The sequence below is a fragment of the Acidovorax sp. Root70 genome, from assembly GCF_001428225.1.
GTDB lineage: Bacteria > Pseudomonadota > Gammaproteobacteria > Burkholderiales > Burkholderiaceae_C > Acidovorax.
Genome location: NZ_LMHQ01000010.1, coordinates 1 through 56,577, shown reverse-complemented (window position 1 = coordinate 56,577; position 56,577 = coordinate 1). Strand labels below are relative to the sequence as shown.

Sequence of the window (56,577 nt, the reverse complement as noted above, 5' to 3'; positions counted from 1 at the left end):
GCCCTAGCCCGCTTGGCACCCGGCGTGGAAAAGCTGGTGTTCATGACGGGCGGCGCGTTCAGCATTGCAGGCTGCGACTGTTTTGTGACCCGCAGCGGCTACACCGGCGAAGACGGCTTTGAAATCTCCGTGCCCGCCGCGCAAGCCGACGTCCTGGCCCGCGCACTGCTGGCCCAGCCTGAAGTCAAGCCCATCGGCCTGGGTGCCCGCAACTCGCTGCGCCTCGAAGCAGGCCTGTGTCTCTACGGCAACGACATCGACACCACCACCACGCCCCCCGAAGCCGCGCTGAACTGGGCTATCCAGAAAGTGCGCCGCACCGGTGGCTCGCGTGCAGGCGGCTTCCCCGGTGCCAACAAGGTGCTCGCACAGATCGACAACCCTTCCAGCCTGCCGCGCAAGCGCGTGGGCCTGGTCGCGCTGGAACGTGTGCCGGTGCGCGAGCACACCGAACTGCAGAGCACGGACGGCCAAAAGATCGGCGAAGTCACCAGTGGCCTGCTGGGCCCCACGGTGAACGAACCCGTGGCCATGGGCTACGTCACGCCCGCCTTTGCAGCCATCGGCACCCGTATCAACGCCATCGTGCGCGGCAAGGTGGTGCCCATGGAAGTGCGCGCCATGCCCTTTGTGCCCGCCAATTACTACCGCGGCTGATTTCATCAGCGAAGCGCAGAAGCTGCGCCCGCTTACATTGCAGATTCCTTTACTTTTTTCCTTTGCTTGAGGAGCTTCCCATGACGATCAAATTCTCCAAAGACCACGAGTGGATCAACGCCGCTGATGCCAACGCCTCGGTGGTGGGCATCACCGTGCACGCGCAGGACGCACTGGGCGATGTGGTGTTTGTGGACCTGCCCGAAGTGGGCAAGAGCTTTGCCCAGGGCGAAGTGGCTGGCGTGGTCGAGTCCGTGAAGGCCGCCGCCGATGTGTACATGCCCGTCTCTGGCGAAGTGGTCGAAGTGAATGAAGCCCTGCGTGCCGACCCGTCGCTGGCCAACAGCGACCCACTGGGCGCTGGCTGGTTCTTCAAGGTCAAGCTGGTCGACGCGAGCCAGCTCGACGCCCTGCTGGACGAAGCCACGTACACCGAGTTCGCCAAGAACGCCTGATCCTTGCCAAATCCCAGGGCATGGCGCCGGGCCATGCCCGGCCCGCCGCCCTGCCGCGTGCGCGCTCCTTCCCAGGCACCGCCCCCAACCCGCTGCGACCTACGAGACTGCCCCATGCTGATGCAATCCGCCACCCCCCTTGGCGCGCTTGAAAACGCCACAGAATTCCTGCCCCGCCACATCGGCATCGACGCGGCCGACGAAGCGCACATGCTGTCGGTGATCGGCGAAGCCTCGCGCCGTGCGCTCATCGAATCCATCGTGCCGCGCTCCATCGCGCGCAGCCGGGGCATGGACCTGCCAGCGCCGCTCACCGAAGCGGCAGCACTGGCAGAACTCAAGGCCATCGCGGGCAAGAACCAGCTGCTCAAGAGCTTCATCGGCCAGGGCTACTACGGCACGCACACGCCCGGCGTCATTCTGCGCAACATCCTGGAGAACCCCGCCTGGTACACCGCCTACACGCCCTACCAGGCTGAGATTTCGCAAGGCCGCATGGAGGCCTTGGTCAACTTCCAGACCATGGTGTGCGACCTGACAGGTATGCCGATTGCCAACGCGTCCATGCTGGACGAAGCCACCGCCGCCGCCGAGGCCATGACACTGGCCAAGCGCTCGGTCAAGAGCAAGAGCAACGTGTTTGTGGTGGCGGGTGATGCCCACCCACAGACCATTGAAGTGATCCAGACTCGCGCCAAGCCCCTGGGCCTGGAAGTGCGCCTGGCCAATTCGGCCGAAGAATGGAACACCCTGCTGGACGGCGACTACTTTGCCGTGCTGGCCCAGTACCCTGCCACCAGCGGCCGCATTGACGACCTGCGCGCCGACGTGGAAAAGGCCCATGCCAAGCAAGCCGCCTTCATCGTGGCCGCCGACCTGCTGGCGCTCACCCTCATCACGCCGCCCGGCGAACAAGGTGCCGACATCGTGGTGGGCACCACCCAGCGCTTTGGCATGCCCATGGGCGCCGGTGGCCCCCACGCTGCCTACATGGCCTGCCGCGATGAATTCAAGCGCTCCATGCCCGGCCGCCTAGTGGGCGTGAGCGTGGACGTGCATGGCAAGCCCGCCTACCGCCTGGCACTGCAAACGCGCGAACAGCACATCCGCCGCGAAAAGGCCACCTCCAACATCTGCACGGCCCAGGTATTGCCTGCCGTGATCGCCAGCATGTACGCCGTGTACCACGGCCCCGAAGGCCTCAAGCGCATTGCACAGCGCGTGGCGGCCTACACCGCCATCCTGGCCCAGGGCCTGAAGCAGCTGGGTGCCCCGGTGCGCGAACAGGCGACCTTCGACACGCTCAGCCTGCACGCCGGCGCCGCTACCAAATCCATAGCTACTCGCGCAGTACAGATGGGCGCCAACCTGCGAATTTACTTTGAAGAGTACCTGTGCATCTCGCTGGACGAGACCACCACACGCGCCGACATCGAGCTGCTGTGGAAGATCTTGGCCAAGGACGGCCAGGCGCTCCCCACCTTCGACGCGTTTGAAAAGGGCGTGGAGCCGCTGATCCCCACCGAACTGCGCCGCGCGAGCAGCTACCTGACACACCCGGTGTTCAACACCCACCACAGCGAGACGGGCATGCTGCGCTACATCCGCCAGCTGTCCGACAAGGACCTGGCGCTGGACCGCAGCATGATCCCGCTGGGCTCGTGCACCATGAAGCTCAATGCCACCAGCGAGATGATCCCGATCACCTGGCCCGAGTTTGCCAACGTGCACCCGTTCGCCCCCGCTGACCAGCTGGTGGGCTACAAGGAGCTGGATGAACAGCTGCGCGCCTGGCTGTGCCAAGCCACGGGCTACGCGGGCATCAGCCTGCAGCCCAACGCGGGCTCGCAGGGCGAATACGCTGGCCTGCTGGCCATCAAGGGCTACCACGAGTCGCGTGGCGAAGGCCACCGCAACATCTGCCTGATCCCCAGCAGCGCGCACGGCACCAACCCCGCCAGCGCCCAGATGGTGGGCATGCAGGTGGTGGTGACGGCCTGCGATGCCAATGGCAACGTGGACCTGGTGGACCTGAAGGCCAAGTGCGAACAACACAGCGCCAACCTGGCCGCCGTGATGATCACCTATCCCAGCACGCACGGCGTGTTCGAGACCAGCGTGAAAGAGCTGTGCGCCCTGGTGCACAGCCACGGCGGCCGCGTGTACGTGGACGGCGCCAACATGAACGCCCTGGTGGGCGTGGCGGCCCCCGGTGAGTTCGGCGGCGACGTGAGCCACCTGAACTTGCACAAGACCTTCTGCATCCCCCACGGCGGTGGCGGCCCCGGCGTCGGCCCCGTCTGCGTGGTGCAAGACCTGGTGCCCTTCCTGCCAGGCCATGCCACAGCGGGCGTGGCAGGCGGCGTGGGTGCCGTCAGCGCTGCCCCGCTGGGCAACGCTGCCGTGCTGCCCATCAGCTGGATGTACATCCGCATGATGGGCGCCGAAGGCCTGCAAGCCGCCACTGAGACCGCCATCCTGAGCGCCAACTACATCAGCGCACGCCTCAAGGACCACTACCCCACGCTTTACGCGAGCGAGAACGGCCATGTGGCGCACGAGTGCATCCTGGACCTGCGCAGCCTGAAGGACACCAGCGGCGTGATGGCCGAGGACGTGGCCAAGCGCCTCATTGACTACGGCTTCCACGCGCCCACGCTGAGCTTCCCGGTGCCGAACACACTGATGGTGGAGCCCACCGAGAGCGAAACGCTGTTCGAAATTGACCGCTTCATCGACGCGATGATCGCCATCCGCGAGGAAATCCGCCAGATCGAAGCAGGCAAGCTGCCGCAGGACAACAACCCGCTCAAGAACGCGCCGCACACGGCGGAGAGCCTGTTGAGCGGTGAATGGAATCGCCCCTACAACCGCGAAGCGGCCGCCTACCCCGTGGCCGCACTGCGCAGCAACAAATACTGGTCGCCCGTGGGCCGCGTGGACAACGTGTGGGGCGACCGCAACCTGAGCTGCAGCTGCATCCCGGTGAGCGACTACGCCTGACCCTGCCATAGCGACCCCGGTGGCCCACATGCCGCCGTGGCTCTTGACCTCCCAAGCCCTGGCGTTCGCGTGCCCAGGGCTTTTTTCGTGGTGCCGCTCCCACAGGCCGCCGCACGAACGCGCATAAGATCGCGGGCTGCGTTGTGATTCACTCTTTCAGGAGCCCCCTTTGCGAAACCTCTTGTGCCTCTTGCTCGCCACCGTTGTGATGGCCCCCGCCGCCATGGCCCAGACCTCCAAGCCCGTCACCACGGCCAGTGGCCTGGTCTATGAATCGCTCAAAGACGGCACAGGCGAATCGCCCAAGGCCACCGACACGGTCAAGGTGCACTACAAGGGCACGTTCCTCGACGGCAAAGAGTTCGACAGCTCCTACAAGCGGGGCGAGCCCACCTCGTTCCCGCTCAACCGCGTGATCCCCTGCTGGACCGAAGGCGTGCAGCGTATGAAGCCGGGCGGCAAGGCCAAGCTGACCTGCCCACCCGCCATCGCCTATGGCGCAGCCGGTGCGGGTGGCGTGATTCCCCCCAACGCCACGCTGAATTTCGAGATCGAGCTGATCTCCGTCGGCCGCTGATCCATGCTGCTGAAGGTCGGTGACCTCGCGCGGCGCACCGGCCTCACGGTGCGCACGCTGCACCACTATGACGAGGTCGGGCTGCTCAAGCCCTCGGGCCGGTCGGACGCGGGGTACCGCCTGTACAGCCAGGCCGACGTGCAGCGACTGCATGGCATACAGACCATGCGCCAGATGGGCCTGGCGCTCAGCGATATTGCCGAGTTGCTGGCAGGCGAAGGGGTGGCGCCCCAGCGCATCATTGGCCAGCAGATCCGCGCGTTGGACCAACAGATCACCCAAGCTACAGAGCTGCGCGGGCGCCTGACCATGCTGCGCGACGGCCTCATGGCGGGTGCCGAGCCCGACATGGGCAACTGGCTCGAAGCGCTGGCGCTGATGACTACCTATGGCAAATACTTCAGCACCACCGAACTCAAGCAGATCTTCACCAACTGGAGCCTGATCGAGGCCGACTGGCTCGTTGTCAAAGACCTGGTGCGCAGCGCCATGGACCGCCAGCTGCCACCCGATGCACCCGAGGTGCAGGCATTGGCCTACCGCTGGATGGCACTGATGCTGCACTGGATGGGGGGCGATCTGGACCTGCTGGACCGCTGGGGCCATATGTTTCGCACCGAGCCCAGCGCCCAGGGGCGCAACCACGCGCCGCCCGGCGACATGATCGAATACGTTGAAACGGCCATCAAGCTGCGCCTGGCGCTGCTGGAGAAGTACCTGACCCGCGACGACCTGCGCATGCTGGGCCATGTGCCTCACACCGCGTGGGCGGCACTGGAACGCGACGTACAGCAATTGCTGGACCGCCAAGTACCCTGGGACCATGCAGATGCAGCGGGTGCAGCCGTGCGCTGGAACACGCTGCTCGACCAGCTGACCCACAGCGATGCGCCATTGCGCCAGAAGCTGCTCACGGCGTCGGCCAACGAGCCACTGTTGCAGGCGGGATCGCCGTTGAGCGCCCCCGTGCGCGCCTATCTGCAGGCGGCGCTGGCACATGCGATGCCAGCACCTGCCGTGACTGCTGCGGTCCCTGCGCGCCGCTGAGGCGATCACACCATCTCCCAAAAAAACACTGAAAAGTGCTTGACCCTCACGCAACGTGAGGCCCCACAGTCGATCCTCATGAACGGATCGACACCCTCCTCCAGCCCCTCAGCCCCCACCCGGCGGCTGCACGCGCTGGACAACTTGCGCGCCACCATGATGTGGCTGGGTATCGTGCTGCATGTCTCGGTCATCTACATGAGCCGGCCTTCGCCCCTGCCCTGGCACGACGACCAGTCCAGCCCTCTGGCAGACCTGCTGGTGGCGGTGATCCATGCCTTTCGCATGCCCTTGTTTTTCATCCTCGCCGGGTTCTTCGTGGCAGCGTTGGTCCAACGGCACGGCCTGGCTGGCATGGTGCGCAACCGGCTGCGCCGCCTGGGCCTGCCCTTTGCGCTGTTCTGGCCGCCGCTGTTCGTGATTTGTGCGCTGTTCGGGATGATGTTCCTGCACCGCATGGCCTTTGGCACCTGGGGCGTAGACCGTAGCCTGCTGCCCCGAGGCCCGAACGTCCCCCAAGGCCCGGCCACCATGCACCTGTGGTTTTTGTGGATGCTGTTGTGGCTGACGCTGCTGACGCCCCTGGCATGGACAGTGGTGCGAGCTTTGCCACACAAGATGCAGCAGGCCCTGCAACGCAGCGCCCTCTGGCTGGGCGGCACTCCAATCGGTCTGCTGGCGCTCACGCTGCCGCTGGCCTGGATTGGCGCGGGCTACGACCACGGCATAGTCACGCCCAGCGGGTCCTTTCTGCCGCCGCTGGCGGAATGGATCCACAACGGGCTGTTCTACGGCTTTGGCCTGTGCCTGTATGTGCACCGCAAAGTGCTGATGGCGCGTTACGAACGGCACTGGCCTGCGCTGGCTGGCCTGGGGCTGGTGGGGTTTCTGCTCACCGCGCTGCTGTCAGAAGTGCTGGCCCAGCCCGAGGCATCGGCCTTTGCACTGGTAATGGTTACCGGGGCGTTCACCGACCTGCTGGCCGCGCCGGTATCCGCCATGCGCCACCTGCAGTTCTGGATGGCGCTGGCCTACAACAGCGCGTCGTGGCTGTGGAGCTTTGCGCTGATCGGGCTGTTTCTGCGCCATGTCGGCCAGCCCCGCGCCTGGCTGGCCTATCTGGCCGACAGTTCGTACTGGGTGTACCTGGTGCACCTGCCACTCACCATCGGCCTGGGTGCGCTGCTGTACGGCCTGCCCGTTCCGGCCCTGGCCAAGATGCTGATCAACGTGCTGGCCACCACGGCCCTGTGCCTGGCCAGCTACCACCTGTTTGTGCGTTTTACCGCTGTGGGCCGCTTGCTCACGGGGCGCACGCACACCCGTCATTCTTTGGGAGACCTCGCTCATGCGACCTGATACCTCAACCCGTCCGGCCTCCTCACCCGGCGCAGGCCCTGCAACCCCACCCGCAGACCCGCGCGCCGCGCTGCTGAAGGACCGCAACTTCCGCTGGATGACTGGCGGCTCGGCCCTGTCCATGCTGGGCGACCAGTTCACGCTGATCGCGCTGCCCTGGCTGGTGCTGCAGATGACGGGCGACACGCTGGTGCTGGGCACCGTACTCGCTCTCATCAGCGTACCGCGTGCGCTGTTCATCCTGATCGGCGGCGCGCTGGTGGACCGCCATTCGCCCAAGCAGGTGCTGATGATCACCAAATACGTCAACCTGGTGCTGCTGGCCGCGCTGGCGGGGCTGGTGTTTGCGGGCACTCTGTCGCTGTGGATGGTGTACGCGCTGTCGCTGGGCATCGGGCTGGCCACGGCCTTCAGCATTCCGGCCGGTACGGCCATGATGCCGTCGGTGGTGGCGCGCCCCCAGCTGCAGGCCGCCAACGGCATCAGCCTGGGCCTGCGGCAGCTGACGATGTTCCTGGGGCCCTTGCTCGCGGGGCTGCTGATTGCACTGTTTGGCGCGGGGGATGCAACCGGGGCGGCTACCGGTACTTCGACACATGCCAACGCCACCGGCATCGGCATGGCCTTTGCGCTGGATGCGCTGAGCTTTGCCGTGTCGGCCTGGACGCTGTCCAAGGTGCAGCCCCATGCAGGCCTTGCGGGCGCTTCAGCCCCCACGGCCGCGCCACAGGCAGTGCTCGCCTCGGTGGCGCAGGGCCTGGGTCACTTCTGGCGCGACAGTGAGCTGCGCACCTGCTTTTTGTACTGGAGCGCCATTGCCCTGTTCATCATGGGCCCCATCCACATCGCCATTCCGGTGCTGGCCAGCAGCAGCCCGCAGCTGGGTGCCGCAGCCTTCGGCATCATCGTGGGCGCCCATGGTGCGGGCACGCTGCTGGGCATGTTGGTGTCGGGCATGGTGCCCCGGTTGCGGTTTGGCAGCCTGGGCATGACCATCCTGGCGTTCGACGCCATCATTGGCGCGCTGTTCATGCCGCTGGGCCTGGTCACCGCTGTGTGGCAGGGCGCGGTGCTGATGCTGGTCATCGGTCTGCTCGGCGGATTCATGCAGGTGAGCGTGTTCACCTGGATCCAGCACCGGGTCCCGCCCGCCCTGCTGGGCCGCGCGATGAGCCTGTTCATGTTCATCTTCATGGGACTGGCACCCATCTCGGCCGCCGTCACCGGCTGGGTGATGAAGAGCATCACGCTCACCCAGCTGTTTGCGGCCAGCGGCGGAACGCTGGTGGTGCTGGCCGCACTGGCCTTTGTGCTCACACCCATGCGCCGCGTGACGGATGCAGCGCCCGCCACACGATAAGGCTCCCCACGCAAAAATGGCTGGACCACTGGTCCAGCCATTTTTATGACAGAGGACGAGTGCCTCAGACTTCGGTCACAAACTGCTCGCGGGGGCGGCGCACCTTTTTCAGGTTCACCAGCCAATCGCCTTCGTCGGCGCGGTAGCCCAGCGGCAAGATGGCGACGCTGCGCAGACCGCGCGCCCGCAGGCCCAGGATTTCATCGAGCGCGTTGGGGTCAAAGCCTTCCATAGGCGTCGAGTCCACTTCTTCGAACGCCGCAGCGATCAGGGCAGCGCTCATGCCAATGTAGGCCTGGCGGGCGGCATGCTGGAAGTTCACTTCGGCGTCGCGCTGGGGGTAGCTGCTGAGCAGCATCTGGCGGTAGTTTTCCCAACCTTCGTTCTTGAAGCCACGCTGGTCGTTGGTCATGTCGAACATCATGTTGATGCGGTCGGCCGTGTAGTTGTCCCAAGCCGCAAACACCAGCAGGTGCGAGCCGTCGGTGATCTGGGCCTGGTTCCAGGCGATGGGCTGGATCTTGGCGCGCACGGCAGGGTCGGTCACCACAATGATCTCGAACGGCTGCAGGCCGCTGGACGTGGGCGCCAGGCGGGCGGCTTCAAGAATGCGCTCCACCTTGTCCTGTGGAACCACCTTGGCGGGGTTCATCTTCTTGGCGGCGTAGCGCCATTGCAGTTTGTTCAGCAGGGGTTGGGCGGCGGATGTGTCGATGGTCATGGCAAGGTCTCTGAAAAAAGAAATTGATCGATGGATGCGTTGATGGTGGAACTGTAGGCACCCCACATCGGTTCGGTAAGCCCTGCCAAAGAAAAGGATTGTTCGCGATTGATCAACAATCGCCCCGGCGGCACGCTGCAGCGAGGCGTTTTGGCACAGGTGCTGCTGCACAGGCGCAGAGCACGTGGGCGTACACTCGTGGCCCGTGAATGCCCGGGTCAACTCCCGGCTGACCGCGCCCCTTCATGAGTGAACCCGACCTGTCTTTTCTGGACCCTGCAGGCCGCCAAGGCGCAGCCGCAGCGCCCACGCCACGCCCACCCGCCCCCCATCCCCGCGCCCCCGGCGCATCGGCAGAGGGCCTGGTGGCCGAGTTGCGTGCCTACCAGGCCGAGCTGGAAAGCCAGAACAAGGTGCTGCGCTACAGCCAGGCCGTGGCCGAGAGCGCCTACGAGCGCTTCGAAACCCTGTTTGCCAGCGTGCCGCTGGCCCTCATGGTGGTGGACGACCACGACATGGTGGTGCAGGCCAACTCCATGGCGCACCGCTCGTTCCAGCCCACGGAGCGCGACCGGCCACTGACCGCGCTGATGCCTTTTGTGTGCCCGCAAGACGCTGCCCGCGTGCGCGAGGCCTTTGCCCATGCGCAGGACCTGGGGCACAGCGAGGTCAAGGAGGTGGTGTTCACCATCAGCGAGGCCACGCGCATCACCGGCGACCTGCATATTGCCCACATCGATGCACCGCAAACCAGCGGCCCGCCGCTGTCGCAGTTTTTGTGCGCCGTGATCGACCAGGGCCCGCTGCTGGCCGAGCGCCAGGCGCTGCAGCACAGCGCCGAGACCCTGCAGCAACGCAACGAGCAGATCCGCGCCAGCGAAAAGCGGCTGGAGGCCGTGATCAACTCCGCGCTGGACGCCATCATCTGCGTGGACCAGCACCAGCGCATCACCGTGTTCAACCCGACCGCCGCCGCGCTGTTCCAGTGCAGCGCCAGCGATGCGCTGGGCAGCACGCTCGACCGCTTTCTGCCCGATGCCGCCCAAGCCCTGGCGTTTGCCCAGCTCACCACGCAGGCCCTGCTGGGCGAGATGACGGCCCTGACCGCCAGCGGCAAGGAGCTGGCCGTGGAGGTGAGCGTGTCGTTCGAACGCCATGCCGACGGGGAAACCACCACCGTGTTTGCCCGCGACCTCACCGGCCGCAAGAAGGCCGAGGCGCACCGCAACGAGCTGGAAGCCCAGCTGCGCGAGTCGCACAAGATGCAGGCCGTGGGCACCATGGCCGGGGGCATTGCGCACGACTTCAACAACATCCTGGGTGCCATCCTGGGCAATGTGGAGCTGGCCAAGGCCGACTGCGCCGCAGGCTCGCCCGTGCTGGAGAGCCTGCTGGAGATCGACAAGGCCGGCCGCCGCGCGCGCGACCTGGTGCGCCAGATCCTCACCTTCAGCCGCAACGAACCTCCGCAGCGTTCGGCCGTGTCGCTGGCCGAGGTGGTGCACGACACCGAGCGCCTGCTGCGCGTGACCCTGCCCCCCGCCATCGAACTGCACATGCAACTGCAAGCGGGCCTGCCGCCTGTGCTGGCCGATGCCACGCAAGTCGAGCAGGCCCTGCTCAACCTTTGCACCAACGCCGTCCATGCCATTGGTACCGAGCGCGGCAGCATCCATGTGGAAGCGGCCACGGTGCAGCCCGACCAGCGCCTGACCGAGCGCCTGGGCCTGGCGCCCATCGACTATGTGGCCCTGACGGTGCGCGACACCGGCCCCGGCATGGACGCCGCCACGCTGGAGCGCATCTTTGAGCCTTTCTTCACCACCAAGCCCGTGGGCCAGGGCACCGGCCTGGGCCTGGCGGTGGTGCACGGCGTGATGCGTACACACGAAGGCGGGGTGGACGTGCAAAGCGCGCCCGGCCAAGGTAGCCGGTTCACACTGTACTTTCCGGTAGCGACTGGCGCGACGGCCAGCACCCCAACCAGCGCGGCGGCCGATGGGCCCACCGACCCGGCGCCGCAGGCATTCCCCTCAGCTACAGAGGTCACAGCGTCTGCGCCAGTCCCCGCAGCACCGCCCAGCCCCACACCGTCCAAGAAACACCATGTGATGTACGTGGACGACGACCAGGCCCTGGTCTTTTTGGTGCAGCGCCTGCTGCGCCGCCGGGGCTATGAGGTCAGCGGCTATACGGACCCGCACGAGGCCACGGCGGCGCTGCGGACCGCCCCACAAGCCTATGACCTGCTGGTCACCGACTACAACATGCCCGGCTTCTGCGGTGTGGACCTGGTGCGCGAGGCCCGCCTCATCCGCCCCGATCTGCCCGTGGCCCTGGCCTCGGGCTACGTCACGGCCGAGATCGAGCAGGCTGCGCTAGCCGAAGGCGCCCAGGCCCTGATCCACAAACCCAACGATGTGGAAGAACTCTGCGCCACCGTGCAGCGGCTGATCGTGGGCCATGACCCTGCCTGAGCCCGTGGCAGATGGCGTAGAGGCGCTGTACGAAGACGATGACCTGCTGGTGCTGTGCAAGCCATCAGGCCTGCTGTGTGTGCCCGGCCGGGGCCCCGACAAGCAAGACTGCCTGAGCGCCCGCGCACAGCAGCGCTGGCCCGGTGCGCTCGTCGTGCACCGGCTGGACCAGGCCACCTCGGGCCTCGTGCTCATGGCGCGCCACATCGACGCGCAGCGCCGCCTGGGCCACGCGTTTGCCGAGCGCCTGGTGCACAAGCGCTACCAAGCGGTGGTGCAAGGGCTGCTGGGCACCGTGGGTGGCGACTGGAGCGAAATCGACCTGCCCATTGCCGTCGACTGGGAGCGGCGCCCGCTGCGCGTCATCGACCACGCTGTGGGCAAACCCAGCCTGACCCGCTGGCGCGCGCTGGCGCACGACGCGACGGCACAGACCACCCGCGTTGAGCTGGAGCCCCTCACCGGCCGCACCCACCAGTTGCGCGTGCACCTGGCCGCCATCGGCCACGCCATCCTGGGCGACGCGCTGTATGCCGATGCCGCCACGCAGGCACAGGCGCCGCGCCTGCTGCTACACGCCAGCCACCTGGCCTTTGCGCACCCCGGCACGGGCGAGCAGATCGCGCTGGAGTGGGCGGCCGATTTCTAGCGAAATTGCGCGATAGCGCTAGTGGAACATGCGCCAATCGCTATTTATTCGATAGCAAATGATGTTTGACGGTCAGCGCCCGCCCGGCGGCGCGGCACGCGACATGGCCCACTGCACGGCCAGGATGCTTGCCAGCACCACCAGCATGCCCACCAGCGACACCCCCGTCATGGCCTGCCCCAGCAGCGCCCAGCCCAGCAGCACCGCCGTGACGGGGCTCAGCAGCCCCAGCGACGACACCGCCACCGACGGCAGGCGCGCAATGCCACGGAACCACAGCGCATAGGCCACCAGCGCGCCCGCCAGGCTGAGGTACAGATAACCCGCAATGTGGGTGGCAGTGAGTGCAGGCAAAGGCGGGTCCACCGCCCACGCCACCGGCGCCAGCATGAGGCCGCCCGCCAGCAACTGCCAGCCGGTAAACGCCAGCACCGGCAAGTCAGACCGCCAGCGCCGCGACCAGAACGTGCCCGCCGCCATGCACAACGTGCCCACCAGCGCGGCAGCCACGCCCACCATGTCCCAGCGCGCACCGGGCGACAACAGCAGCGCCGCCATGCCCAGCACACCGAAAGCCCCCGCAGCCAGCGCCAATGCGGGCGGGCGCCGGTGGTCCAGCGCCCAGGTCAGGCCCATCACCACCAGCGGCCCCACAGCGCCCACCACCGCAGCCACGCCACCGGGCAACCGGTAGGCCGCCACAAACAGCAGCGCCTGGAACACGCCAATGTTCAGCGCCGCCAGCACCAACAGGCGCCGCCACCCCACCCAGTCGCCCCAGGCCGGCCAGCGGCGGCACCACAGCACCAGCAGCAAACCTGCGGGCAAGGTACGCAGCAGCGCGGCGGTAAAGGGCCGGTCAGGCGGCAGCAGCTCGGTGGTGACGATGTAGGTCGAGCCCCAAATGACGGGCCCGAGCGCCGTGGTAAGCGCATCAAGCCAGACCGAAGAGCTTGCTGTGGATCGTGCAGAGGTCATTTATTTATCTTCAATTCAAGACAAAAACTCTACCATACAATCTCGAACTCAAGACAATTCAGCCACCACAAGCCCATGGCCACCCCACGCGAACCCGACGCCGTCGATGCCATCCTGGCCCAGTGGAAGCGCGAGCGCCCCGACCTGGACGCCAGCCCCATGGGCCCCATCGGGCGCATCAAGCGCTGCGCCGTGCTGCTGGAGCGGCGGCTGGATGAAACCTTTGCCGACTTCGGCCTGAGCCGCTGGGAGTTCGACATGCTGGCCACGCTGCGCCGCAGTGGCGCGCCCTACTGCCTGGCACCGACCACGCTGTTCTCCACGCTCATGGTCACCTCCGGCACCATGACGCACCGCATGGCCAAGCTCGAAGCCCAGGGCTGGATCGAGCGCCTGCCCAACCCGGCCGACGCCCGCAGCTCGCTGGTGCAGCTCACGCCCCAGGGGCTGGAGCTGATCGACCGCGCCGTGGAGGCCCACGTGGCCAACGAACACCGCATCCTTTCGGCCCTCAAGGCGCCCGACCTGGCGGCGCTGGACGCACGCTTGACATTGCTGCTGGCCGCACTGGAGTCACGCAGAGGCCAGTGAAGTCAACCGGCCCTGTGTACTGCGCAGTAACATGGCGGGATGCCTCAAAACCACCTCTACATCCTCACCGGCGCATCGCGCGGCATGGGCCTGGCCATGGCCCAGCAGCTTTTGCGCAGCGGCAACACCCTGATCTGCATTGCCCGCAGTGCCAACGACGACCTGGCCGCCGAGGCCCGGGCCGCGGGCGTCACCATCGAACAGTGGCAGCAAGACCTGTCGCAGGGCGAGCAGGCGGCCCACAAGCTGCAAGCCTGGCTGCAGGCCCAGGGCCCGCAGGCGTTTGCCAGCGCCACCCTCATCAACAACGCGGGCATGATCCCGCGCATCGCTCCGCTGTCAGCCAGCGACGTGGACGACCTGGCCACCGCCCTGCGCGTCGGGCTGGAGGCGCCCATGCAGCTCACCGCCGCCTTCCTGGGCGCGACGGACACCTGGACGGTGCCGCGCAAGGTGCTCAACATCTCGTCGGGCCTGGGCCGCCGGGCCATGGCCTCGCAGGCCGCCTACTGCGCCGCCAAGGCGGGCATGGACCATTTCACGCGCTGCGTGGCGCTGGACGAGGCCCTCAAGCCCCATGGGGCCAAGGTATGCTCGCTGGCTCCCGGTGTGATCGACACCGACATGCAGGTCCAGCTGCGCGGCGCCGACCCGGCCGCCTTCCCGGACCGCCAGAATTTCGCCAACCTCAAGACGGGTGGCCAGCTCACATCGCCTGCCGACGCCGCCACCCGCGTGCTCGCCTGGCTGGAGCGCGCAGACTTCGGCACCAACCCGGTGGCCGATGTGCGCGAGGCGTGAGCACGATTACTCCCATTTTGATAGCTGCAACCGCATGATTCACCAGCGCTTGCAGCCATTTGACCTGAATTTCTCTGAAAGGACCTCCCCATGACCCGTGAAGTCGTCGTCGTCAGCGCAGTGCGCACCGCCATTGGCACCTTTGGCGGCAGCCTCAAGGACGTGCCCCCTACCGAACTGGGTGCACTCGTCGTGCGCGAATCGCTCGCCCGCGCCAACGTGGAAGGCAAGGACGTGGGCCACGTGGTGTTCGGCCATGTGGTCAACACCGAGCCCAAGGACATGTACCTCTCGCGCGTGGCGGCCATCAACGGCGGTTGCGCCGAGGGCACGCCTGCGTTCAACGTCAACCGCCTGTGCGGCTCGGGCCTGCAGGCCATCGTCAGCGCCAGCCAATCCATCCTGCTGGGCGACACCGATGTGGCCATTGGCGCCGGTGCCGAAAACATGAGCCGCGTGCCCTTTGCCAGCCTGAACATGCGCTGGGGCGCCCGCATGGGCGACACCAAGATGGTGGACATGATGATCGGCGCGCTGCACGACCCCTTCCACAACATCCACATGGGTGTGACGGCCGAGAACATCGCCGCCAAGTGGGGCATCAGCCGCGAAGACCAGGACAAGCTGGCGGTCGAAAGCCACAACCGTGCCGAGCGCGCCACGCAAAACGGCGTGTTCAAGGACCAGATCGTCCCCGTCACCCTGAAGAGCAAGAAGGGCGACGTGCAGTACGCCACCGATGAGCATTTCCGCCCCGGCGCCACGATGGACGACTTGGCCAAGCTCAAGCCCGTGTTCATCAAAGAAAACGGCACGGTGACGGCTGGCAACGCCTCCGGCATCAACGACGCCGCCGCCGCCGTAGTGCTGATGGAAGCCGGTGCCGCCAAGGCACGCGGCGCCAAGCCCCTGGCCCGCCTGGTGGCCTACGCCCACGCGGGCGTGGACCCCAAATACATGGGCATTGGCCCCGTGCCCGCCACGCAGCTGGCGCTGAAGAAGGCGGGCCTCACCGTCAACGACCTGGATGTGATCGAAGCCAATGAAGCCTTTGCCGCCCAGGCCTGCGCCGTGACCAAGGACCTGGGCCTGGACCCCGCCAAGGTCAACCCCAACGGCTCGGGCATCTCGCTGGGCCACCCCATCGGCGCCACCGGTGCGCTCATCACCGTCAAGGCCATCCACGAGCTGCAACGCATCCAAGGCCGCTACGCGCTAGTGACCATGTGCATTGGCGGCGGCCAGGGCATTGCGGCGATTTTCGAACGCTTCTGACCTGCACGCGGGTGCGCACACTGCCATCGCCACCGGCGATGCTGCCACCCGCTATTGGCAATGCGAGCGCCACGGTCGATCAGCGATCATTGGCGCCCGCTGCCCCAGATCAGCCGGGCCCACCGCAGCTGCACTCCAGCAGCTCAAAGGCCGCCCGCACACCACTGAACCGACGGAGACACCCCTCACCATGATGCGCACCCTGCTTTCCTTCACCGCCCTCGCCTTCGCCCTGGGCGCCACGGCCCACGCCCAGGCGCCTGCGCCCGCAGCAGCCTACCCGGCCAAGCCCATCCGCCTGATCGTGCCCTTCCCGCCCGGCGGCGGCACCGACATCCTGTCGCGCCTGGTGGCCACCAAGCTCACGGAGAGCGCCAAGTGGACCGTGGTGGCCGACAACCGCGCCGGCGCTGGCGGCACCATCGGCATTGGCGAGGCCGTCAAGGCGGCGCCCACGGGCTATGACCTGGTCATGGGCCAGAAGGACAACCTGGTGATCGGCCCCTGGCTGTACAAGAACCTGACCTGGGACCCCACCAAGGACCTGACCGCCGTGGCCCATGTGGCCTACACGCCCGTGGTCATTGCGACCAGTGCCAACTCCAAGTTCAAGACGCTGGCCGACGTGGTGGCTGCCGCCAAGGCTGCGCCCGGCACCATCACCTACGGGTCGCCCGGCAACGGCACCTCCATTCACCTGGCGGGCGACCTGTTCGAGAAGGCTGCGGGCATCAAGCTCAGCCACATCCCGTACAAGGGCTCCAACCCCGCGCTGATGGATGCGCTGTCGGGCAACGTGGATTTGCTCATGTCCTCGGTGCCGTCGGCCATGGCCCAGATCAAGTCGGGCAAGCTGCGCCCGCTGGCCGTGACCTCGGCCAAGCGCAGTTCGTCCATGCCCGAGGTGCCCACCGTGTCCGAGTCGGGCTTCAAGGACTTTGATGTGAGCACCTGGTACGGCGTGTTTGCACCCGCCGGCACGCCGGCCACCGTGGTGAACGTCGTCAACGCAGAAATCAACAAACTGCTGGCAACCCCTGAAATGAAGGCCGCCATCCACGCCCAGGGCGCCGAGCCCGAGGCCATGTCGGCCGCTCAGTTCAACACCCTGCTCAAGGCCGACTACGCCAAGTGGAAGGGCATTGTGGAAGCCTCTGGCGCAAAGATCGAGTGACCGCCTGAAGGGCTCTCTGCAATAAAAAACGGCTCCGAAAGGAGCCGTTTTGCATGGGGCAAAAACAATCAGTCCCGCACGACCAGCACAGGGATGTGCACCACACCCAGCACACGCTGCGTGACGCTGCCCAGCACCAGCTTTTCGAGGCCACGACGGCCATGCGAGCCCATCACGATGAGGTCGGCGCCCGTGCTCTCCAGCGCACGCAAAATGCCATCGTGCACCGCGTGGCCCTCACCCACCACGGTGGTGACCTGCACGCCCGCATCGGCCATGGCTTTCTTGGTGGCTTCCAACGCTGCGTTGGCCTCAGCCGTGGCTGCACTGATGTACTGCGCCTGGCCGTAGGCAAAGTCCGCACCCACGCCAGTGAAGGGATAGGGATCGATCACGTACACCGCGGTGACGGTGCTGCCAAAGGTCTTGGCCAGGCCGGCGGCCTTGGACACGGCCAGCATCGAGGTCTTGGAACCATCGACAGGAACCAGAATGTGCTTGAACATGGTGCATCTCCTTGGGTTGAATGGTGTGGCGGGCTTGTGGCCCCACAACGTGCAGTGTGAACGCCCACCTTACCGCGCATCTTGATTCGCATCAAATCGGATGCACTCCCACAGGTTCGTTCACGCCACGGGCGGCACCTGCCCCACCACGTCCGCCCCCTGGAAGTTGCCTCGGCGGCAGGTCACCACCAAGGTGTCGCGGTAACCAGCGTCGCCCAGTGGCTGGATGGGGGTGGACTCGTGGATCATGCGTGCGTCGTCCAGCAGCAGCAGGGACCACGGCTCCGTCAGCGTAAAGCGCTGCCCGCCGGGGCCGGTTGCTTCAAACACCCGCGTCTCGCCGCCCTTGACACCTTCGCGCCCCACCAAAAACACCGCCACCAGATCGACGCCGTCGCGGTGGGCGCCCTCGGGCGTGGGGCGGCCAATGCCGTCCGTGGTGTCGATGCGAAACTGGTGCGCCTCCACAAACCAGGGCGCGGGGGCCTGCGGGCTGGCAAACACGGCGTCCGATACGCCCGCCAGCGCAGACAGCAGTTGCCGCCACACGGGTTGTGCCACGGTGGCCGGCTCCATCGGCGCAAACCAGCGCTCCATGCCACCGTGCAGCGCGTTGTACTCCACCGGTTGCCAGTGGGCCCGGTGCGGCACCTGCTGCATCTGGCCGTCCTGCAGCACAAAGCAGGCATGGCGGCGGCGGCGGTAGCGACCACCGTCTTTCAGGAACTCGTCGGGGGGCAAGGCCGCCCAGTCGCCATTGAGGGCCATGAGCGCAGACAGATCACAGCCCACCCATTCGGCAACGGCCGCAGGGCTGAGTACGGCAAAACCGCTGCTGCGCAACTGGCTCGCGACGTCAGACGGGGTAGTGAAAGGGGGAGAAAACGAGACTTGGGCCATAAGGCCCGAAGCTTAACCGCAGGCACCGCACGGGCCCCTGCCACCGCACAATCTGCTACGGGGCAGGGCCTGCTTCACTACCCGGCCCAGGCCCTGCACTGAGCACCCTGCTCAGTCCCGGTTGCCGTGGCCCTTGCCACGGCCCTCGCCCCGCCCATGTCCCCGGTCATGGTCGCGGTCGTGTTTGCCGCCGCGCCCACGGTCGTCATCCCATCGTTGGTCGTCGCGACCCCGAGGGCCCTGGTAGGGGTTGCCACGGCGCGGTGGCGGCTCTTGCACAAAGTACACGGGCTGGCTGCAAGCGTTGTAGCGGGCGCAATGTTTGCCCCAGTTCTTGGCATGGCCCGGCGGCACATACAGATAGATGGGTGCACGTGGCACCACCACGGCAGGCCGCTGGATGATGACCGGCTCCGCGTAAATCAGCGGAGGGGGTGGCGCGTTGCCGATGTTTATGCGGCCATACACACCGGGTGCCAGTTCGCCCCCCACGGTGGCGTTGACGTAGGCCTGCGCATGCGCGCCGCCCGCCAAGCCGAGCAGCAAAGCTGCCGTTGCGCCAGAAACAAGAAGACGGATCGTGGGAAGAATGGTGTTTTTCATGGAAAGCTCCTGCTGACTGCCACACCGTGCACGCAGACAGTGCGTACATGGGGAAGGCGGCTCTGTGTCGGTCACAAGACCTGCCGTACCTTACACCGTTCACACGCTACAAAATGTCAGCCAATGGCGACAGTTGTTGGCAATGGATGAGGTAGCGCAAAGCCGAGTGCGCCCCGGTCGCGGCCCTCCATACGCCCGAAGGCGTCACAAAGTCGCCGCGCTGGCCACCGCCTGCCGCAGCGCATCGGCGGGCCCCGGGCGCCCAAACAGGTAGCCCTGCCAGGTGTGGCAACCCAGCCCGGCCAGCATGTCGCGCTGCTCCAGGGTCTCAACCCCCTCGGCAATCACCCCCAGGTCCAGGCTCCGGGCCAAAGTCACGATGGTGCGGGCAATGCTGGCGTCGTTGGCATCGGTGAGCAGGTCGCGCACAAAGCTCTGGTCGATCTTGAGCTGGTCCAGCGGCAGCCGCTTGAGGTAGCTCAAACTGGAATAGCCCGTGCCAAAGTCGTCCAGCGAGAAGCCCAGCCCCGCCGCGCGCAGGGTGTCCATGCGCTGTATGGTGTCCTCCACGTCGTCCAGCAACAGGGTCTCCGTCAATTCGAGCTTCAGCCGGCGCGGGTTGGCGCCGGTCTCTTCCAGCACGCCCAGCACTTCATCCACAAAATGGCTGTGGCGGAACTGCCTTGCACTCACGTTCACCGCCAGGGTCCAGTGGGCAGTCTGCGGGTCGCGGGCCCACTCCACCAATTGCTGGCAGGCGGTGCGCAAAATCCATACCCCCAGCGGCACGATGAGGCCCGAGGCCTCGGCCACCGGGATGAACTCGGCCGGAGACACCAGCCCGCGCTGCGGGTGTTGCCAGCGCACCAGCGCCTCGGCGCCCACAATGCCTTGCTGCTGGTGGATTTGCGCCTGGTAATGCAGCAGGAACTGCCCCTCGCGCAGCCCCTCGCGCAAGCCCGCTTCCAGCAGTGTGCGCGCCGTCACGTTGGCCTGGGTGCGTGGATCGAAGAACCGCAAGGTGTTGCGCCCTGCCCCCTTGGCCTGGTACATGGCCATGTCGCCATGCTTGAGCAGCTCGTCCACCGAGCCGCGCGCATCGGCATACAGCGCGATGCCGATGCTGCAGGAGCTGTGGTGCGTATGGCCGTCGAGCTGGTAGTTCTGGCTGAGCGCCTGCAGCACGGTGCGCCCCACCGTTTCGGCCTGGCCGGCGGCTTCGTGCGCCTGGGGGCTGAGCCCCTCCAGCAGCACCACAAATTCGTCCCCTCCCAGGCGCGCCACGGTGTCGCCCATGCGCACACAGCCACCCAGGCGCGCGGCAACCTGACGCAACAGCTGGTCGCCCAGTTCATGGCCCTGGGTGTCGTTGAGGTCCTTGAAGTTGTCCAGATCCACAAACAACAGCGCGCCTCCCGCGCCCGACCGCGCGCAGGCGGCCAGGCTGTGCTGCAGGCGGTCGTTCATCAGCCGGCGATTGGGCAGGCCCGTGAGCGGGTCGTAGAAGGCCAGCAGCCTGATCTCTTCTTCGGCCGCCTTGCGGCCGGAGATATCGGTCTGCGTGCCCACATAGTGCGTAATCTCGCCGCGCGGCGAGCGCACGGTGGTGATGGTGATCCAGGCCGGGTATTCGGTGCCATCCTTGCGCCGGTTCCATACCTCCCCCTGCCACATGCCGGTGGCGTGCAAGATGTTCTTCAGGGCAGCGTAAAAGGACGCGTCCTGGCGGCCCGAGTGCAGCAGGCGCGGTGTCTGGCCCACCAGTTCGTCCACCGTGTAGCCGGTCAGCCGCGCATAGGCCTGGTTGGCCTTGAGGATGCGCTGGTCCGGCCCGGTGACGATCATGCCCTCGAACGACTCAAACACCGTGGCGGCGATCTGCAGCGACTCTTCGGCCTTGCGGCGCTCGGTGATGTCGGTTGAGATACCGCACAGTGCATAGATACTGCCGTCCGCGTGGCGCAGCGGAATCTTGATGGACAGGAACGCGCGTGCCTCACCGCTTGAGGAGGGTGTGTTCACCTCCTCCGCCTCCAGGGTTTCGCCTTCCTCCAGCACGCGCCGGTCATTGGCGCGCAGCTGCCGGGCCGTGGCCGCATCAAAAAAATCCGCGTCATCATGGCCCAGCACCTCATGCACAGGCCTGCCGAAATACTGCAGCGTCTGGTGATTGGCGTACTGGTAGCGGTAGTCCTGGCCCTTGATATAGATAGAGGCCCCGACGCTGTCCAAAATGGCGGCCAGTTTTTGCTCGCTGTCCTGCAGGTGGCGCGTACGCTCTTGCACCTGGCGGCGAAAGATCGCGGCCGTCAGCGCGGCCAATAAACCGAAAGCCACCAGGCCTGCCAGCCCCCACCACAACCAGGGCGAAACCCGCACTTCCGGGTCCTGCCTGCCCCAGTGGCGCATGACCTGGGCATAGGACGGGTCCGCACCACTGCGCCAGTCCTCGACCGATCGGTCAATGGCGGCCAGCACGTCTGCATTGCGCCCAGGGCCGGTGGCAAAGAACAGCGCAGCAGGCTGGAACACGATGCCCGTGTCCACCACGCCATAGCGGGCCGAATGAAAATTGCCGAACAGGTGGTTGGAGATGACCGCATCAGCCTCGCCCCGCTGCACCATGGCAAACGCATCCATAAGGCTGGACGCGTCCACCAAGGTGACCTGAATGCCAAAGCTGTCCACCATGTTCAAGAACGTGGACCGCTGCACGGAGCCCTTGAGCACCGCTACCCGCTTGCCTTGCAGGTCAAACAACGAGTAGATGGGCGCGCCCGACGTGCGATAGATTTGCGACCAGCTGTTCAGCACCGGCAGGCGGTGAAAGTCGTACAGGATCTCGCGCTCTGGCGACCGGGCCACGTCAGGCATCAGGTCGAGCTGGCCCTGGCGTAGCGCGTCCAGGCAGTCCTGCCAGCTGCAGGGTACGTATTTGATGGTCCACTGCTCGCGCGCGGCCACCAGCCGCAGCAGATCCACGAAGATGCCCGCAGCCTTGCCATCGGCCTCCACAAACACCTTGGGCTCGTTGGAGTACACGCCCACACGCAGCTCACGCGGGGCCGCTGCCACGCTGGCGCTGGCCGCCAGGACTGCAGCCCACACAATGCCTCGCAGCCAAGCGGCGTATTGCCGCGCCAGCCGGTTCGCGCCAGGTTTCACATCGGCCCCCACAGGTGATGGAAAACCCATGTTAACGAATGCTTGCAAAAACCTCCAAAGATTAACTGCCGCGCTTGCGTTGGGTTAGCATATGTTTACCCCCGCTTCGCCCAGGAGACAGCGATGCCCCACGAACGCCGCCACTTCGTCCGCGTCGGTTTTGATGCACCGGCCCTGCTGACCACCTCCACCGATGCGTTCAGCGTGCATGTGCAGGATTTGTCACTCAAGGGCGCGTTGATCATGGTGCCCGCGCAGGCTGCGCTGGAGCAAGGCATGTTGTGCCAGCTGACCGTTCCCTTGGCCGACACCGGCAACCACATTGCCATGTCCACCGAGGTGGCGCATGTGCAGGGCCTGCACGCCGGGCTGCTGTGCAAGGGCATTGACCTGGACAGCGTCACCCACCTGCGCCGCCTGATCGAACTGCAGTTGGGCGACCCCGCCCTGCTCGAACGGGACCTGGGCGAATTGACCTTGGCTGGCGCGGCGCACTGATCACCGCCACCGCTGAAAGAGCCGCCGCAAAAACGGCGCCTCTTGCTTATCAGACCGGTGGGGGGCAGCCGGTCACTGCACTTCCTGCTCCTGCAGTGCGCGCCACATCACCTTGCCGCTGCCGCTCTTGGGCAGTGCGTTCACAAACTGCACGATGCGCGGCACTTTGTATACCGCCATGTTCTCGCGGCACCAGTCGATGATCTGCTGCTCGGTCGTGTCCTTGTGGGTGGCGCGCAGCACCACAACGGCCTTCACCGTCTCGCCCCGGTAGCTGTCCTTGGCGGCAATGATGCAGGCCTCCTGGATCGCCGGGTGGCGGAACATCAGGGCTTCGACCTCGGCCGGCCACACCTTGAAGCCGCTCGCGTTGATCATGCGCTTGAGCCGGTCGGTCAGGAAAAAGTAGCCGTCCTCGTCCATGCGGCCCAGATCCCCCGAACGGAAGAAGCGCTTGCCCTCGAACTCGATGAAGGCCGAGGCCGTGGCGTCGGGCCGCTTCCAGTAGCCCTCGAACACCTCCGGGCCATGGATGATGATCTCGCCCTGCTCGCCCACGGGCAGCTCCCGCAGCGTGTCGGGGTCGATCACGCGGGCATCGGTGCTCATGAACGGAATGCCCAGGCACTGCTGTTTGGGGTGGTCCGGCGGGTTGGCGTGCGAAGGCGCAGCCGTCTCGGTCAGGCCATAGCCCTCGGCATAACGCAGGCCGTATTGCTCCAGCAAGCGCTGCGCCACCGCCTGTGGCATGGCCGCACCACCACCACCGATGTAGGCCAGGCTGGACAGGTCGTAGCTGGCAAAGTTCGGACTGCCCAGCAGATCGATGACCATGGTCGGAATGTTGGTCCAGGTGGTGACCTGGTAGCGCGATATCAGGCGCCCGGCGAGGTCACGGTCCCAGCGGGGCATGATCACCAAGGTGGCACCGCAGTAGATGGACGTATGCATCACGCTCACCATGCCGGTGATGTGGAACATGGGCACCACCGCCAGCGTCACGTTATCGGCAGAACCATTGCCCCACAGGCTGGCGGCCACCGCGTTGTGCATGATGCTTTTGTGCAGGTGCATGCAGCCCTTGGGCAGGCCTGTGGTGCCGCTGGTGTAGGGCAGCAGCGCCATGTCGGCCGGGCCCACCGACAAGGCGGGGGGGGCATCGGTACAAGCCAAGGCATCCACCCAGGCGTGGGCCTGCCCGCCTTCCAGCGCAGGCAAAGGGTGGCGCGTGCCCAGCCAGTCCATCCACGCCTCGGGCGGTGCATCCATACCGGTCACGGCCACGTCAAACGCATCCGAAAACTGCGTGACCACCAGATGCGCCAGCCGCTCGCCAGCGGCCAGTGCGTTGCTGGCCTTGGCCATCTCTGGTGCCAGATCGCCCGTGGTGATTGCCACCTTGGTGTCGGGATCGGTGATGTAGTGCTTCAGCTCCTCGGCCCGGTTCATGGGGTTGACCGGCACCACCACCGCATTGGCCCGCAGGATGGCAAAGTGCGCCATCACGAGCTGCGGGCAGTTTTGCATGCACAGCACCACGCGGTCGCCACGCTGCACACCCAGTTGCGCCAGCTTTGCTGCCAGGCGCTCTGCGCCTTCCATCAGCTGCTGATAGCTCGTCGTCGTCCCAAAAAAGACCAGTGCCGCCTTGTCAGGGTAGCGGCGTGCGTTGGTGGCCAGGTTGTCCCACAGCGAAGTAGCAGGCAGCGTGATGGCATGGGGAAGGCGGCGGGGCCAGAACTTGTGGTGAGGACGCATGGGGGGCAAATCTCCTTGTGCCCGCAAGCCTAGATGCCGCGCCTTGGTCGGGCAATGGGGATGCCCCGGGCACGCGTCACCAAAGTGACCCCAGGACTATCCGCTCCATCAGTTGCCCCCCCGGCGGCGGACTGCCCGCCAGTTGCCAAGGTCTGCACGGTCACGGACACTTCTTCGGAATGGACAAGCTCAAAGCCATTCAATATTTTCTGGCCGCTGCGCAGACCGGTAGTCTGTCGGCTGCGGCGCGCCAGCAGGATGTGAGTTTGCAGGCCGTGGCCAAGCTGGTGGGAGCGCTGGAAGTGCAGCTCGGCACCAAGCTGTTCCAGCGGGGCAGCCGCGGGCTCGCGCTCACTGCCGATGGTGTGCAGTACGCCGAAGCTTGTGCGCCGTTGCTGGCGCAATTGCAGGCGGCCGATGAAGGGCTGGGCCAGGCCAGGCAGCGCCCGCAAGGCACGCTGGTGGTGGGCGGCACACCGTTCTTCCTGCAGCACTTCATCGTGCCAGCGCTGCCGGCCTTTCATGTCAGCCATCCAGACCTCACGCTGGACCTGCGCACCGTTGTCCACCTGGAAGAGCCGGCCGCACGGGAATGCGATCTTCTGGCGCTGCACGGTTGGTTCGAGGCCGGCGATTGGGTCCGGCGCGAGTTGCCGGTGATGCCCCAGGTCACAGCAGCCACGCCCGCTTACTGGAAACGCTACGGCATCCCCCGCCAACCGAGTGACCTGTCCGAGCACAACTGCCTCTGCTACCGCAACCCTTACGGCAAACTGCTCGATCTCTGGCGATATGGTCAAGCGGGCACGCAGGGTCAGGTCATTGAACAAGTGGTCGTCCGCGGTTGGCTGCATTCAAACCATCGCGATCACCTGCTTGAATTGGCCTTGGGTGGCGGTGGGGTGATGCGGATTGCGCATGTTTCAGAGCACGTTGACCCGACCCGAGGCCTGCTGGTGCCGGCGCTGCTGGACTGGGAAGTGATGGACCCACCGCCGCTGGCGCTCTATTTCCGCCCCGAACTGCGCAGGGCCTTGCGCTTGCGCGTTTTTGCAGATTTTGTGGTCACCCGTTGTACCGAACTGGCGCAGCGCTCCACCGCCCAAGGGCAGTCCAGTGTGGACAGCAGACCGGGATGGCACCATGGCAGCAGTCGGCGGGCATCGAGCTGGCTGACCCACCGCTGAACACCGCGACTCAATCGATGCTGGCACCGGTCTCGCGGACGTACTGAGCGTATTGGGCCTCGGCTTGCAACATCAGTTCGCGGGTTTCGGCCGGCGAGCGCACCGGTCCAAAGATCATCAACTGCTCCATCTCCTGCTTGAAGTCACCCGCCAATGCAGCCTGGCGCACCGCAGCGGACAGGCGTTCGATGATTTCGGACGGTAGCTTTGGCGGCCCCAGCACGAAGTGCGCCGTGATCAACGGGCTTGCCGAGACGCCGGATTCCGCCAAGGTGGGTACCGCCGGCAGCGAGGCGACGCGTTCAGCCATGCTGCAGCCAAGCATCGTCAGCCGTCCAGAGCGGACATGGGGAAGGCTGGCCCCCAGCGGCAACACCGCAGCCTGCAGGCGGCCTTCCAGCAAGTCCGGGAACATCTGCGGTGCGCCCTTGTAAGGTACGCGCTCCAGCGTGAAACCCAGCGCGCCGGTGATCTGCCCGGCCACCATATCCTCAGACACATTGTTGGAGCCTCGCATCAAAGGTTGGGCGCTGCTTTTGGCATGCGAGGCGAACTCGGCCAGCGTCTTGGCAGGCACGCTGCTGGGCACGACCAGGCATTGCGTATTGCCACCAAGGGTCGAAATCGGCGAAAACTCCATCAGGGATTTGTAGGGCGCCGCCTTGCTCAAGTGCGGCAGGCCTGCGTTGGAGGCCAGGGCAAAGAGCAGCGTGTAGCCGTCAGGAGCCGCGCTCAGCACGGCACCCGCACCGATCCCGGTGTTGCCACCCGGGCGGTTCTCCACCAACACCTGCTGCCCGAGCCCGGCGCTCAACCCCTTGGCCAGAGCCCGTGCCACCGCATCGCTCGGACCGCCAGCCACGATCGGCACGATCAGTCGGATGGGCTTGTTCGGATAGGAGGCCTGTGCTGCCACAGAAGCCGTCCATATCGCCAACGCGCCCACAACGATGCCAGTCTTCAGTCGGTTCATTCCAAGCCCCTGCCGAGTCCATGGAGCGCAGTATGGATGGAACCGGACACGCCAGAAAGAAGGTGGCCGTTGTGGCTGGCCTGAACTTCTGGTTCAGCCCCCGTCCCGAACAAGGCTGCCGCAAAGCGGCCACAGGGGCGCATGACCTTGCATGCATGCGCTGGGCGCAGGATGGCCAGTTTTCAACCTGCGACGAAGGGGGCACGACCGGCAACAGTCGCGGCCTTGGCGTCCCTCACGTCAACTCTGAATCTGTGCCCACAGCTTGTCCAGTCGCTTCACACTCACCGGCTGGGGCGTGCGCAGCTCCTGCGCGAAGAAGCTCACGCGCAGCTCCTCCAGTAGCCAGCGCAGCTCTTGCATGCGGGCATCCACGGCGCCCTTGCGCTCGGCAACCAGGCGCCAGTAGCGCTGCTCTTGCGGGCGCAGTTCAGCCAGCTTGGCGGCGTCGCGGGCTGGGTCGGCACGGACCTTGTCCAGGCGCAGGGTAATGGCCTTGAGGTAGCGCGCGTAGTGGGCCAGTTGCGCCCAGGGGGCGATGGCGATGAAGTTCTTGGGCACGAGACGCTGTAGCTGCTGCAGTGCGTCCGCTGTCGCCTCGGGGGCGCTCTTGGTGTCCTTGATCTTGCGGGCGGCAGCGGCGTATTCGATGAGGATGGTGCCCGCGAGACGCGCCACCTCGTTGGCAATCAGCGTCAGGCGTCCCCGGCCCTCTTCCACGCGGCGCTTGAAGTCGAAATCGTTGGTAGGCAGCGGGTCGAGCAAAAAGGCGCGGTCGAGCGCCACGTCGATGATCTGGTTGCGCAGTTCTTCCTGCGTGCCACCACCGGCCCCGTCAGGCGACCGCCCGACTTGCATGTAGGCCACGGCCATCTTCTGCAGGTCGGGGATGTTCTTTTCGAGATACTTGAGGGCGTCCTTGATCTGCAGCGCAAACAGGCGACGCAGTCCGGCGCGGTGCTTGGCGGCAGCCACCTCGGGTTCGTCGAAGACCTCGATGGTCACAGCGTCGCCACCGTCGATCAAGGCCGGAAAGCCGATCAGCGTCTGGCCCGCCTTCTTGATCTCCATGAGTTCAGGCAGCTCACCAAAGGTCCAGGTGGTGTAGCGCTGGCCAGCGGGAACGGAAGGGGCGGCGGGTGCAGAATGCGCGGCGCTGGCCGGCTTGGCTGAGGCATTGGGGCCATTTACTCCTGATTTAATAGCACCTTGGGCATGTTTCTCTAACGCATGCGGTGCTTTTTGCTTTAAATCCGTTGCATCAGCCGCTGTTCCGCCCAATTTGAGCCCCGCCAGCGCCTGGAAGGCCCCGCGCGCCTTGGCACCCCACTCCGCTTTGAGCGCGCCTAGGTTGCGGCCATGGCCCAGCTGGCGGCCATGCTCGTCCACCACCCGGAAGTTCATGAACAGGTGTGGGCTGAGCATGTCGAGCTTGAAGTCCGCACGCTTCACGTCGAGCGAGGTCTCATCGCGCACTTGCTTGAGCAGCACATCCGTCAGGCTGCCCGTGCCAAAGCGCTCGGGCGCGCCCAGCAGTTCAGCCAGGCGCGTGGCCGATTCGGGCAGCGGCACAAAGCGGCTACGCGGGCGCTGCGGCAGGCTCTTGAGCAGCGCCTGGATCTTGTCCTTGAGCATGCCGGGCACCAGCCATTCGCAGCGCTCGTCGCTCACCTGGTTGAGCACGAACAGCGGGATGGTCACGGTGATGCCGTCGCGCGCATCGCCGGGCTCGTGCAGGTAGCTGGCGGCGCAGTCCACGCCACCCAGGCGCACGGTCTTAGGAAACGCGTTGGTGGTGATGCCTGCAGCCTCGTGGCGCATCAGCTCTTCGCGGGTGAGCTTGAGCAGGTCGGGCTGCTTCTTGGACTCGTCTCGGTACCACGCTTCAAAGCTGTGGCCGCTGCACACCCCGGGCGGCAGTTGCTGGTCGTAGAAGGCGTAGATCAGCTCATCGTCCACCAGCACGTCCTGGCGGCGGGACTTGTGTTCCAGCTCCTCTACCTTGGCGATCAGCTTCTGGTTGGCGGCCAGGAAGGGCAGCTTGGTCTCCCAGTTGCCGCCCACCAGCGCCTCACGGATGAACACCTCACGCGCGGCGTGCGGGTCCACCTTGCCAAAGTTCACGCGGCGGTTGTTGTAAACCACGATGCCGTAGAGCGTGGCGCGCTCCAGCGCGACCACCTCGGCGGATTTTTTTTCCCAGTGCGGGTCGAGCAGTTGCTTGCGCAAAAGATGCCCGCCCATCTGCTCCAGCCACTGCGGCTCGATGGCGGCAATGCCGCGCCCAAACAGGCGCGTGGTTTCCACCAGCTCCGATGCAATGATCCAGCGACCGGGCTTCTTGTTGAGGTGCGCGCCCGGGTGCTTGTAGAACTTGATGCCCCGCGCGCCCAGGTACCAGTCTTCTTCGTCGCCCTTGGCGCCTACGTTGCCCAGCAGGCCGGCCAGCATCGACAGGTGCAGCTGCTCGTAGCTCGCCGGTTGGGTGTTGATCTGCCACTTGTGCTCGGTCACCACGGTGAGCAACTGGGTGTGGATGTCGCGCCACTCACGCAGGCGGCGGATGCTGATGAAGTTCTGGCGCAGCAGTTGCTCATATTGGCGGTTGCTGAGCTTGTGCGTAGCGGCTGGGGCCGCAGCGGGTGCGGCAGGTACTGGGGCAGGACGACCACCGCCGCTGCGCTGCGCCACCGGCAAGTAGGCTTGCGATGGAGCCTTCTGCGCCGCCATGGCCTTCTGCGCGCGGGCCGACGGCAGGCTGGGCGCCCCGCCCCGGGCCTCGTTGATCCACTTCCACAGCTTCAGATACCCGCTGAACTCGCTCTTGTCGTCGTCAAACTTGGCGTGGGCCTGGTCGGCCTGCTGCTGCGCCTCCATGGGGCGGTCGCGCACGTCCTGCACGCTCAAGGCGCTGGCAATCACCAGCACTTCATCCAGCGCCTTGCGATCGCGTGCCTCGATGATCATGCGGCCCACGCGCGGGTCCAGCGGCAAGCGCGACAGCTCCACACCCATGGGGGTCAGCTCGTTGGCATCGTCCACGGCACCCAGCTCGGCCAGCAACTGATAGCCGTCGGCAATGGCACGGCCCGAGGGCGCCTCGATGAACGGGAACTGCACCACGTCGCCCAAGTGCAGCGACTTCATGCGCAGGATGACGCCGGCCAGCGAGCTGCGCAAAATTTCGGGGTCAGTAAAGCGCGGACGGCTGTTGAAATCTGCCTCGTCGTACAGGCGGATGCAGATACCGTTGGCCACCCGGCCGCAGCGGCCCGCGCGCTGGTTGGCGGCGGCCTGACTGATGGGCTCGACCAGCAGTTGCTCGACCTTGCTACGAAATGAATAGCGCTTGACGCGCGCTGTGCCTGCATCAATGACGTATCGGATGCCCGGCACGGTGAGCGAGGTTTCCGCCACGTTGGTGGCCAGCACAATGCGGCGGCCCGTGTGGCCGTCAAAGATGCGATCCTGCTCGGCTTGCGACAGGCGCGCGAACAGCGGCAGCACCTCGGCGTTGCGCATCACGGGCTGGTGCGAAAGGTGCTTGCGCAAATGGTCTGCCGCCTCGCGGATCTCACGCTCCCCGGGCAAGAAGACCAGGATGTCGCCCGCCGCGTTGCCCTGCCACAGCTCGTCCACGCCATCGGCAATGGCCTCGTTCAGGCCGTAGTCGCGGCTTTCTTCAAACGGGCGGTAGCGTTGCTCCACCGGAAAGGTGCGGCCCGACACCATGATGACCGGGGCCGGGCCCTTGGCGCTTTCAAAGTGTTTGGCAAACCGGTCGGCATCAATCGTGGCCGACGTGACGATGACCTTCAGGTCCGGCCGGCGCGGCAGGATCTGGCGGATGTAGCCCAGCAGGAAGTCGATGTTGAGGCTGCGCTCGTGCGCCTCGTCGATGATGATGGTGTCGTAGGCCTTGAGCAGCGGATCGGTCTGCGTCTCGGCCAGCAAGATGCCGTCGGTCATCAGCTTGACGGAGGCATCGCGGCTCAAGCGGTCCTGAAACCGCACCTTGAAGCCCACCACATCACCCAGCGGCGTGTTCAGCTCTTCGGCAATGCGCTTGGCCACGCTGCTGGCCGCAATGCGGCGAGGCTGGGTATGGCCGATGAGCTGGCCCTTCTGGCCTGGCTTGGCATTGCACTTGCCCCGGCCCAGCGCCAGTGCAATCTTGGGCAGCTGGGTGGTCTTGCCCGACCCAGTTTCACCGCACACGATGATCACCTGGTGCTTGGTGATGGCCTCCATGATCTCTTCGCGCTTGCCCGATACGGGCAGGGATTCTGGGAACTCGATGGTGAACGCGCGGGGAGAAGGCGGATGGGAAGGCTCTGGCGGCCGCTGCTGATCGGGAGAAGACATGGGGCGCAATTATCGGGCCGCGCTGTGCGTTTGGCGCGACAGACGGGCTTATGCCCCCAGCGCTCGCTTGCCACGCGCTGCGCGCGTCGCCACAATCGCGCCTTCGTTGTTCAGCCAGGTTTGGGTCTGTCACCCGCCGCTGAAAACCACCTGGAGGTCACTGCTATGTCTGCCCGCTCGTCCGCTCCCGCCTGATCACTTCCACCGCCCCGGCTGGACTGTGTCTTCACGCATCCAGCCAAGGCAGACCGGCGCCCTCTTGCACCCTGTGCAGCGCTCCCCAAGCCCTGGCTATTTCGCCGGGGTTTTTTGTTTGGTGGAACGCACACATGAGTGCCAAGAAATTGTCTCGGGCCTTTGCCCAGGGTGAAATCAAGAAGCTGCGCCGCATGAAGCAGCCCCTGGTGCTGACGCTCGAAGCCTCGGGCCCGCCCCGAAACCCGGTGGCCATTGCACTGGCCCAACGCAGCCTGTCCAGCGCGGCAGGCAAGCACATCCGAGACCGTGGGGCCCAACGCCGTGCGGACAACGTCGCCCTGCGCAAGGCAACACTTAACGCACGCTTTGCCGAGAGCGACTGAGGGGTGGCCAATGAACGCCGTGGAGCCCTTATTGCCTGCCCTGTCTCAAGCAGCCGCTACGTACCACCCAAAGCGCAGCCCCGACCAAAGCCGGGCCGCAAAGGCTGACTTAGCCACGGGGCCAGTCACCCACCACACGACCCGGCATCTCCGTGGCATGCTCCTGCCACACCATTGCATTGCCGCGTATGCACGCAGGTCTGCCACCAGGAACCGCCATGGCCCACGGTTTTTCAGAATCATCCAACGGGGTGCGTTACGCGGAGCACATTTCCGTGCCCATGCGCCTGTTTGTGGGCCTGCTCAGCGCGGCGATGTTCTTGATTCCGGTCCCCTTTGTGCAACATGCCAGCACCGCCACTCCGTGGCCTCACCTCCTCCTGGCCGCCGCCTGCGTGCTGGCGGCCAGCGCGATGGGGTTGCTGTTCATGGCCATTGCAATGGGACGGGTGCTCACGCTGCAGTTCGACGCCGCCCGGCGATGCATGGTGCGCACGTCCCGCTGGCCGCTGGGTGCGCGCAGCACCTCCATTGCATTCGACCAGATCGCGCCGCCCGACATCCAGCGACGCGAATCGGAAGACGGTCCCTACTATGTGCTGCGCCTGGCGGTACAGGGGGAGCGCCCCCTGCAACTGGGCGGCTTTGACCGCAGGGAAGAAGCCGAGCACTGGTGCCACCGCATCGCTGCGCTGGTAAGGCCTGGCATCCACTCGGCGCCCGGATGAAGGAGCAGGTTCTAAGGACACTTATCATTCGCACCTCGCACATTTCCGCCACCGCCCCACGCCACCTCCGTCCATGTCCGCCGTCTTCAACTTCACCTTTGTCCCCTGGTTCCGCTCGGTGGCGCCCTACATCCACAAATTTCGCAACCAGACGTTTGTGATCGGGCTCACGGGTGAGGCCATCGCGGCAGGCAAACTGCACAGCATTGCGCAAGACCTGGCGCTGATCCAGGCCATGGGCGTCAAGATCGTGCTGGTGCACGGTTTTCGCCCGCAGGTGAACGAGCAGCTCGCGGCCAAGGGGCATGCGGCCAAGTATTCGCACGGCATCCGCATCACCGACTCGGTGGCCCTCGATTGCGCGCAAGAGGCTGCGGGCCAGCTGCGCTACGAGATCGAGGCGGCCTTCAGCCAAGGCCTACCCAACACACCCATGGCAGGCGCCACCGTGCGAGTGATCTCGGGCAACTTTCTCACGGCGCGGCCCGTGGGCATTGTGGATGGGGTGGATTTTCAGCACTCGGGCCTGGTGCGCAAGGTGGATGTGGCCGGCATTCAGCGCACGCTGGACATGGGGGCGCTGGTGCTGCTGTCTCCGTTTGGCTTCTCGCCCACGGGCGAGGCCTTCAACCTGAGCATGGAAGAAGTGGCGACCAGCGTGGCCATCGAGTTGCGGGCTGACAAGCTGATCTTTTTGACCGAGGTGCAGGGCATCCGCATGTCGCCCACCGAGCCCGAGAGTGACGACAACCCCATCGACACCGAGCTGCCGCTGGCCGCTGCGCAGGCCCTGCTGGCCCAGTTGCCACCCGCCCAGCAGCCCACCGACACTGGCTTTTATCTGCAGCACTGCGTGAAGGCCTGCAAGGCCGGCGTGGAGCGCAGCCACATCCTGCCGTTTGCGGTGGATGGCTCGCTGCTGCTGGAGGTGTATGTGCACGACGGCATCGGCACCATGGTCATCGACGAAAAGCTGGAAGAGCTGCGCGAGGCCACCATCGACGACGTGGGCGGCATCCTGCAGCTGATCGAGCCCTTCGAGAAGGACGGTACGTTGGTCAAGCGCGACCGCACCGAGATCGAACGCGACATCTCCACCTACACCATCATCGAGCACGACGGCGTGATCTTCGGCTGCGCCGCGCTCTACCCCTACCCCGAGGCCAAGACGGCGGAGATGGCCGCCGTGACCGTATCGCCACAAAGCCAGGGCACGGGCGACGGCGAAAAGCTGCTCAAACGCATCGAGCAGCGTGCACGCCTGCTGGGGCTGGACAGCATCTTTGTGCTGACCACCCGCACCATGCACTGGTTCATCAAGCGCGGCTTCTCGCCGGTAGACCCTGACTGGCTGCCCGACGCCCGCAAGCGCAAGTACAACTGGGATCGCAAGAGCCAAGTGCTGGTCAAGAAGCTCTAAGCACGGGTGAAAGTCTCGTGTGCGGCCGCCACGGCGCGCGCCACCTGGGCAATCGCCGCATCCCGCTGCTCGGGCGACGCCATGGAGCGCGTGAGGTAACAGGTCACCAGCACCGGGGCGCCGCCGCCCTGCGGCCACAACACGCCGATGTCGTTGGCCGTGCCGCTGTCGCCCGCCGTGCCTGTCTTGTCGCCCACCTTCCAGCCCGGCACACCGGCGCGCAGCCGTTTGTCGCCCGTGCTGGTCTCCACCAGCCAGCGCTGCAGCCAGGCCCGGGACGTGGGGCTGAGCGCGTTGCCCAGCACCAGTTTCTGCATGGTCTGCCGCATGGCCAGCGGCGTGGTGGTGTCACGCGGGTCGCCCACGGCAGCCTCATTCAGTGTGGGCTCCGTGCGGTCCAGCCGCGTGACCTCATCACCCAGGGAACGCACGAATGCGGTGAACCCGGCCGGGCCGCCGTGGCGGGCCAGCAGCACATTGGCGGCGGTGTTGTCGCTCAGGCTCACGGTGGCAGCGCACAGCTCTCCCACCGTCAGGCCACCACCATCGCCCGCGCGCGGGCCGCTGACGGGCGAGTACGCCACCACGTCGGCCGCTGCGTAGTGCACACGTGCATCCAGCCGCTCTTTGCCCTGGTCCACCAAAGCCAGCATCCAGCCGGCGAGCACCAGCTTGAAGGTGCTGGCCATGGCAAACCGCTCGTCTTGCCGCCAGCCCAGCGCCAGGCCCGACCCGGTATCGAGCATGGCCACACCCAGGCGGCCCTGGGCGGCGCGTTCGATGCCGGCGAGGGTGTCTTTCCAGACGCGGGTGGTCTGGTCGCGGCGGTCCGGGTTGCAGACGGCAGCGCAACCCCACAAAGGCAGGGCCGTGGCGGCCATCAAACCCAAGGAAAACTGTCTTCTTTGCATATCGATGGAAAGCGTGTTGAGGAACAAGGCCCGAACGATACTGGGGTTCAGCCCCCAGCACCATCGACAATAATTGCCAAAAGCCCCAAGAAAAACTTTGACCTTTTGGCGCCATGCACTTGCCGCTCAACGCCCTGCGTGCCTTCGAGGCCTCGGCCCGCCACCTGAACCTCACGCGCGCCGCCCAGGAGCTGCACGTAACCCAGACCGCCGTGAGCCAGCACATCCGCAAGCTGGAAGACCGGCTGGGCAAACCGCTGTTCCGGCGCCTGCCGCGCGGGCTGGCACTGACGGATGAAGGCCAGGCACTGCTGCCCGTGGTGGTGGAGTCGTTCGGCAACTTGCAGCGCGCCCTGGAGAAGCTGGGCGACACCCGCCCGCGCGAGGTGCTGACCGTGGGGGCTGTGGGGACGTTTGCGGTGGGTTGGTTGCTGCCACGGCTGCGCGATTTTCAGCAGGCCTGCCCCTTTGTGGATCTGCGCCTGCTCACGCACAACAACCGGGTGGACATGGCGGGCGAAGGGCTGGACTACGCCATCCGCTTTGGCGACGGCGCCTGGCACGGCACGCAAGCCGACCGCATCATGGATGCGCCCATGTCGGTGATGTGCTCACCCGCCCTGGCCCACGGCCTGCGCACGGCTGCCGACCTGGCGCGCCAGCCTTTGCTGCGCAGCTACCGCACCGACGAATGGACGGCCTGGTTTGAGGCGGTGGGGGCGCCCTGCCCCGTGGTGCGTGGCGCGGTGTTCGACTCGTCCCTCACCCTGGCCGAAGCAGCGGCGCAGGGCGCGGGCGTGGCGCTGTTGCCGGTGACGATGTTCGCGCGCGAACTGCAGCAGGGCCGTCTGGCACAGCCCTTCGCACAAGAGCTGCACCGGGGCGCCTACTGGCTGACGCGGCTGCAGTCCCGCCCTGCCACGGGGGCCATGACGGCGTTTCGGGACTGGCTGCTGGCGCAGGCCAGCGCCGGGGCGGGGGCAGCACTGGTACCAGCGCCATCGCAGAGAAATTGGAGTGATTTAGGCCGGTAGCGCTAGTGTATATTGCGCTAATAGCTATCAATTAAATAGCAAACCATCCGAAGGCATCGGTGCGCGCTATGGGACGATGCGCCACCCGGGCGCCCGGCGAAATCAAAAACCCATCGCCGTCACATCCACCGCGTCCACCTGCCCCGCCTCCAGAAACTGTTCGCCATACCGCAGGTACACACGCTCCCGCACAAACACCTCGAACAGGTCGGGGTCGATGTGCCCGTTGTCGCGCATCTTGCACATGATGGCGATCGCTTGCGACAAGGTCATGCCGCTCTTGTAGGGCCTGTCTGCGGCCGTCAGCGCCTCAAAGATGTCGGCGACGCCCATCATGCGGGCCTGCAGCGACATCTGCTCGCGCGTGAGGCCGCGCGGGTAGCCCTTGCCATCCATGCGCTCGTGGTGGCCGCCCGCGTATTCGGGCACGTTTTGGAGGTGCCGCGGCCAGGGCAGCGTCTCCAGCATCTTGATGGTCGCGACGATGTGGTAGTTGATGGTGTCGCGCTCGGCCTGGTTCAGGGTGCCGGCTCGGATGGTGAGGTTCTCCACCTCCTCGGCCGTCAAAAAGCTCGTCTGAACGCCTTGCGGGTTGCGCCAGTGGCGCATGGCGGCGATGTCGCGCACACGCTGCTGGTCCTCGGGGCGCATGGCCTCGGTGCCGGTGTTGCAGTGGCGCAGAAACTCGCGGTCGTCCTCCAGCGCCTGGATCTCGTGCTGCAGGGCCTGCAGCTCCTGCCCCTCGGCACGCGCGTCCACCACCGGGCGTAGCGCCAGCTGGCGGCGCAGCGCAACCAGCTCGGCATCGCGCTTGAGCACTTCAAACCGCGTGTCCACCAAGCCGATGCGGTCGTAGATGGTTTGCAGCTTGGTCGCCTTGTCCACCACATGCACGGGCGTGGTGATCTTGCCGCAGTCGTGCAGCAGGCCCGCCATCTTGAGCTCGTAGCGGTCGCGGTCGCTCATCTTGAACGCAGCCAGCGGCCCCTCGCGGGTGGCATCCACGGCTTCGGCCAGCATCATGGTAAGGGCCGGCACGCGCTGGCAGTGGCCGCCGGTGTAGGGCGATTTTTCGTCGATAGCCAAGTTGATCAGGTTCACAAACGACTCGAACAGCCGCTCGAGCTGCGTGATAAGCAGCCGGTTGGTCAGCGCAATGGCCGCTTGCGACGCGAGCGACTCGGCCAGGCTCTGGTCGGCTTGCGAGAAAGTGATGACTTCGCCCGTCTCCGGGTCGCGCGCATTGATGAGCTGCAGCACGCCGATGAGTTCAAGATCGTGGTTCTTCATCGGCACCGTGAGGAACGACTGCGACCGGTAGCCCGTGCGCACATCAAACGCGCGTGTGCCCGAAAAATCAAACCCCGCCGCGCTGTACGCGTCGGCAATGTTCACCGTGCGGTCGTGGATGGCAGCGTGGGCCGCCACCAGCGAATCGTTGGGCGCGCCATCGACCGTGCGCAGGGGCAGCAGCGGCAGGTCGATGGGCTTGCCGGTCGTGCCCCCGAGGCGGATGCCCAGCGAATCCGTGCGCAGGATCTCGAACTTGAGGGCTGACTGGTCTTCCGTCACGCTGTAGAGCGTGCCGCCATCGGCCCCGGTGATGGTCTTGGCGGCCTCCAGGATGTTCTCCAGCAGCCGGTCGATGTCCCGCTCGCGCGAGAGCGCGGCGCCGATGCCGTTGAGCTGCTCCAGCCGACGGAACAGATTGAGAGTGGATTCCTTGCTCATGCGACCACCTTGCAAGCAGCGTTGGTAACCCCGCATCGTAACGAAAGGTGACAGCTATCATCACCTTTCCTGTTTCAAAAACACCCAATTCGTGGACTCGGTCACACCCCGCTTTCTCACCGCCGCGCTTTACCAGTTTGTGGACCTGCCCGACTTCGCGGCGCTGCGCGAGCCCCTGCAGGCCCTGTGCGACGCCCATGGCGTGCGCGGCATGCTGCTGCTGGCGCCCGAGGGCATCAACGGCACCATTGCGGGCGAACCGCAGGGCGTGCACGCCGTGCTGGCGTGGCTGCGCAGCGATGCGCGCTTTGCCGCCCTGCAGCACAAGGAGGCGCTGGCCGAGCGCATGCCCTTCTATCGCATGCGCGTGCGCCTCAAGCGCGAGATCGTCACCCTGGGCGTGCCGGGCCTGAACCCCGCGCGCAATGCGGGCACCTACGTCAAACCCGAGGATTGGAACGCACTCATCGACGACCCGGGCGTGGTGGTGGTGGACACGCGCAACGACTACGAGGTGGGGATTGGCACGTTTGAGCGCGCCATCAACCCACACACGCAGACCTTTGCGGAGTTCCCGGCCTGGGTCGAAAAAGAGAAACAACCCGGCGGCGTGCTGGCAGGCAAGCCCAAAGTCGCCATGTTCTGCACCGGCGGCATCCGCTGCGAAAAATCCACTGCGCTCCTCAAATCCCAAGGCTTTGACGAGGTCTACCACCTGGAAGGCGGCATCCTCAAATATCTGGAAACCGTGCCCGAAGAAGCCAGCCGCTGGCAGGGTGACTGCTTTGTGTTTGACGAGCGCGTGTCCGTAGGCCACGGCCTCGCACCAGGCCACCACCAGCTGTGCCGCTCCTGCCGCATGCCGCTGGGAGAGGCCGAACTGCAGTCGTCCCACTACGTGCGCGGCGTGAGCTGCCCGTACTGCCACGGCACCCGCACGCCCGAGCAGGAACGCGCCCTGGCCGAGCGCGAGCGCCAGATGCAACTGGCCCGGCAACGCGGGCAGGAGCACATCGGCGCACAGCAACCCGGCCGCCCCGAGCGCAGCGCAGGCCAGGGCGCGGGCGACGATGGTATGGGTGACACGGCGTGACCGCCCTCCCCATCCTGTACTCCTTCCGCCGCTGTCCTTATGCCATGCGCGCCCGCCTGGCCCTGGCGGTGAGTGGCCAGGCTTGCGAACTGCGCGAGGTGGTGCTCAAGAACAAGCCCCAGGGTTTGCTGCTGGCATCGCCCAAAGGCACTGTGCCGGTGCTGGTGCTGCCCAGCGGCCAGGTGCTGGAACAGAGCCTGAACATCATGCTGTGGGCGCTGGCGCAGCACGACCCGGAAGGCTGGCTCAGCCCCAGCAACGGCACCGTGGTGGACATGCTGGCGCTGATTGCACAATGCGACGGCCCTTTCAAGCAGGCGTTGGACCGGTGCAAATACCCCGGCCGCTACCCCGATGCCGACGCGGCCCTGGCACGCCCCCAGGCCGTGGAGTGGTTGCAAACGCTGGAGAGCAGACTGACCGAATGCACCGGTCTGTTTGGCGACCGGGCAGCCCTTGCCGACATGGCCATTGCGCCCTTCGTACGGCAGTTTGCGGGCATTGACGCCGCCTGGTGGAGCGCCCAGCCCTGGCCGCGCTTGCAGGCCTGGCTGGCGCAGTGGCAGGCCAACCCGCTGTTTGACCATGTGATGCCCAAACTACCCGCCTGGGTGGACGGCACGGAAGGCGTGCTGTTTCCGAACGGAGCCGGAGTGGCAGACTGACACTAATGTCCCGGCCCTGCTTGAGATCTGTGCTTCGGGCATCATCTTCTTCAGACACCCCACGCTCCAGGCCCCAAGGGTGGCCAGAACACCCCCTCTGTCGGCCGTGCGCACGCCCCAAGCCCTGCTCAGATTCACAGCGCAGAGCCCTTTCCAAGAACCCTTGATGGACCCTACATGAAGATCATCGACGAGATGCTGAACCTGGACCTGCTCACCCGAGAACAGCACGTGCAAATCAGCGCGTGGATTGCACGATCTGCCTCGCCTGACGAGATCTTGCAAATGCCCGCTCCCCTGTGGCAGGCCGTGGAGCGCGCCAGCCAGACCATGGGCATCAACGAGGACCTTCTGCGTCCGCCGGCGCTGGACGCTGGGGGCGTGGTGCTGGGTTAGCCTGCACCCTTGCGGTTGCCCAGGCACTCCGGGGCGGTCTGCGCTTCTTGCAGCAGAAGGTCTGGCGTTTGAAGTCCGCCCCTGAACAGAAAAGGCGCTCCACGGAGCGCCTTTTTCATGAAAGTCTGTACACCACAGGCATCAGGCCATCGAATAGCCCGCGCCCCGCTTGTTGCCGCCCTTCAGCGCTCGCGCCAACAGTACCAGCAGCACCAGGCCAAACCCCACGAAGCAGACGAACGACCAGTTGGCAATCGAGCCGCCCAGGAAGGTCCAGTCAATCGCCGTGCAATCTCCCGAGCCTCGGAAGATCATGGGGATGGCGCGGCTGATGGGGTAGTTTTCGATCATGCCGTAGAAGTCGCGGCCACAGGTGGCGATCTCCGGGGGGTACCACTGCAGCCAGCTCTGGCGGGCCGCCACAAAGGCGCCAAACCCGGCAGTGAGCACAGCCAATACCGCCCAGGTCATCCACCAGCCCTTATTGCCCCGTGCGCTTGCCAGGGCGGTGAAGACTGCCACGCCAATGAGTGCATAGCGCTGCACGATGCACATGGGGCAAGGCTCCAGGCCCACCACGTGTTGCAGGTACATGCCAAAGGCCAGCATCGCCACACAGGCCACGCTGATCAGTGCCAGCACGCGGCGCGGGGCCTGATCGATCCAGTTCAACAACATCTTTGTTATCCCTCATCCAACAGTAACCGCCCAGGGCATTGCCTCTGAAACCGTTACTCCCCAAGCATGCGGACGGCCAGCAAGGGCCGTCCCGCAGAAGAGGCCGTCGTCCCCTCGGGGGAAGACGCGAAGCGGCTCAGGGAGAATCAAATCCCAGCGGCGTGATCCAAAAACACTCGGGCGCGGCGCGGTGTCACCACCAGCGTTTCGCCCTCTTTGAAACCCATCTCCTTGAACTGCTGCGCAGGGATCTGCGCTTCGATCAAGGGGTCCGGGGACGCATTGTCCGCTGGTTTGTGGTCGCCCGAGGGAATAAGTTCCAGTCGCGCAATCGGCCCCACCACAATGGCGCGGCTCAGCTGGGCCACGATGCCACGGGGGCGGCCCTCGGCGTCCAGACCTGCGCCGGGAGAATAACGCTCCACATCCAGGTCATGCGGACGCACATAGGCAAAGGCCTTGGCGTTCTGTGCGGCCTGGTGCTCGGGCGAGTCGATCTGCATGCCTTCGAGGTGCACCAGGCCCTCGTGGGCACGCCCATGGAACAGATTCACGTCGCCCAAAAAGCCGTACACGAAGGGGCTGGCGGGCTGATCCCACACCTGCTGGGGCGAGCCACTCTGCTCGATCTTGCCCTGATTGATCACCACCACGCGGTCGGCCACTTCCAAAGCTTCTTCCTGGTCGTGGGTCACAAAAATCGAAGTGACATGCAGCTCGTCATGCAGGCGGCGCAGCCAGCGGCGCAGTTCCTTGCGCACCTTGGCGTCCAGCGCGCCAAAGGGTTCATCCAGCAGCAGCACCTTGGGCTCCACCGCCAGGGCGCGGGCCAGCGCTATGCGCTGGCGCTGGCCGCCCGAGAGCTGGGAGGGGTAGCGCTCGGCCAGCCAGTCGAGCTGCACCAGCTTGAGCAGGTCCATCACCTTTTTCTTGATCTGCGCCTCGCTCGGGCGCTCACTGCGGGGCTTGACGCGCAGGCCGAAGGCCACGTTTTCGAACACCGTCATGTGGCGGAACAGTGCGTAGTGCTGGAACACGAAGCCCACGTTGCGCTCGCGCACATGCACGTCGGTGGTGTCTTCGCCGCTGAAGTGGATGGTGCCCACATCGGCCGTCTCCAGGCCTGCGATGATGCGCAGCAGCGTGGTCTTGCCGCAGCCCGAGGGGCCCAGCAGCGCGATGAGTTCGCCCGAGGCGATATCGAGGCTCACATCGCGCAGGGCCTGGAAATCACCAAACTGCTTGCTGACGTTACGGATTTCGATGCTCATGGTGTCGTTCCTTGGGAAGGCCGCTCGGGGGGGATTTCTGCGGCGGCCTTCAGAGCCTGTTCATTGCGGTGTTCGGCAATCGTCTTGATGACCAGCGTGACCAATGCCAGCAGAGCCAGCAGCGAGGCGGCAGCGAACGCTGCCACCGACTGGTATTCGTTGTAGAGAATCTCGACGTGCAGCGGAATGGTGTTGGTCTGCCCCCGGATGTGGCCCGACACCACCGACACCGCGCCAAACTCGCCCATGGCGCGTGCGTTGCACAGGATCACGCCGTACAGCAGGCCCCACTTGATGTTGGGCAGCGTCACATACCAGAAGGTCTGCCAACCGCTGGCACCCAGCACGATGGCGGCCTGCTCCTCGTCGTTGCCCTGCGCCTGCATCAGCGGGATCAGCTCGCGCGCGATGAACGGGAAGGTCACGAAGATGGTGGCCAGCACGATGCCCGGCACGGCAAAGATGATCTTGATGTCGTGCTCCTGCAACCAGGGGCCAAACCAGCCGTTGGCGCCGAACATGAGCACATACACCAGCCCGGCCACCACGGGCGATACCGAGAACGGCAGGTCCACCAGCGTGGTCAGAAAGGCCTTGCCTCTGAACTCGTACTTGGCAATGCACCAGGCCGCCGCCACACCAAACACCAGGTTCAGCGGCACCGCGATGAGCGCGGTGATCAGCGTGAGCTTGATGGCCGACCAGGCATCGGGCTCGCGCAGGCCTTCGAGGTACGCGCCAAAGCCCTTGCGCAGCGCCTCGGCAAACACGGCGGCCAGTGGCAGCACCAAAAACAGCAGCATGAAGGTCAGCGCAATGCCGATCAGCGTGTAGCGCACCCACGGCGCTTCCGTGGTGCCCGCTTGTGCGCGGCGAATGGTTCGGGAGTTGTTGCCGCTCATGCCGGAGCCCCCGCGTGGCGGCGCTGCCAGGCTTGCAGCGCGTTGATGATGAGCAGCAGGATGAAGGAGATGACCAGCATCACCACAGCCACCGCTGTGGCGCCTGCGTAGTCGTACTGCTCCAGCTTGCCGATGATGATGAGCGGCGTGATCTCCGACACCATGGGCATGTTGCCGGCGATAAAGATCACCGAGCCATATTCACCCACCGCCCGCGCAAACGCCATGGCAAAGCCGGTCAGAAGCGCGGGTGTGATGGAGGGCAGGATGACCATGGTGAAGGTCTGCCACCGCGTGGCGCCCAGGCAGGTGGCAGCTTCTTCGAGTTCTTTCTCGGCGTCTTCCAGCACCGGTTGCACCGTGCGCACCACAAACGGCAGGCCGATGAAGATCAGCGCAATCACGATGCCTGCGGGCTTGAAAGCGAGCTGGATGCCCATGGGCTCCAGAATGCTGCCCACCCAGCCATTGCCCGCCAGCAGGGCGGTGAGCGAGATGCCCGCCACAGCCGTAGGCAGCGCAAACGGCAGGTCCACCAGCGCGTCCACGATCTTCTTGCCCGGAAACTTGTAGCGCACCAGCACCCAGGCGATCAGCAGGCCAAACACCAGGTTGACCAGCGCCGCGATGAACGATGCGCCAAACGTCAGGCGGTACGAAGCCAGCACGCGCGGCGCACTGATGGCCGCCCAGAACTGGTCCCAGGTGAGGGTGAAGGTCTTGAAGATCAGTGCCGACAGCGGGATCAGCACGATGATGCTCAAGTAAAACAGGGTGTAGCCCAGAGACAGCCCGAAGCCGGGCAGCACACGCTTGGGCGTGCGCCGTCCGGCCGGGGCTGCGGCCACAGCAGTCGCAGTGGTCATAGGTGAGTCAGAAGCGAGGCGGGCTTACTTGGCGCCAGGGGTGTAGAGCTTGTCGAACTGGCCGCCGTCGTTGAAGTGCACCTTCTGCGCTTCGGTCAGCGAACCAAAATACTTGGCCACCGTGAACTGCTTGAGCGGCTTGAAAGTGGCTTCGTACTTCTTGAGCACCTTTTCCGAGCGTGGGCGGATCGCGTGTTTGGCGGCAATCTCCTGCGCTTCATCCGAGTACAGGTAGTCCAGGTAGGCCTTGGCCAGCTGGGCCGTGCCCTTCTTGGCCACGGTGCGCTCCACCACAGCCACGGGGTTCTCGGCCACCACGCTCACTGAGGGGTAGATGGCATCGACCCTGCCCGCGCCAAATTCGCGGTCAATGGAAACCACTTCGGATTCAAAGGTGATGAGCACGTCGCCCTGGTTGCGCTGCAGGAAGGTGGCCGTGGCGTCACGCCCACCCTTGGCCAGCACAGGCACGTTCTTGTAGAGCTTGCCCACGAACTCGGCGGCCTGCGCTTCGGTGCCGCCCTTTTCACGCACGGCGCCCCAGGCGGCGAGGTAGGCATAGCGGCCATTGCCGCCGGTCTTGGGGTTCACCACGATGACCTGTACGCCGGGCTTGATGAGGTCGTCCCAGTCCTTGATGTTCTTGGGATTGCCATTGCGCACCAGGAACAGCATGGTGGACGTGGTGGGCGATGCGTCGTTGGGAAACTTCTTGGCCCAGTCCTTGGCGACCACGCCGTTATCGGCCAGGAACTGCACGTCAGTGGTCGTGTTCATGGTCACCACGTCGGCGGCCAGGCCGTCGTTCACGGCGCGCGCCTGGGCGCTGGAGCCGGCGTGTGACTGGTCGATCTTCACGTCCTGGCCGGTCGTCTTCTTGTAGTGGGCGGCAAAAGCAGTGTTGTAGTCCTTATAGAACTCGCGGGCCACGTCGTACGACACGTTGAGCAGCGAGTTCTGTGCGGCAGCCATGCCGCTCGCGGCCAGGGCCAGGGAGGCCAGGAGGGTCTTGAGTTTCAGAGAAGTCATGGTGTGTCGCCCAAAAATTGCTGGAGATACCGCATTGTGCGGAGGCCTCTTTAAAACTCAAAAGAATATATTCTTGTTAATTAATCGTATATTGGCATATAGATTTTTCATCGGACTCCAGGAAACGATTGCACGCCTTCTGGAACACCGAGGCCCCGCGCATGAAATTTCAAGCCAAAAGTGCTTCTAGTGCTTGTCAATCAAGCGTCAAATGCTATCAACAATATAGCAATCAGGCGACTGCAGACGATGCGTGTGTCGAGGCTGCGGGGCGTTGCGGCACGGTGGCGTGGTCGCCTTCCAGCGACTGCAGCAGCGCCCAGCCCAGTGGCCATTCGCCGTGGCCAGACTCGATGTTGATGTGCCCTGCGTTTTGCATGCGCACGAACTCGCTGCCCCAGGCCCGCGCATAGGCGCCAGCCAGACGGATGGGGCAAAACGGGTCGTTGCTGCTGGCCACCACGATACTGCGGTAAGGCAGTGCGGCATAGGGCACGGGCGCAAAGTCGCTCAGGATGGCCCGGCGCTCGGGGTCAGCCGGGGCCACCAGCAGCGCGCCGCAGACCTTGGCCGCAGCCTCAGGGCCCATGTGGGTGGTGGCAATGCAGCCCAGACTGTGCGCCACGACCACCACGGGGTGCGGCGCTGCCAGCACCGTCTTTTCCAGCTGGCTCACCCATGCGGACCGGGTGGGCGTGATCCAGTCGTCCTGCACCACACGGCGCGCGTTCGGCAGGCGCTCGGCCCACAGGCTCTGCCAGTGGCCGGGGCCGGAGTCGCGCCAGCCGGGAACGATGATGATGGAGGTGGTGGTGGTCACAGCTTTGGCATTCTGCGAGCCACGCTTTAAAACCCAAACGACTTAATTCTTGTTATTTAATCGCCAAATCATCTAAAAACAGCGAATTTCCGTGGCCCGTGAACGCGTCAGCTGATTTTTTACGCGGGCTTAACCCCATTCCACCGCCCCGTTCGTTTCACCCAGCACCCCTCACTTTTTTGATGGAGCTGCCATGAAACCCGGTTCACTCGCCCTCCCTGCCCTGACGGCATACGCCTCCCTGGCCGCCCTGATGGCGCTGACCAGCCCTCCCGCCCAGGCCATTGGCCGCCTGGCCGATGTCACCATCGTGGACCGCGATACCGGCGCCACGCTACCGGTGCACTACGCCCGGGGCGAATACTGGGTGGCCGGGCGGCCCGGTGCGCGCTATGCCATCACCGTGCGCAACCGGCTGGGCGAGCGGGTGTTGGCCGTGCCCTCGGTGGACGGCGTCAATGTGCTCAGCGGCGAAACCGCTGGGTGGGGACAGGGCGGGTACGTCTTCTCTCCCCACGAGCGCTACCAGATCACCGGCTGGCGCAAGAGCAACAGCGAGGTCGCGGCCTTCGAGTTCTCCCACATCGCCAACTCGTATGCAGCCCGCACGGGCCGCCCGGCGCATGTGGGCGTGATTGGCGTGGCCTTGTTCCGCGAACAGCCACCGGTGCCCCAACCGGCCCCGGCATTCACCCCCGAGCCCTACAGCCAGCGCCGCGACAACGGCCTGGGCCTCGGGCGCCTGCGGGAAGAACCCGCGTCGCCCGCAGCCGCTGGGGCTGCCGGTGCGCCTGCTGCCCCAGCTCCGTCGGCCGAGGCCGAATCCTCTGCCCGCTCGCAATCTTCCGACAGTGTGGCCAAGGCCGCCCCCATGCCGTCGGCCAAGCTGGGCACGGCGCACGGCCAGCGCGAGACCTCGGTTGTCTCGCACACCACCTTCAACCGGCTGCAGGACCGCCCCAACGAAATCATCAGCATCCGCTACGACAGCCGCGACAACCTGGTTGCTGCCGGCGTGATCCGTGAGCCCGTTGCCCCACCGCAGGCGCCCCGCGCGTTTCCGCAATCAGACACCCCGTCGTACGTGCCTGACCCTCGATAAGCTTGGAAGACGCCCCCGTTTGCCCGGGTATGCGCTGGATGAGGGCCTCGCATAATGCCCGGGTGCCCACCGCCCCGCCCTCTGACGAAGCCAGCGACACCGACGAGACGCTGATGCTGCGCTACGCCGGGGGCGACATGGCCGCTTTTGACCTACTCTACGCCCGGCACGAGCTGGCCGTCTGGCGGTTTGTGTTTCGCAGCGTCAAGGTGCAGGCCGTGGCCGACGACCTGCTGCAGGACGTGTGGTTTGCCGTGGCGCGCAATGCCAGCCGCTACGAGGTGAAAGCCAAGTTCCGCACCTGGCTGTTCACGCTGGCACACCACCGGCTGGTGGACCACCTGCGAACCGCCAAGCACCACACCAGCCTGGATGCGAGCGACGACGATGCGCGCACGCTGGCCGACACGCTGGTGGCTGATTCGGGCTTTGGGCCCGTGCGGCAACTGCAGTCGCGCGAGCAGGCGGCTGCGCTGATTGCGGCGGTAGAGCAGTTGCCGCTGGAGCCGCGTGAAGCCTTCCTGCTGCAGGCCGAAGGCGACCTGAGCGTGCAGGAGATTGCCGAGGCCACCGGCGTGAATTTTGAAACCGCCAAGAGCCGCCTGCGCCACGCACGGGCCAGTCTGCGCCAGCACCTCAAGGAGTTTGTATGACCCGGCAGGACGACGAGCTGGTCCGGCGCTACCACGAAGCCAGCGAACAGGAAGACGCCCGCCCCGGCGCGCATGTGCGCGATGCTGTGCGCGTGCATGCCCAGATGGCGGCCACGGCTGCAGCATCGGCGTCAGGCGCCCCAGTGACAGCCCCTGCCGCCAACCAGGCCCGCTGGAAAATTTCGGCCCTGGCCACCTTGGCCGTGGTGGGGCTGACTGGCTTGCTGATGCTGCAGTTTGAGCGCGGCATGCCCAAAGAGCGGGACACCGCTTTCAGCCACCGCAGGGCCGAGGCACCGGCGCCCGCAACCCCTGCGCCAGCGGCCCCGCCGACGCCGCAGCCACCGGCAGAGCCCTCACCAGCCACTCCGCACGCACCCGAAAGCGCGCAGAAAAGTACGCGGAACAACACCGGCCCGTCGGCCGACACCTTGTCCTCCAAGCCCTCCACGGGAGCCGCCCCTGCGCCTGCGCAGACACCAGCACCCACACAACCCGTGGCCAAGGCGGCTCCTGTGTCGCCTTCCACTGAGCCAGAAGCCCTGTCAGCGCCCCGCGCAGCAGGCGCCCTCTCCGGCTTCCCAGCATCACCCCCCGCGCCCTCAACGGTAGCAGCACCCCGAGCCGAATCCGGTGCTGAAAGGCGCGAGCGCGCAGCAACCTCAGCAGCACCTGCTCTCCAGGAGGCCGCTCCGGCTGCCGCACCTGCCGCCCGCAGCGCGCAGGCTGACTCTGCAGCGCGCGACCACCACACGGCTGCGGCAGCCCCTGCCATGCAAAAAAATCTGGATGCAGCCTTGCCCAGCACCGTCTGGGAGGCCGCCCGCACGGGCCAGACCCAGCAGGTCGAAGCGCTCGTGCAACAGGGCACACCAGTGGATGCCCGCGACCCCGAAGGAAAAACCGCCCTGATGCTGGCCGCCATGAACGGCCACACCCCCACCGTGCAGCGGCTGCTGGCCCTGCGCGCCAACCCGGCGCTGGTGGACCGCGATGGTCTGAATGCGGCGCAGCTTGCGGCCCAGCGGGGGCACACGCGCCTGGCAGAGCTGCTGGAAGCGGCGCGCTGAAAAGCGCACCGCCAAGCTACGCAGGGCTGCATCACGTACGCATGGGGTGGGCGTGTCAGTCCCATTCGGTGGCAGCGGCGAATCAGCCGCTCGCCAGAATCATCAGAACCGCACCGCCTCAAACGCCGGGTGCAGTGCGTCGATCCAATGGTCTAGCTCGTCCTGGGTCACATGCAGATGGTCCATGCCGGCTCGGCCGTGCTGCAACCATTCTCGGGTGGGCGGCAGGTTGTCGAGCTGGTTGACCAGAAACTCGGCCAGCAGGCCCAGCGCCACCAGGTGGCGCACGGTGGAATCAAACCGCTCGTCATTCAGGCACGCAAAGTCGTGGTGCAGCCAGATGGCCTGCGCCACGTCGCCCGGCAAATGCCAAGTGCGCGCCACGATGGCACCCATCACCGCGTGGTCAGTGCGGTGGCTGGCGTTCTCGGTCTGGGTGAAGGTGCGGTCCTTGCGCGCCAGGGCCTCGGTCACGGTGCCTGCATAGCCCCGCACGGCCTTCACCAGCACCGGCATGCCCACATGGCAGAACAGCCCGAAGCTGTAGCCCAGGCCCGGGTCCAGGCTGTAGAGCTGGTGGCCGATGTGCTCGCACGCGATGGCGCGGCGCTGCGAGCTTTCCCAGAAATGCTCCAGCAACGGCGAGCGCACCTGCAGCGCGTTGCGCGTGATGAAGGCCGACAGCAGCTCCACCGCCGGTTGCAGCCCCAGCACCGTCAGCGCCATGCCCACGGTCTGCACCGGCTGGGCCAGTCCGTACAGCGGGCTGTTGGCCAGCCGCATCACGGCGGCGGCCAGGGCCACGTCGGAAGATGCCAGCTGCTCCAGCGCGGTCGAGTCCAGCTCGGGCGCCGCCACGATCTCCTGCAGGCGCAGCAGCGATTCGGGGCACGGCGGGATCACGATGGCACGCACGGCAGGGTGCACGCGGGCTTGCCGGATGTCTTGGTCGATGGGGTGTGGAGCGGTCACAAAAAGTCCCCGGGCCGCCGCGTGTGCCGACCACACGGACGGGCGCAGCCCGCACAGTTGCAATTCGTTGCATTGTGGCGCTAAAAAGCGTGCCACCCACCGAACCCGTGCACCCGCGCCGTATTTGCGCTTGGCAACTCAGATGTTCGCGCCGTCGAGCCCCTGTATGGCCTGCCGCGTGCTCAGGCTGCTGCGCCCGGGCATGGCCTCACCCAGGTAGTCCAGAAACCGCCGCACAGCGGGCGAAAGCCCCCGGCGCGAGGGGAACACGGCGTGCACGATGGCGGGCGCGGGCGCCCAGTCGGGCAATACCCGCACCAGCTTGCGCTCGCGCATTTCTTCCTGGCACATGTAGTCGGGCATCCAACACACGCCCGTGCCCGCCACAGCGGCGTACTTGAGCGTGAGCAGGTCGTCCGCCACGTAACGCGGGGTGTGCTGCACCATTTGGTGCACACCGCCGGGGCCGATCAGGTTCCAGGTGGACCGGCCATCGGGGGCCGACATGGCAATGCTGTCGAGCTTGGCCAGGTCGTCTAGCGTCTGGGGCGTGCCCTGGCGGATCAGCAGCTCGGGGCTGGCCACCAGGATCTGTGTGGTGTGGTCCAGGCGCTTGACGACCATGCTGCCGCTGTCATCCACCGAGGGGCGCACGCGCAGCGCCACGTCAATGCCCTCTTCCACCAGATTCACCGCGCGGTTGCTCACCAGCATGTCGATGCGCACCTCGGGGTACTGGGCCAGAAACCGGGGCATCAGCTCGGCCACCACGGTCTGCGCCAGCGTCACGGGGCAGCTCACGCGGATGGTGCCGCGCGGCGTGGTCTGCACCTGGGCCACGGTGTCGGCCGCGGCCTGGGCCGACTCGCGCATGGCCTGGCAGTGGCGCAAATAGGCTTCGCCCACTTCGGTCAGCGAGAGCTTGCGGGTGGTGCGCTGCAGCAGGCGCACGCCCAACTGCGTCTCCAGGTCCGACACCCGGCGCGACAGGCGCGACTTGGGGATGCCGAGGGCGCGGCCCGCAGCGGCAAAGCCACCGCGCTCCACCACTTCGGCGAAATACAGCATGTCGTTGAGGTCTTGCATGGCCGGGTCCGTAACACTTCAATCGTTCTATGGATAGAACAATCTATCGCAAGTTCACTACCTTATCAACAAATTGATCCATCCCCACAATTCATCCCATGGCCACACGCTGTGGCTCCGATCCACAGAACCCAAGGAGTTCCCTCATGCAACTGCTTCACATCGACTCTGCCATCACTGGCGATCAATCCGTGTCCCGCCAACTGACTGCCCGCACCGTGGCTGCATGGCAAGCCGCCCATCCTGGCACCACCGTGCAATACCTGGACCTGGCACAGCAGGCCCCTTCGCACCTGTCGGCCCAGTCGCTGGGTTTCCGCACCGGCCAAGCCGCTGCGACCGAGGTGGAACGCAATGAAAACGCCCTGTCCGAAGCGCTGGTGAGCCAGTTCCTGGCCTCCGACGTGATCGTGATCGGCGCGCCGCTGTACAACTTCTCCATCCCCAGCCAGCTCAAGGCCTGGATTGACCGCCTGGCGCAAGCGGGCCGCACCTTCAAGTACACCGACAAGGGCCCCGTGGGCCTGGCTGGCGGCAAGACGGTGATCGTGGCCTCCACCCGTGGCGGCGTGTACTCCACCAGCGAAGGTGGCCAGGCCATGGAGCACCAGGAGAGCTATCTGAAGGTGGTGTTCGGCTTCTTCGGCATCACCGATGTGCGTTTTGTGCGCGCCGAAGGTGTGGCCATGGGCCCCGACGCCAAGGCCACCGCCCTGGCTTCGGCCGACGTGGAGATCACCACCCAGACCAGCGTCGCCGCCAACCAGGCCCGCGTGTCGCAGGCAGCGTAAGCGGTTCACGGACGACGGCGCCCAGGGCTCAACAAGCCCTGCAAGCTCCCAAGAACCCGGATCTGTGCCGGGTTTTCGCATTTATCAAGGCAAAACGGCTGGATGCGCTAGTGGAATATGCCTGAGCAGCTATCATTTTTGATATGCCGCGCGCAAGCATTGCCGCAGTCACTGCGCCGCGGATGGCGCCTGCCGCTGCAACCATTGCTCGGCGAGCTGCCGGGGCGGCAGAGCCGGGGCAAACAGCCAGCCCTGAAAGCGCTCGCAGCCCATGCGGATCAAAAACTGCAGCTGTTCCTCGGTCTCCACCCCCTCGGCCACCACCTCCAGCCCCAGCGTGCGGGCCAGGGCATTGACGGTGGCGCAGATCTCGCGGTCGTTCACGTCCACCACGATGTCACGCACAAACACCTTGTCAATCTTCAGCTCGCTCACCGGCAGGCGCTTGAGCTTGATGAGCGATGAGTGGCCAGTGCCAAAGTCGTCGATCGACAGCGCGAAACCCGCGTTCTTCAGGTCGAGCGCAATGGCGTACAGCGACTCATCCAGCAACTGCGACTCGGTGATCTCCAGCACCAGCCCGGCGGGCGCCACCCCCGCGCGCTGGGTCACGTCCAGCAGGGTCTGGGTGAAGCCCGGCTCGCGCAACTGGATGGTGGAGACGTTGACCGACACCACCGGCACCTGCCAGCCCTCGGCGCGCCACTGCGCCACCTGGCGGCAGGCGGTCTCGAACACCCACAGGCCAATCGGCACGATGAGCCCGCTCTCCTCGGCCAGCGGGATGAACTCGTCGGGCGGCACCGGCTTGCCGTCCACCGACCAGCGCAGCAGCGCCTCGGCCCCCACCGTCTGGCGCTGCTGGTTGAACTGGGGCTGGTACACCAGCGTGAACTCGCCTCCCTGCAGCGCGCCGTGCAGGCGGCGGCGCAGCTCCAGCCGGCCGCGCGTGATCTGCGTGAACTCCTCGATGTAGAACCGGTACGAGCCCCGCCCCACGCTCTTGGTGGCATGCAGCGCCGAATGTGCGTGGCGCACCAGCTCCACGCTGTTCTTGGAGTCGTCCGGGTACAGGCTGATGCCCAGGCTGGCGCCCATGTACTGCGCGCCCACCTCCGACAAGTCCCAGGGCTGCGCCAGGCCCTCCAACAGCGAGGCCGCCAGCTGTGCCAGTTCGGTGCGCGAAGCGGGGCGCAGCAGCATTACGGTGAACTGGTCATTGGCCAGCCGTGACACCAGGCCCTGCCCCGCCAGCAGCTGGGTGATGCGCTGGGCCACCTCGCTCAGCAACGCATCGCCCACGCGATGGCCATAGGTTTCATTCACGCTCTTGAAGTGGTCCAGGTCGATCAGCAACAGCGCCACGCGGCGGTTGGCGGCCTGGGTGTCGCGCGCAGCCTCGGCCACGGCACGCTCCAGCGCGTCTTCAAAGTAGCGGCGATTGGGCAGACCGGTGAGTGCGTCAAAGTGGGCCACGCGGTACAGCAGCTCCTCGTTGCGTAGCACAGCGGCCTCGGCCGTGCGCAGGCGGTTGAGCAGGCTCACCACGATCGTCTGGCGCAGTGCGGCCAGCAGCAGCACCAGCAGGCAGCACGCCAGGATCAGCGCCTGCATGCCCGCGCGCCCGTCGGGGGCCACAAACAGCAGCACCAGGGTGATGGCGGCCAGCGTCATGGACAGCAGCGGCACATAGTTCATCGCCCGGTCGCACTGGCGGCGGTAGGCGGCGTCTGCCGACACTTCGAAACGCATCCAGCGCGAGCCCCATCCCAGCACCAACGCCGACACACTGAAGCTGGCGTTGAACCAGATGCCCGGTTGCACCGTGCCGCTGATGACCATGAGATTCCACTGCATCCAGCTCAGCCCATAGCCCAGCAAGCCCAGCAGCACCAGCACGTGAGAGCGCTCGATGCGCACCCCCACCGTGGGAATGGCCAGCGCCGTGACCCCGGCTGCCGCGAGAAATCCGGCCGGGTACAGCACCAGCACCGTGCCCACGGCCAGCGAGTCCACCTCGCCCGAGGGCAGATAGATCACCAGCGTGAACGCCAGCAGCGCCAGCACCGTGCCGCCAAAGTCCAGTGCTGCCGGGTAGGCGCGGTCGCGCGAGAGGCGCGCAAACGTGGCGCGGATGACGCTGGCAGCCCATAGCGGCCCACCGGCCAGAAACAGCAGATCGGCAGGCGCTGGGAACGGGTTCCAGCCCAGCGCCACCTGCACGTTCCACACCATCTGCCCCAAGGCCACCAGCACGGCAAAGGCCAGCAGCCCGGTGTGCAACGCGCGGTCGGTAGGGGGCGCTCGCCGCCAGCCGCCCCAGGCCCAGAAGGCGGAGAGCCCAAACCCCAGCGTCCAGGACGCGTTGTCCAGAAACAGCCGCACGCCAGGTTCCGGCACCCACAGCGAGGCAACGAACAACAGCGTGGTCGCACTCAACCAGGCCGCTGAGAGGATTCGTTCCGCGAAGGGCATGGTGGAGGGTTAGGTGTTACCGGACGTTACCCTCTCATTGTGTATCCAAGCGCGATACCGCAGGTTGCCCGGCGCAACGCAGCGGGAATGGGATCGGTGTTTTGCTATCACTTAAATAGCTTTTGGTGCTTTATGGATAAGCACCAGGGGCCAAAAGCGCATGAAAAGTCACGCGCTTTCTGGGTGGCCCCTCAGGCCCTGCCCCCCTTGCGAGAGAGGGAGTCGCATCGCAGAACTGCAGCGCTGACCGTGAAAGGGTGCGCTTGCAATTGGCCTCAGAACCCGGGCAGCACCGAGCCCTTGAACTCGGTCTGGATGAACTTCCTGATTTCTTCGGAGTGGTAGGCCTTCACCAGCTTGGCCACCCAGGGCTTGTCCTTGTCGGCTTCGCGCACGGCGATCAGGTTGACGTAGGGGCTCTTGGCGTTTTCTTGCGAGATCGCGTCCTTGCCAGGGTTCAGGCCTGCCGACAGCGCAAAGTTGGTGTTGATGGCCGAGGCGTCCAGGTCGTCCAGCGAACGGGGCAGCTGGGCGGCGTCGAGTTCGACGAACTTGAGCTTCTTGGGGTTGCTCACCACGTCGAGCGGCGTGGCTTTCAAGCCCGCGCCGTCACGCAGCTTGATCAGGCCCTTGTCCTGCAGCACCAGCAGCACACGGCCGCCGTTGGTGGGATCGTTGGGGATGCCGAACTTGGCGCCTTCCTTCAGGTCTTCGAGCTTCTTGACCTTCTTGGAATATAGGCCGATGGGGAAGTTGACGGTGTAGCCCACCGACACCAGCTTGTAGCCACGGTCGGCCACTTGCGCATCGAGGTAAGGCTTGTGCTGGTAGCTGTTGGCATCCAGGTCGCCCGCAGCCAGCGCAGCATTGGGCTGCACGTAGTCGCTGAACTCGACGATCTGGATCTTGAGGCCGTCCTTCTCGGCGACCTTTTTCACCTGCTCAAAAATCTGCGCGTGGGGGCCGCCGGTCACGCCCACCTTGATGGGCTTGTCCTGGGCCATGGCGCCCGACGAGAAAGCGGCAGCGGCAGCCAAGGCCAGGGCGGATTGCAGGAGAAGGCGCTTGTTGTTGTTCACAGGGAAAACCTTTCGTTGAGAGATGGCTCGCATCCTAGGGTTTCCCCGATAAAACAGGAACAACTAAGTTTTCATTTCATTACAACTTATTCGAATAAGAAGACAAGGCCCGTGCCCCCACCCCACCCCCACCTCATGAAACTGGCGCGCGCCCGGCGAGGGCAGCCGAGCAAGGGCCGTCCCGCAGCAAGGGCTGCGTCCCCTTCCCGAATCGCGCAGCGATTCGGGAGAAGGGGGAAGTGGCGCAGCCACTCAGAGGGATGTTCCAAGTCACCCGCGCAGTGCCACGTTGTTCAGCTTGTCCAGCCGCTCGGGCCAGGTGCCTTCCACCGTCGCGCCTTGTAGCAGGATGCGCGTCCAGGCCACCCAGGCGTCCCACTGCACGCGCTTGTCCCACGCATTGCCCCAGGCGCTGAACAGGTGCAGCGCGCTCTCGGCGGCGGCCTTGGCGTCGTCCTTGCGGCCAGCGGACAGATACAGCTGCGCCAGCACCATCTGCGGCTCGCCCACCCAGGGGTTGTGGCGCACGGCGCTTTCCAGCACGCCGGTGGCCACGTCCAGGTCCACCAGCGGCTGGTCTTGCTGGATGACCGACCAGTACAGTGATGTGGCTGCTGCCTCGTTGGCAGCAGACAGGTGCTGCGAGCAATGCGCAAACACGGGGGGCATGGGCAGCACGTCCTTCAGCCCCGGGTGCTGCAGCGCCTTGGCCAGCCCGTTGATCTGGTGCACCATGCGCCCCGACGGCCGCATGGGCCCGGGCCAGAGCGATGCGGCCCAGTGTGCCTTCTGGTTGCGGTGTTGCACGTCCGGAAAGCGCGAAAAGATGTCGTCCTGCCAGCTGAACCACTGCTCAATGGTGTCGGCCATGCTCACGATGATGAAGGCCGCCACCTCGTAGGGCGTGAGCACGTGGTCCTGCCCATCCTTTTGCAGCACCAGGCTGCCGTCGGCCTCCAGCGCATGGGCCAGCACCTTTTGCACAAACTGCGTGCGCGACTGGGTGCAGAACAGGTAGACCAGGTGCTCGGCCGACTCGCCTGCAATCTCGCGCACCCGGGCGCGCTCCTTGGCGGGGTCGAACTTCACCAGGTCCACAAACGCATTGCCGTACACGCTGTGCAACAGGCCCAGCAGGCGCACATCGCGCGGCTGCTGCCACACCGTCAGCGTGCGCGTCACGCCCACCAGGTGGTGGCGAAACGTGCCCGCCTTGTGCCAGTCTTGCCCCACATTGCGTGCCAGCACCGTGGGCAGCCCGGGCGCCAGCTCGGGGTCGCGGGTCAGCCACTCGTCGTCCAGCAGCGGCAGCGCGCGGGCAAACAGGTCAGGGTCCAGGGGGTGAAGCGGCAGGGTCATGGGGTTGTGTCTCCGGCGTTGAGGGTGCAGGTAATGCAATGTACACACAGTATCTGCCCCCACGGCGGTTGCGCAAGCACGGGGGCGACCCGGCCCCTACACCAACCACGCGCCTGCACGGCGGCTCGGTCAGCCCCATTGCGTGCTGCGTGCCTTCAGGTGCAGAGACTGAGAGTTTTTCAGCCGGGCCCGAAAGGCGCGCCAATACGCCTCGGATCTAGGCGCAAGGCACAGCCATAGCTCAAGCTATGGCGAGCATTGGTAACGACGAACCGGGGCGTATGGGCGTGCCAGGCGGGCGTGGATAAAGGACTCCCAGCCTCTCAGACCAGCCGCACCTCAAAGTACGCGCCCTCGCCCTCCCCCAAGTCCCGGAACCCGGCCTGCCGGGCCGCCACGCTGGCCTTGCCCCAGGCCTTGAGCAGTGTCAGATCGCCAGGGGACACCACCTCGGGAGGCGACTCCTCCAGGCTCTGCATGGTGTCCAGCGCGGCCGCCACCTGCTCAGGGCCGCCGAGCTGCTTTTCCAGGGCCCTGGCGTACCGGGTTTCGGCGGCCATGCGCTCCTTGGCCGGAAGCTCCTCGGGGTAGTCGCGGAGGTTGACGACGTAAGTGGATTCGATGACTTGCATGGCGCTGCTTCTCCTGTGGTTTGATGCTGTATAAATATAAGGGGTATCTATTTAGCTCCAGTGGCATCAGAATAGCTGGATGGAAACCCAGATGCTAACGCCAACTCCTGGACAGGACTACCCTCGCACCTGGAACGAATTTCTTGACTGGTTT

The 56,577-nt window shown here is 65.7% G+C and carries 49 protein-coding genes (1 of these 49 only partly in view); 26 read left to right on the top strand and 23 right to left on the bottom strand.

Features of this window, described 5'->3' with window-relative positions:
• From gcvT to ASD94_RS07030, 7 genes are all read left to right on the top strand, one after another.
• Nucleotides 1-657: the 3' portion of a glycine cleavage system aminomethyltransferase GcvT gene (gene gcvT, locus ASD94_RS07060; RefSeq protein WP_056640562.1), read on the top strand. 486 nt of this gene lie to the left of the window's left edge; only the last 657 of its 1,143 coding nucleotides appear in the window; the start codon falls outside the window, past its left edge; it ends in the stop codon at nt 655-657.
• Nucleotides 658-737: 80 nt separating this feature from the next.
• Nucleotides 738-1,112: a glycine cleavage system protein GcvH gene (gcvH, locus tag ASD94_RS07055; RefSeq protein ID WP_056640559.1), complete on the top strand. Its 375-nt coding sequence runs from the start codon at nt 738-740 to the stop codon at nt 1,110-1,112.
• Between the two features lie 114 nt (nt 1,113-1,226).
• Entirely contained in the window at nt 1,227-4,115 is a 2,889-nt protein-coding gene (gene gcvP, locus ASD94_RS07050) for an aminomethyl-transferring glycine dehydrogenase (RefSeq protein ID WP_056640556.1), read from the top strand.
• A gap of 208 nt (nt 4,116-4,323) precedes the next feature.
• Entirely contained in the window at nt 4,324-4,692 is a 369-nt protein-coding gene (locus tag ASD94_RS07045) for an FKBP-type peptidyl-prolyl cis-trans isomerase (protein ID WP_082576793.1), read from the top strand.
• A 3-nt stretch (nt 4,693-4,695) separates the two neighbouring features.
• On the top strand, nt 4,696-5,739 hold the full coding sequence (locus ASD94_RS07040; protein WP_056640550.1) for a MerR family transcriptional regulator: 1,044 nt from the start codon (nt 4,696-4,698) through the stop codon (nt 5,737-5,739).
• 78 nt (nt 5,740-5,817) lie between these two features.
• Nucleotides 5,818-7,098 carry an acyltransferase family protein gene (locus tag ASD94_RS07035; protein WP_056640547.1) on the top strand — a complete coding sequence of 427 codons (1,281 nt, stop codon included), beginning with the start codon at nt 5,818-5,820 and terminating at the stop codon, nt 7,096-7,098.
• Nucleotides 7,088-8,458, top strand: coding sequence for an MFS transporter (locus ASD94_RS07030; protein ID WP_255357428.1), 1,371 nt, complete (start codon nt 7,088-7,090; stop codon nt 8,456-8,458). Before ASD94_RS07035 ends, ASD94_RS07030 begins: the two co-directional genes overlap by 11 nt.
• Nucleotides 8,459-8,522: 64 nt before the next feature.
• On the opposite strand, the gene ASD94_RS07025 is transcribed toward ASD94_RS07030, so the two are convergent.
• Nucleotides 8,523-9,179, bottom strand: coding sequence for an NAD(P)H-dependent oxidoreductase (locus ASD94_RS07025; RefSeq protein ID WP_056640541.1), 657 nt, complete (start codon nt 9,177-9,179; stop codon nt 8,523-8,525).
• Between the two features lie 245 nt (nt 9,180-9,424).
• Between ASD94_RS07025 and ASD94_RS07020 the strand changes: the two genes are divergently transcribed.
• Both ASD94_RS07020 and ASD94_RS07015 read left to right on the top strand, forming a co-directional pair.
• Nucleotides 9,425-11,656: an ATP-binding protein gene (locus tag ASD94_RS07020; RefSeq protein WP_056640537.1), complete on the top strand. Its 2,232-nt coding sequence runs from the start codon at nt 9,425-9,427 to the stop codon at nt 11,654-11,656.
• Nucleotides 11,643-12,305, top strand: a complete 663-nt coding sequence (locus ASD94_RS07015) for an RluA family pseudouridine synthase (RefSeq protein ID WP_056640534.1) — start codon at nt 11,643-11,645, stop codon at nt 12,303-12,305. The genes ASD94_RS07020 and ASD94_RS07015 overlap by 14 nt, the downstream gene beginning before the upstream one ends.
• A 72-nt stretch (nt 12,306-12,377) precedes the next feature.
• Here the strand turns inward: ASD94_RS07015 and ASD94_RS07010 are convergent, their stop codons facing one another.
• Complete coding sequence (locus ASD94_RS07010) at nt 12,378-13,283, bottom strand: EamA family transporter (RefSeq protein ID WP_056640531.1); 906 nt, start codon at nt 13,281-13,283, stop codon at nt 12,378-12,380.
• A 75-nt stretch (nt 13,284-13,358) separates the two neighbouring features.
• Between ASD94_RS07010 and ASD94_RS07005 the strand changes: the two genes are divergently transcribed.
• The 4 genes from ASD94_RS07005 (at nt 13,359) to ASD94_RS06990 (ending at nt 17,124) form a co-directional block, all read left to right on the top strand.
• The gene (locus tag ASD94_RS07005; RefSeq protein ID WP_056640528.1) at nt 13,359-13,874 is read left to right on the top strand and encodes a MarR family winged helix-turn-helix transcriptional regulator; all 516 of its coding nucleotides are present in this window, start codon (nt 13,359-13,361) and stop codon (nt 13,872-13,874) included.
• A gap of 39 nt (nt 13,875-13,913) precedes the next feature.
• The gene (locus ASD94_RS07000) at nt 13,914-14,675 is read left to right on the top strand and encodes an SDR family NAD(P)-dependent oxidoreductase (protein WP_056640525.1); all 762 of its coding nucleotides are present in this window, start codon (nt 13,914-13,916) and stop codon (nt 14,673-14,675) included.
• A gap of 90 nt (nt 14,676-14,765) precedes the next feature.
• Nucleotides 14,766-15,950 carry a beta-ketothiolase BktB gene (gene bktB / locus ASD94_RS06995; RefSeq protein ID WP_056640522.1) on the top strand — a complete coding sequence of 395 codons (1,185 nt, stop codon included), beginning with the start codon at nt 14,766-14,768 and terminating at the stop codon, nt 15,948-15,950.
• Nucleotides 15,951-16,140: 190 nt separating this feature from the next.
• Nucleotides 16,141-17,124, top strand: a complete 984-nt coding sequence (locus tag ASD94_RS06990; protein WP_056640519.1) for a tripartite tricarboxylate transporter substrate binding protein — start codon at nt 16,141-16,143, stop codon at nt 17,122-17,124.
• Nucleotides 17,125-17,192: 68 nt separating this feature from the next.
• On the opposite strand, the gene ASD94_RS06985 is transcribed toward ASD94_RS06990, so the two are convergent.
• From ASD94_RS06985 to ASD94_RS24215, 4 genes are all read right to left on the bottom strand, one after another.
• A complete protein-coding gene (locus ASD94_RS06985; RefSeq protein WP_056640516.1) occupies nt 17,193-17,630 on the bottom strand; it encodes a universal stress protein in 438 nt (145 codons plus the stop codon).
• 120 nt (nt 17,631-17,750) lie between these two features.
• Nucleotides 17,751-18,530, bottom strand: coding sequence for a 2OG-Fe dioxygenase family protein (locus ASD94_RS06980; protein WP_056640513.1), 780 nt, complete (start codon nt 18,528-18,530; stop codon nt 17,751-17,753).
• Nucleotides 18,531-18,641: 111 nt separating this feature from the next.
• Nucleotides 18,642-19,133, bottom strand: a complete 492-nt coding sequence (locus ASD94_RS06975; RefSeq protein WP_056640510.1) for a hypothetical protein — start codon at nt 19,131-19,133, stop codon at nt 18,642-18,644.
• A gap of 204 nt (nt 19,134-19,337) precedes the next feature.
• The gene (locus tag ASD94_RS24215) at nt 19,338-22,328 is read right to left on the bottom strand and encodes an EAL domain-containing protein (protein WP_082576792.1); all 2,991 of its coding nucleotides are present in this window, start codon (nt 22,326-22,328) and stop codon (nt 19,338-19,340) included.
• Nucleotides 22,329-22,421: 93 nt separating this feature from the next.
• On the opposite strand from ASD94_RS24215, the gene ASD94_RS06965 reads away from it, so the two are divergent.
• Nucleotides 22,422-22,796, top strand: coding sequence for a PilZ domain-containing protein (locus tag ASD94_RS06965; protein WP_056640507.1), 375 nt, complete (start codon nt 22,422-22,424; stop codon nt 22,794-22,796).
• A 72-nt stretch (nt 22,797-22,868) separates the two neighbouring features.
• Here the strand turns inward: ASD94_RS06965 and ASD94_RS06960 are convergent, their stop codons facing one another.
• Complete coding sequence (locus ASD94_RS06960) at nt 22,869-24,554, bottom strand: long-chain fatty acid--CoA ligase (RefSeq protein ID WP_200954205.1); 1,686 nt, start codon at nt 24,552-24,554, stop codon at nt 22,869-22,871.
• A 179-nt stretch (nt 24,555-24,733) separates the two neighbouring features.
• Here ASD94_RS06960 and ASD94_RS06955 point away from each other — a divergent pair, with 179 nt between their 5' ends.
• Nucleotides 24,734-25,741 carry a LysR family transcriptional regulator gene (locus ASD94_RS06955; protein WP_056640500.1) on the top strand — a complete coding sequence of 336 codons (1,008 nt, stop codon included), beginning with the start codon at nt 24,734-24,736 and terminating at the stop codon, nt 25,739-25,741.
• Between the two features lie 10 nt (nt 25,742-25,751).
• Here ASD94_RS06955 and ASD94_RS06950 read toward each other — a convergent pair whose 3' ends face one another.
• Together ASD94_RS06950 and hrpA are read right to left on the bottom strand one after the other, a co-directional pair.
• Nucleotides 25,752-26,714, bottom strand: coding sequence for a tripartite tricarboxylate transporter substrate binding protein (locus ASD94_RS06950; protein WP_056640497.1), 963 nt, complete (start codon nt 26,712-26,714; stop codon nt 25,752-25,754).
• A 240-nt stretch (nt 26,715-26,954) separates the two neighbouring features.
• Nucleotides 26,955-31,079, bottom strand: coding sequence for an ATP-dependent RNA helicase HrpA (gene hrpA, locus ASD94_RS06945; RefSeq protein ID WP_056640495.1), 4,125 nt, complete (start codon nt 31,077-31,079; stop codon nt 26,955-26,957).
• Between the two features lie 329 nt (nt 31,080-31,408).
• Here hrpA and ASD94_RS06940 point away from each other — a divergent pair, with 329 nt between their 5' ends.
• The 3 genes from ASD94_RS06940 (at nt 31,409) to argA (ending at nt 33,808) form a co-directional block, all read left to right on the top strand.
• Nucleotides 31,409-31,660, top strand: a complete 252-nt coding sequence (locus ASD94_RS06940; RefSeq protein WP_056640493.1) for a hypothetical protein — start codon at nt 31,409-31,411, stop codon at nt 31,658-31,660.
• 218 nt (nt 31,661-31,878) lie between these two features.
• Nucleotides 31,879-32,388: a hypothetical protein gene (locus ASD94_RS06935; RefSeq protein WP_056640490.1), complete on the top strand. Its 510-nt coding sequence runs from the start codon at nt 31,879-31,881 to the stop codon at nt 32,386-32,388.
• Between the two features lie 73 nt (nt 32,389-32,461).
• Nucleotides 32,462-33,808 (top strand): amino-acid N-acetyltransferase, encoded by a 1,347-nt coding sequence (gene argA / locus ASD94_RS06930; RefSeq protein WP_056640487.1) that lies wholly within the window; start codon nt 32,462-32,464, stop codon nt 33,806-33,808.
• On the opposite strand, the gene bla is transcribed toward argA, so the two are convergent.
• Nucleotides 33,805-34,719: a class A beta-lactamase gene (bla, locus tag ASD94_RS06925; protein WP_056640646.1), complete on the bottom strand. Its 915-nt coding sequence runs from the start codon at nt 34,717-34,719 to the stop codon at nt 33,805-33,807. The genes argA and bla overlap by 4 nt on opposite strands.
• Before the next feature lie 113 nt (nt 34,720-34,832).
• Here bla and ASD94_RS06920 point away from each other — a divergent pair, with 113 nt between their 5' ends.
• On the top strand, nt 34,833-35,753 hold the full coding sequence (locus ASD94_RS06920) for a LysR family transcriptional regulator (RefSeq protein ID WP_056640483.1): 921 nt from the start codon (nt 34,833-34,835) through the stop codon (nt 35,751-35,753).
• 102 nt (nt 35,754-35,855) lie between these two features.
• Here ASD94_RS06920 and ASD94_RS06915 read toward each other — a convergent pair whose 3' ends face one another.
• Complete coding sequence (locus ASD94_RS06915) at nt 35,856-37,484, bottom strand: HD family phosphohydrolase (protein WP_056640480.1); 1,629 nt, start codon at nt 37,482-37,484, stop codon at nt 35,856-35,858.
• A gap of 91 nt (nt 37,485-37,575) precedes the next feature.
• On the opposite strand from ASD94_RS06915, the gene ASD94_RS06910 reads away from it, so the two are divergent.
• From ASD94_RS06910 to ASD94_RS06900, 3 genes are all read left to right on the top strand, one after another.
• Nucleotides 37,576-38,577 (top strand): rhodanese-related sulfurtransferase, encoded by a 1,002-nt coding sequence (locus ASD94_RS06910; protein WP_056640477.1) that lies wholly within the window; start codon nt 37,576-37,578, stop codon nt 38,575-38,577.
• The gene (locus tag ASD94_RS06905; protein WP_056640474.1) at nt 38,574-39,242 is read left to right on the top strand and encodes a glutathione S-transferase; all 669 of its coding nucleotides are present in this window, start codon (nt 38,574-38,576) and stop codon (nt 39,240-39,242) included. The genes ASD94_RS06910 and ASD94_RS06905 overlap by 4 nt, the downstream gene beginning before the upstream one ends.
• Before the next feature lie 177 nt (nt 39,243-39,419).
• Nucleotides 39,420-39,638: a hypothetical protein gene (locus tag ASD94_RS06900; RefSeq protein WP_056640471.1), complete on the top strand. Its 219-nt coding sequence runs from the start codon at nt 39,420-39,422 to the stop codon at nt 39,636-39,638.
• A 141-nt stretch (nt 39,639-39,779) separates the two neighbouring features.
• On the opposite strand, the gene ASD94_RS06895 is transcribed toward ASD94_RS06900, so the two are convergent.
• The 6 genes from ASD94_RS06895 to ASD94_RS06870 form a co-directional block, all read right to left on the bottom strand.
• Complete coding sequence (locus ASD94_RS06895; protein ID WP_056640468.1) at nt 39,780-40,316, bottom strand: disulfide bond formation protein B; 537 nt, start codon at nt 40,314-40,316, stop codon at nt 39,780-39,782.
• 146 nt (nt 40,317-40,462) lie between these two features.
• On the bottom strand, nt 40,463-41,587 hold the full coding sequence (locus tag ASD94_RS06890) for a sulfate/molybdate ABC transporter ATP-binding protein (RefSeq protein WP_056640465.1): 1,125 nt from the start codon (nt 41,585-41,587) through the stop codon (nt 40,463-40,465).
• On the bottom strand, nt 41,584-42,489 hold the full coding sequence (gene cysW, locus ASD94_RS06885; RefSeq protein ID WP_056640462.1) for a sulfate ABC transporter permease subunit CysW: 906 nt from the start codon (nt 42,487-42,489) through the stop codon (nt 41,584-41,586). Before cysW ends, ASD94_RS06890 begins: the two co-directional genes overlap by 4 nt.
• Nucleotides 42,486-43,355 (bottom strand): sulfate ABC transporter permease subunit CysT, encoded by an 870-nt coding sequence (gene cysT, locus ASD94_RS06880; protein ID WP_056640459.1) that lies wholly within the window; start codon nt 43,353-43,355, stop codon nt 42,486-42,488. The genes cysW and cysT overlap by 4 nt, the downstream gene beginning before the upstream one ends.
• Before the next feature lie 24 nt (nt 43,356-43,379).
• Nucleotides 43,380-44,384, bottom strand: coding sequence for a sulfate ABC transporter substrate-binding protein (locus ASD94_RS06875; RefSeq protein WP_056640456.1), 1,005 nt, complete (start codon nt 44,382-44,384; stop codon nt 43,380-43,382).
• A 232-nt stretch (nt 44,385-44,616) separates the two neighbouring features.
• Nucleotides 44,617-45,204, bottom strand: coding sequence for an alpha/beta hydrolase (locus ASD94_RS06870; RefSeq protein ID WP_056640454.1), 588 nt, complete (start codon nt 45,202-45,204; stop codon nt 44,617-44,619).
• 193 nt (nt 45,205-45,397) lie between these two features.
• On the opposite strand from ASD94_RS06870, the gene ASD94_RS06865 reads away from it, so the two are divergent.
• The 3 genes from ASD94_RS06865 to ASD94_RS06855 are packed head-to-tail and all read left to right on the top strand — an operon-like array spanning nt 45,398 to nt 48,029.
• A complete protein-coding gene (locus ASD94_RS06865; protein WP_056640451.1) occupies nt 45,398-46,306 on the top strand; it encodes a hypothetical protein in 909 nt (302 codons plus the stop codon).
• A 38-nt stretch (nt 46,307-46,344) separates the two neighbouring features.
• The gene (locus ASD94_RS06860; RefSeq protein ID WP_056640642.1) at nt 46,345-46,959 is read left to right on the top strand and encodes a sigma-70 family RNA polymerase sigma factor; all 615 of its coding nucleotides are present in this window, start codon (nt 46,345-46,347) and stop codon (nt 46,957-46,959) included.
• Nucleotides 46,956-48,029 (top strand): ankyrin repeat domain-containing protein, encoded by a 1,074-nt coding sequence (locus ASD94_RS06855; RefSeq protein ID WP_056640448.1) that lies wholly within the window; start codon nt 46,956-46,958, stop codon nt 48,027-48,029. Before ASD94_RS06860 ends, ASD94_RS06855 begins: the two co-directional genes overlap by 4 nt.
• Nucleotides 48,030-48,131: 102 nt before the next feature.
• Here ASD94_RS06855 and ASD94_RS06850 read toward each other — a convergent pair whose 3' ends face one another.
• Together ASD94_RS06850 and ASD94_RS06845 are read right to left on the bottom strand one after the other, a co-directional pair.
• Nucleotides 48,132-49,001, bottom strand: coding sequence for an HDOD domain-containing protein (locus ASD94_RS06850; protein ID WP_056640639.1), 870 nt, complete (start codon nt 48,999-49,001; stop codon nt 48,132-48,134).
• 138 nt (nt 49,002-49,139) lie between these two features.
• Complete coding sequence (locus ASD94_RS06845; RefSeq protein ID WP_056640445.1) at nt 49,140-50,087, bottom strand: LysR family transcriptional regulator; 948 nt, start codon at nt 50,085-50,087, stop codon at nt 49,140-49,142.
• Between the two features lie 146 nt (nt 50,088-50,233).
• Here ASD94_RS06845 and ASD94_RS06840 point away from each other — a divergent pair, with 146 nt between their 5' ends.
• The gene (locus ASD94_RS06840; protein WP_056640442.1) at nt 50,234-50,878 is read left to right on the top strand and encodes an FMN-dependent NADH-azoreductase; all 645 of its coding nucleotides are present in this window, start codon (nt 50,234-50,236) and stop codon (nt 50,876-50,878) included.
• Nucleotides 50,879-51,046: 168 nt separating this feature from the next.
• On the opposite strand, the gene ASD94_RS06835 is transcribed toward ASD94_RS06840, so the two are convergent.
• The 4 genes from ASD94_RS06835 to ASD94_RS06820 form a co-directional block, all read right to left on the bottom strand.
• Nucleotides 51,047-53,353 (bottom strand): bifunctional diguanylate cyclase/phosphodiesterase, encoded by a 2,307-nt coding sequence (locus ASD94_RS06835; RefSeq protein WP_056640439.1) that lies wholly within the window; start codon nt 53,351-53,353, stop codon nt 51,047-51,049.
• Between the two features lie 275 nt (nt 53,354-53,628).
• Nucleotides 53,629-54,465, bottom strand: coding sequence for a MetQ/NlpA family ABC transporter substrate-binding protein (locus ASD94_RS06830; protein ID WP_056640435.1), 837 nt, complete (start codon nt 54,463-54,465; stop codon nt 53,629-53,631).
• A 237-nt stretch (nt 54,466-54,702) separates the two neighbouring features.
• The gene (locus ASD94_RS06825) at nt 54,703-55,791 is read right to left on the bottom strand and encodes a DUF6817 domain-containing protein (protein ID WP_056640432.1); all 1,089 of its coding nucleotides are present in this window, start codon (nt 55,789-55,791) and stop codon (nt 54,703-54,705) included.
• 323 nt (nt 55,792-56,114) lie between these two features.
• Complete coding sequence (locus tag ASD94_RS06820) at nt 56,115-56,423, bottom strand: hypothetical protein (RefSeq protein WP_056640430.1); 309 nt, start codon at nt 56,421-56,423, stop codon at nt 56,115-56,117.
• Between the last annotated feature and the right edge of the window lie 154 nt (nt 56,424-56,577).

Bases quoted from the DNA above. Each gene is read 5' to 3' on its own strand.
- ASD94_RS06895 (WP_056640468.1), bottom strand. From the start codon at position 40,316: ATGTTGTTGAACTGGATCGATCAGGCCCCGCGCCGCGTGCTGGCACTG.
- ASD94_RS06900 (WP_056640471.1), top strand. From the start codon at position 39,420: ATGAAGATCATCGACGAGATGCTGAACCTGGACCTGCTCACCCGAGAA.
- ASD94_RS06875 (WP_056640456.1), bottom strand. From the start codon at position 44,384: ATGACTTCTCTGAAACTCAAGACCCTCCTGGCCTCCCTGGCCCTGGCC.
- gcvH (WP_056640559.1), top strand. From the start codon at position 738: ATGACGATCAAATTCTCCAAAGACCACGAGTGGATCAACGCCGCTGAT.
- ASD94_RS06860 (WP_056640642.1), top strand. From the start codon at position 46,345: ATGAGGGCCTCGCATAATGCCCGGGTGCCCACCGCCCCGCCCTCTGAC.
- ASD94_RS24215 (WP_082576792.1), bottom strand. From the start codon at position 22,328: ATGGGTTTTCCATCACCTGTGGGGGCCGATGTGAAACCTGGCGCGAAC.
- bktB (WP_056640522.1), top strand. From the start codon at position 14,766: ATGACCCGTGAAGTCGTCGTCGTCAGCGCAGTGCGCACCGCCATTGGC.
- ASD94_RS06840 (WP_056640442.1), top strand. From the start codon at position 50,234: ATGCAACTGCTTCACATCGACTCTGCCATCACTGGCGATCAATCCGTG.
- cysW (WP_056640462.1), bottom strand. From the start codon at position 42,489: ATGAGCGGCAACAACTCCCGAACCATTCGCCGCGCACAAGCGGGCACC.
- ASD94_RS07040 (WP_056640550.1), top strand. From the start codon at position 4,696: ATGCTGCTGAAGGTCGGTGACCTCGCGCGGCGCACCGGCCTCACGGTG.
- ASD94_RS07015 (WP_056640534.1), top strand. From the start codon at position 11,643: ATGACCCTGCCTGAGCCCGTGGCAGATGGCGTAGAGGCGCTGTACGAA.
- ASD94_RS06920 (WP_056640483.1), top strand. From the start codon at position 34,833: ATGCACTTGCCGCTCAACGCCCTGCGTGCCTTCGAGGCCTCGGCCCGC.
- ASD94_RS06940 (WP_056640493.1), top strand. From the start codon at position 31,409: ATGAGTGCCAAGAAATTGTCTCGGGCCTTTGCCCAGGGTGAAATCAAG.
- bla (WP_056640646.1), bottom strand. From the start codon at position 34,719: ATGCAAAGAAGACAGTTTTCCTTGGGTTTGATGGCCGCCACGGCCCTG.
- ASD94_RS06980 (WP_056640513.1), bottom strand. From the start codon at position 18,530: ATGGCCCAAGTCTCGTTTTCTCCCCCTTTCACTACCCCGTCTGACGTC.
- gcvP (WP_056640556.1), top strand. From the start codon at position 1,227: ATGCTGATGCAATCCGCCACCCCCCTTGGCGCGCTTGAAAACGCCACA.
- ASD94_RS06975 (WP_056640510.1), bottom strand. From the start codon at position 19,133: ATGAAAAACACCATTCTTCCCACGATCCGTCTTCTTGTTTCTGGCGCA.
- ASD94_RS06865 (WP_056640451.1), top strand. From the start codon at position 45,398: ATGAAACCCGGTTCACTCGCCCTCCCTGCCCTGACGGCATACGCCTCC.
- ASD94_RS07000 (WP_056640525.1), top strand. From the start codon at position 13,914: ATGCCTCAAAACCACCTCTACATCCTCACCGGCGCATCGCGCGGCATG.
- ASD94_RS07030 (WP_255357428.1), top strand. From the start codon at position 7,088: ATGCGACCTGATACCTCAACCCGTCCGGCCTCCTCACCCGGCGCAGGC.
- cysT (WP_056640459.1), bottom strand. From the start codon at position 43,355: ATGACCACTGCGACTGCTGTGGCCGCAGCCCCGGCCGGACGGCGCACG.
- ASD94_RS07010 (WP_056640531.1), bottom strand. From the start codon at position 13,283: ATGACCTCTGCACGATCCACAGCAAGCTCTTCGGTCTGGCTTGATGCG.
- ASD94_RS06960 (WP_200954205.1), bottom strand. From the start codon at position 24,554: ATGCGTCCTCACCACAAGTTCTGGCCCCGCCGCCTTCCCCATGCCATC.
- ASD94_RS06835 (WP_056640439.1), bottom strand. From the start codon at position 53,353: ATGCCCTTCGCGGAACGAATCCTCTCAGCGGCCTGGTTGAGTGCGACC.
- ASD94_RS06950 (WP_056640497.1), bottom strand. From the start codon at position 26,714: ATGAACCGACTGAAGACTGGCATCGTTGTGGGCGCGTTGGCGATATGG.
- ASD94_RS06845 (WP_056640445.1), bottom strand. From the start codon at position 50,087: ATGCAAGACCTCAACGACATGCTGTATTTCGCCGAAGTGGTGGAGCGC.
- argA (WP_056640487.1), top strand. From the start codon at position 32,462: ATGTCCGCCGTCTTCAACTTCACCTTTGTCCCCTGGTTCCGCTCGGTG.
- ASD94_RS07025 (WP_056640541.1), bottom strand. From the start codon at position 9,179: ATGACCATCGACACATCCGCCGCCCAACCCCTGCTGAACAAACTGCAA.
- ASD94_RS06820 (WP_056640430.1), bottom strand. From the start codon at position 56,423: ATGCAAGTCATCGAATCCACTTACGTCGTCAACCTCCGCGACTACCCC.
- ASD94_RS07035 (WP_056640547.1), top strand. From the start codon at position 5,818: ATGAACGGATCGACACCCTCCTCCAGCCCCTCAGCCCCCACCCGGCGG.
- ASD94_RS07005 (WP_056640528.1), top strand. From the start codon at position 13,359: ATGGCCACCCCACGCGAACCCGACGCCGTCGATGCCATCCTGGCCCAG.
- ASD94_RS06855 (WP_056640448.1), top strand. From the start codon at position 46,956: ATGACCCGGCAGGACGACGAGCTGGTCCGGCGCTACCACGAAGCCAGC.
- ASD94_RS06890 (WP_056640465.1), bottom strand. From the start codon at position 41,587: ATGAGCATCGAAATCCGTAACGTCAGCAAGCAGTTTGGTGATTTCCAG.
- ASD94_RS06990 (WP_056640519.1), top strand. From the start codon at position 16,141: ATGATGCGCACCCTGCTTTCCTTCACCGCCCTCGCCTTCGCCCTGGGC.
- ASD94_RS07020 (WP_056640537.1), top strand. From the start codon at position 9,425: ATGAGTGAACCCGACCTGTCTTTTCTGGACCCTGCAGGCCGCCAAGGC.
- ASD94_RS06830 (WP_056640435.1), bottom strand. From the start codon at position 54,465: ATGCGAGCCATCTCTCAACGAAAGGTTTTCCCTGTGAACAACAACAAG.
- ASD94_RS06965 (WP_056640507.1), top strand. From the start codon at position 22,422: ATGCCCCACGAACGCCGCCACTTCGTCCGCGTCGGTTTTGATGCACCG.
- ASD94_RS06955 (WP_056640500.1), top strand. From the start codon at position 24,734: ATGGACAAGCTCAAAGCCATTCAATATTTTCTGGCCGCTGCGCAGACC.
- ASD94_RS06935 (WP_056640490.1), top strand. From the start codon at position 31,879: ATGGCCCACGGTTTTTCAGAATCATCCAACGGGGTGCGTTACGCGGAG.
- hrpA (WP_056640495.1), bottom strand. From the start codon at position 31,079: ATGTCTTCTCCCGATCAGCAGCGGCCGCCAGAGCCTTCCCATCCGCCT.
- ASD94_RS07045 (WP_082576793.1), top strand. From the start codon at position 4,324: ATGGCCCCCGCCGCCATGGCCCAGACCTCCAAGCCCGTCACCACGGCC.
- ASD94_RS06915 (WP_056640480.1), bottom strand. From the start codon at position 37,484: ATGAGCAAGGAATCCACTCTCAATCTGTTCCGTCGGCTGGAGCAGCTC.
- ASD94_RS06825 (WP_056640432.1), bottom strand. From the start codon at position 55,791: ATGACCCTGCCGCTTCACCCCCTGGACCCTGACCTGTTTGCCCGCGCG.
- ASD94_RS06985 (WP_056640516.1), bottom strand. From the start codon at position 17,630: ATGTTCAAGCACATTCTGGTTCCTGTCGATGGTTCCAAGACCTCGATG.